General features: G+C 67.4%; 51 protein-coding genes and 3 tRNA genes (2 of these 54 only partly in view). 20 read left to right on the forward strand and 34 right to left on the reverse strand.

The genetic code is table 11. The features are described 5' to 3' along the window. A protein-coding gene (parC, locus tag KVS69_RS04810) for a DNA topoisomerase IV subunit A (RefSeq protein ID WP_184127244.1) crosses the window boundary here: on the reverse strand, positions 1–1,299 show its 5' portion. It extends 945 nt beyond the left edge of the window; the window shows 1,299 of its 2,244 coding nt (coding positions 1–1,299); it begins with the start codon at positions 1,297–1,299; the stop codon falls past the left edge of the window. A gap of 203 nt (positions 1,300–1,502) precedes the next feature. Between parC and KVS69_RS04815 the strand changes: the two genes are divergently transcribed. Genes KVS69_RS04815 through KVS69_RS04830 form a run of 4 tightly spaced genes read left to right on the forward strand, consistent with a single transcriptional unit; the run spans position 1,503 to position 6,222 of the window. Then, a complete protein-coding gene (locus KVS69_RS04815; protein ID WP_068854598.1) occupies positions 1,503–1,946 on the forward strand; it encodes a MarR family transcriptional regulator in 444 nt (147 codons plus the stop codon). After that, entirely contained in the window at positions 1,943–3,436 is a 1,494-nt protein-coding gene (locus tag KVS69_RS04820; protein WP_217537332.1) for an efflux transporter outer membrane subunit, read from the forward strand. Before KVS69_RS04815 ends, KVS69_RS04820 begins: the two co-directional genes overlap by 4 nt. A 10-nt stretch (positions 3,437–3,446) precedes the next feature. Beyond that, positions 3,447–4,628, forward strand: coding sequence for a multidrug efflux MFS transporter periplasmic adaptor subunit EmrA (gene emrA, locus KVS69_RS04825; protein ID WP_217537334.1), 1,182 nt, complete (start codon positions 3,447–3,449; stop codon positions 4,626–4,628). A gap of 7 nt (positions 4,629–4,635) precedes the next feature. After that, on the forward strand, positions 4,636–6,222 hold the full coding sequence (locus KVS69_RS04830; protein WP_068850548.1) for a DHA2 family efflux MFS transporter permease subunit: 1,587 nt from the start codon (positions 4,636–4,638) through the stop codon (positions 6,220–6,222). Positions 6,223–6,775: 553 nt separating this feature from the next. Here KVS69_RS04830 and KVS69_RS04835 read toward each other — a convergent pair. Further along, a tRNA-Leu gene (locus KVS69_RS04835) sits at positions 6,776–6,862 on the reverse strand. A 129-nt stretch (positions 6,863–6,991) separates the two neighbouring features. Next, a tRNA-Leu gene (locus tag KVS69_RS04840) sits at positions 6,992–7,078 on the reverse strand. A 99-nt stretch (positions 7,079–7,177) separates the two neighbouring features. On the opposite strand from KVS69_RS04840, the gene KVS69_RS04845 reads away from it, so the two are divergent. Beyond that, entirely contained in the window at positions 7,178–7,861 is a 684-nt protein-coding gene (locus KVS69_RS04845; protein WP_217537336.1) for a glutathione S-transferase family protein, read from the forward strand. Positions 7,862–7,905: 44 nt separating this feature from the next. Here KVS69_RS04845 and KVS69_RS04850 read toward each other — a convergent pair. Next, positions 7,906–7,992: transfer RNA gene (locus KVS69_RS04850), tRNA-Leu, on the reverse strand. A 128-nt stretch (positions 7,993–8,120) separates the two neighbouring features. Between KVS69_RS04850 and rnr the strand changes: the two genes are divergently transcribed. The 3 genes from rnr to rlmB all read left to right on the forward strand — a co-directional run bounded on the left by rnr (position 8,121) and on the right by rlmB (position 11,896). Then, positions 8,121–10,583 carry a ribonuclease R gene (gene rnr, locus KVS69_RS04855; protein WP_217537338.1) on the forward strand — a complete coding sequence of 821 codons (2,463 nt, stop codon included), beginning with the start codon at positions 8,121–8,123 and terminating at the stop codon, positions 10,581–10,583. A 13-nt stretch (positions 10,584–10,596) separates the two neighbouring features. Continuing rightward, the gene (locus KVS69_RS04860) at positions 10,597–11,067 is read left to right on the forward strand and encodes a GFA family protein (RefSeq protein ID WP_210132221.1); all 471 of its coding nucleotides are present in this window, start codon (positions 10,597–10,599) and stop codon (positions 11,065–11,067) included. A gap of 85 nt (positions 11,068–11,152) precedes the next feature. After that, a complete protein-coding gene (rlmB, locus tag KVS69_RS04865; RefSeq protein ID WP_068850558.1) occupies positions 11,153–11,896 on the forward strand; it encodes a 23S rRNA (guanosine(2251)-2'-O)-methyltransferase RlmB in 744 nt (247 codons plus the stop codon). 9 nt (positions 11,897–11,905) lie between these two features. On the opposite strand, the gene KVS69_RS04870 is transcribed toward rlmB, so the two are convergent. The 3 genes from KVS69_RS04870 to KVS69_RS04880 are packed head-to-tail and all read right to left on the reverse strand — an operon-like array spanning position 11,906 to position 16,514. Next, the gene (locus KVS69_RS04870; RefSeq protein ID WP_217537340.1) at positions 11,906–13,312 is read right to left on the reverse strand and encodes a TolC family protein; all 1,407 of its coding nucleotides are present in this window, start codon (positions 13,310–13,312) and stop codon (positions 11,906–11,908) included. Further along, on the reverse strand, positions 13,309–15,279 hold the full coding sequence (locus tag KVS69_RS04875; RefSeq protein ID WP_217537342.1) for a MacB family efflux pump subunit: 1,971 nt from the start codon (positions 15,277–15,279) through the stop codon (positions 13,309–13,311). Before KVS69_RS04875 ends, KVS69_RS04870 begins: the two co-directional genes overlap by 4 nt. Continuing rightward, positions 15,276–16,514 (reverse strand): efflux RND transporter periplasmic adaptor subunit, encoded by a 1,239-nt coding sequence (locus KVS69_RS04880; RefSeq protein WP_256947721.1) that lies wholly within the window; start codon positions 16,512–16,514, stop codon positions 15,276–15,278. Before KVS69_RS04880 ends, KVS69_RS04875 begins: the two co-directional genes overlap by 4 nt. A 218-nt stretch (positions 16,515–16,732) precedes the next feature. On the opposite strand from KVS69_RS04880, the gene KVS69_RS04885 reads away from it, so the two are divergent. The 3 genes from KVS69_RS04885 (at position 16,733) to KVS69_RS04895 (ending at position 22,027) form a co-directional block, all read left to right on the forward strand. Continuing rightward, the gene (locus KVS69_RS04885) at positions 16,733–17,443 is read left to right on the forward strand and encodes a response regulator transcription factor (protein ID WP_095363782.1); all 711 of its coding nucleotides are present in this window, start codon (positions 16,733–16,735) and stop codon (positions 17,441–17,443) included. Continuing rightward, positions 17,440–18,849: an ATP-binding protein gene (locus tag KVS69_RS04890; RefSeq protein WP_093533927.1), complete on the forward strand. Its 1,410-nt coding sequence runs from the start codon at positions 17,440–17,442 to the stop codon at positions 18,847–18,849. Before KVS69_RS04885 ends, KVS69_RS04890 begins: the two co-directional genes overlap by 4 nt. A gap of 151 nt (positions 18,850–19,000) precedes the next feature. Continuing rightward, a complete protein-coding gene (locus KVS69_RS04895) occupies positions 19,001–22,027 on the forward strand; it encodes a ligand-binding sensor domain-containing diguanylate cyclase (protein ID WP_217537344.1) in 3,027 nt (1,008 codons plus the stop codon). Here KVS69_RS04895 and rnt read toward each other — a convergent pair whose 3' ends face one another. From rnt to KVS69_RS04970, 16 genes are all read right to left on the reverse strand, one after another. After that, on the reverse strand, positions 22,028–22,615 hold the full coding sequence (rnt, locus tag KVS69_RS04900; protein ID WP_068854601.1) for a ribonuclease T: 588 nt from the start codon (positions 22,613–22,615) through the stop codon (positions 22,028–22,030). 84 nt (positions 22,616–22,699) lie between these two features. Next, positions 22,700–23,359, reverse strand: coding sequence for a DoxX family protein (locus KVS69_RS04905; protein WP_095363779.1), 660 nt, complete (start codon positions 23,357–23,359; stop codon positions 22,700–22,702). Positions 23,360–23,435: 76 nt separating this feature from the next. Continuing rightward, on the reverse strand, positions 23,436–24,191 hold the full coding sequence (locus KVS69_RS04910; RefSeq protein ID WP_217537345.1) for a putative DNA-binding domain-containing protein: 756 nt from the start codon (positions 24,189–24,191) through the stop codon (positions 23,436–23,438). Further along, positions 24,188–24,979, reverse strand: a complete 792-nt coding sequence (locus KVS69_RS04915) for a DUF692 domain-containing protein (RefSeq protein ID WP_249834343.1) — start codon at positions 24,977–24,979, stop codon at positions 24,188–24,190. The genes KVS69_RS04910 and KVS69_RS04915 overlap by 4 nt, the downstream gene beginning before the upstream one ends. 58 nt (positions 24,980–25,037) lie before the next feature. Continuing rightward, the gene (locus KVS69_RS21040; protein WP_068850577.1) at positions 25,038–25,388 is read right to left on the reverse strand and encodes a hypothetical protein; all 351 of its coding nucleotides are present in this window, start codon (positions 25,386–25,388) and stop codon (positions 25,038–25,040) included. An 81-nt stretch (positions 25,389–25,469) separates the two neighbouring features. Then, positions 25,470–25,979, reverse strand: a complete 510-nt coding sequence (locus KVS69_RS04920; RefSeq protein WP_068850579.1) for a sigma-70 family RNA polymerase sigma factor — start codon at positions 25,977–25,979, stop codon at positions 25,470–25,472. Positions 25,980–26,201: 222 nt separating this feature from the next. After that, positions 26,202–26,543, reverse strand: a complete 342-nt coding sequence (locus KVS69_RS04925; protein WP_217537349.1) for an RcnB family protein — start codon at positions 26,541–26,543, stop codon at positions 26,202–26,204. Positions 26,544–26,673: 130 nt separating this feature from the next. Continuing rightward, positions 26,674–27,378, reverse strand: a complete 705-nt coding sequence (gene phoU, locus KVS69_RS04930) for a phosphate signaling complex protein PhoU (RefSeq protein ID WP_068854604.1) — start codon at positions 27,376–27,378, stop codon at positions 26,674–26,676. A 52-nt stretch (positions 27,379–27,430) separates the two neighbouring features. Continuing rightward, on the reverse strand, positions 27,431–28,261 hold the full coding sequence (pstB, locus tag KVS69_RS04935; protein WP_068854606.1) for a phosphate ABC transporter ATP-binding protein PstB: 831 nt from the start codon (positions 28,259–28,261) through the stop codon (positions 27,431–27,433). Between the two features lie 19 nt (positions 28,262–28,280). Next, the gene (pstA, locus tag KVS69_RS04940; protein ID WP_068850583.1) at positions 28,281–29,156 is read right to left on the reverse strand and encodes a phosphate ABC transporter permease PstA; all 876 of its coding nucleotides are present in this window, start codon (positions 29,154–29,156) and stop codon (positions 28,281–28,283) included. After that, positions 29,156–30,124 (reverse strand): phosphate ABC transporter permease subunit PstC, encoded by a 969-nt coding sequence (pstC, locus tag KVS69_RS04945; protein WP_068850586.1) that lies wholly within the window; start codon positions 30,122–30,124, stop codon positions 29,156–29,158. The genes pstA and pstC overlap by 1 nt, the downstream gene beginning before the upstream one ends. Before the next feature lie 62 nt (positions 30,125–30,186). Beyond that, complete coding sequence (pstS, locus tag KVS69_RS04950; protein WP_217537351.1) at positions 30,187–31,278, reverse strand: phosphate ABC transporter substrate-binding protein PstS; 1,092 nt, start codon at positions 31,276–31,278, stop codon at positions 30,187–30,189. Between the two features lie 555 nt (positions 31,279–31,833). Then, entirely contained in the window at positions 31,834–32,853 is a 1,020-nt protein-coding gene (pstS, locus tag KVS69_RS04955) for a phosphate ABC transporter substrate-binding protein PstS (RefSeq protein WP_068850591.1), read from the reverse strand. A 293-nt stretch (positions 32,854–33,146) separates the two neighbouring features. Beyond that, on the reverse strand, positions 33,147–34,358 hold the full coding sequence (locus KVS69_RS04960; protein ID WP_217537353.1) for an OprO/OprP family phosphate-selective porin: 1,212 nt from the start codon (positions 34,356–34,358) through the stop codon (positions 33,147–33,149). Between the two features lie 181 nt (positions 34,359–34,539). Next, positions 34,540–35,175, reverse strand: a complete 636-nt coding sequence (gene nth, locus KVS69_RS04965) for an endonuclease III (RefSeq protein ID WP_217537375.1) — start codon at positions 35,173–35,175, stop codon at positions 34,540–34,542. A 38-nt stretch (positions 35,176–35,213) separates the two neighbouring features. Continuing rightward, positions 35,214–35,585: a hypothetical protein gene (locus KVS69_RS04970; protein WP_217537377.1), complete on the reverse strand. Its 372-nt coding sequence runs from the start codon at positions 35,583–35,585 to the stop codon at positions 35,214–35,216. Positions 35,586–35,821: 236 nt separating this feature from the next. Between KVS69_RS04970 and KVS69_RS04975 the strand changes: the two genes are divergently transcribed. From KVS69_RS04975 to KVS69_RS04985, 3 genes are all read left to right on the forward strand, one after another. Continuing rightward, the gene (locus KVS69_RS04975) at positions 35,822–36,523 is read left to right on the forward strand and encodes an FKBP-type peptidyl-prolyl cis-trans isomerase N-terminal domain-containing protein (protein WP_068850599.1); all 702 of its coding nucleotides are present in this window, start codon (positions 35,822–35,824) and stop codon (positions 36,521–36,523) included. 160 nt (positions 36,524–36,683) lie between these two features. Continuing rightward, positions 36,684–37,466 carry a CoA pyrophosphatase gene (locus tag KVS69_RS04980; protein ID WP_093533909.1) on the forward strand — a complete coding sequence of 261 codons (783 nt, stop codon included), beginning with the start codon at positions 36,684–36,686 and terminating at the stop codon, positions 37,464–37,466. After that, positions 37,466–38,371: a sulfurtransferase gene (locus KVS69_RS04985; protein WP_217537354.1), complete on the forward strand. Its 906-nt coding sequence runs from the start codon at positions 37,466–37,468 to the stop codon at positions 38,369–38,371. Before KVS69_RS04980 ends, KVS69_RS04985 begins: the two co-directional genes overlap by 1 nt. Before the next feature lie 113 nt (positions 38,372–38,484). On the opposite strand, the gene KVS69_RS04990 is transcribed toward KVS69_RS04985, so the two are convergent. Then, positions 38,485–39,054 carry an N-acetylmuramoyl-L-alanine amidase gene (locus tag KVS69_RS04990; RefSeq protein WP_068850603.1) on the reverse strand — a complete coding sequence of 190 codons (570 nt, stop codon included), beginning with the start codon at positions 39,052–39,054 and terminating at the stop codon, positions 38,485–38,487. A gap of 57 nt (positions 39,055–39,111) precedes the next feature. Between KVS69_RS04990 and KVS69_RS04995 the strand changes: the two genes are divergently transcribed. Both KVS69_RS04995 and rlmKL read left to right on the forward strand, forming a co-directional pair. Continuing rightward, on the forward strand, positions 39,112–39,642 hold the full coding sequence (locus tag KVS69_RS04995; RefSeq protein WP_184124231.1) for a hypothetical protein: 531 nt from the start codon (positions 39,112–39,114) through the stop codon (positions 39,640–39,642). Positions 39,643–39,815: 173 nt separating this feature from the next. Beyond that, on the forward strand, positions 39,816–41,960 hold the full coding sequence (rlmKL, locus tag KVS69_RS05000) for a bifunctional 23S rRNA (guanine(2069)-N(7))-methyltransferase RlmK/23S rRNA (guanine(2445)-N(2))-methyltransferase RlmL (RefSeq protein ID WP_217537378.1): 2,145 nt from the start codon (positions 39,816–39,818) through the stop codon (positions 41,958–41,960). Positions 41,961–42,035: 75 nt separating this feature from the next. On the opposite strand, the gene KVS69_RS05005 is transcribed toward rlmKL, so the two are convergent. From KVS69_RS05005 to KVS69_RS05015, 3 genes are read right to left on the reverse strand one after another with little or no spacing between them, the layout of a single operon-like run. Then, on the reverse strand, positions 42,036–42,365 hold the full coding sequence (locus KVS69_RS05005; protein WP_184124227.1) for a DUF3325 domain-containing protein: 330 nt from the start codon (positions 42,363–42,365) through the stop codon (positions 42,036–42,038). Continuing rightward, positions 42,362–43,996 carry a PepSY-associated TM helix domain-containing protein gene (locus KVS69_RS05010; protein WP_217537356.1) on the reverse strand — a complete coding sequence of 545 codons (1,635 nt, stop codon included), beginning with the start codon at positions 43,994–43,996 and terminating at the stop codon, positions 42,362–42,364. The genes KVS69_RS05005 and KVS69_RS05010 overlap by 4 nt, the downstream gene beginning before the upstream one ends. Next, on the reverse strand, positions 43,993–44,253 hold the full coding sequence (locus tag KVS69_RS05015; RefSeq protein WP_254622037.1) for a DUF3649 domain-containing protein: 261 nt from the start codon (positions 44,251–44,253) through the stop codon (positions 43,993–43,995). Before KVS69_RS05015 ends, KVS69_RS05010 begins: the two co-directional genes overlap by 4 nt. Positions 44,254–44,389: 136 nt before the next feature. Here KVS69_RS05015 and KVS69_RS05020 point away from each other — a divergent pair, with 136 nt between their 5' ends. Both KVS69_RS05020 and KVS69_RS05025 read left to right on the forward strand, forming a co-directional pair. Then, a complete protein-coding gene (locus tag KVS69_RS05020) occupies positions 44,390–44,599 on the forward strand; it encodes a hypothetical protein (RefSeq protein ID WP_217537358.1) in 210 nt (69 codons plus the stop codon). Beyond that, positions 44,596–45,825: an aminotransferase class V-fold PLP-dependent enzyme gene (locus KVS69_RS05025; protein WP_217537360.1), complete on the forward strand. Its 1,230-nt coding sequence runs from the start codon at positions 44,596–44,598 to the stop codon at positions 45,823–45,825. Before KVS69_RS05020 ends, KVS69_RS05025 begins: the two co-directional genes overlap by 4 nt. 24 nt (positions 45,826–45,849) lie before the next feature. On the opposite strand, the gene KVS69_RS05030 is transcribed toward KVS69_RS05025, so the two are convergent. The 4 genes from KVS69_RS05030 to KVS69_RS05045 form a co-directional block, all read right to left on the reverse strand. After that, entirely contained in the window at positions 45,850–46,248 is a 399-nt protein-coding gene (locus KVS69_RS05030; protein WP_083214103.1) for a DUF4124 domain-containing protein, read from the reverse strand. Positions 46,249–46,390: 142 nt separating this feature from the next. Beyond that, positions 46,391–47,683, reverse strand: a complete 1,293-nt coding sequence (locus KVS69_RS05035) for a DUF445 family protein (RefSeq protein ID WP_217537362.1) — start codon at positions 47,681–47,683, stop codon at positions 46,391–46,393. 130 nt (positions 47,684–47,813) lie between these two features. Continuing rightward, the gene (locus KVS69_RS05040; protein WP_217537363.1) at positions 47,814–48,692 is read right to left on the reverse strand and encodes a plasmid replication/partition related protein; all 879 of its coding nucleotides are present in this window, start codon (positions 48,690–48,692) and stop codon (positions 47,814–47,816) included. A gap of 52 nt (positions 48,693–48,744) precedes the next feature. Continuing rightward, positions 48,745–50,097: an aspartate aminotransferase family protein gene (locus tag KVS69_RS05045; RefSeq protein WP_217537365.1), complete on the reverse strand. Its 1,353-nt coding sequence runs from the start codon at positions 50,095–50,097 to the stop codon at positions 48,745–48,747. A gap of 232 nt (positions 50,098–50,329) precedes the next feature. Between KVS69_RS05045 and KVS69_RS05050 the strand changes: the two genes are divergently transcribed. After that, a complete protein-coding gene (locus KVS69_RS05050; RefSeq protein WP_068850622.1) occupies positions 50,330–51,625 on the forward strand; it encodes an MFS transporter in 1,296 nt (431 codons plus the stop codon). On the opposite strand, the gene KVS69_RS05055 is transcribed toward KVS69_RS05050, so the two are convergent. Next, positions 51,606–52,067 (reverse strand): bacteriohemerythrin, encoded by a 462-nt coding sequence (locus KVS69_RS05055; protein WP_068850625.1) that lies wholly within the window; start codon positions 52,065–52,067, stop codon positions 51,606–51,608. The genes KVS69_RS05050 and KVS69_RS05055 overlap by 20 nt on opposite strands. 69 nt (positions 52,068–52,136) lie before the next feature. Next, positions 52,137–53,477, reverse strand: a complete 1,341-nt coding sequence (locus KVS69_RS05060) for a diguanylate cyclase (protein ID WP_184124209.1) — start codon at positions 53,475–53,477, stop codon at positions 52,137–52,139. Positions 53,478–53,770: 293 nt separating this feature from the next. Here KVS69_RS05060 and KVS69_RS05065 point away from each other — a divergent pair, with 293 nt between their 5' ends. Beyond that, positions 53,771–54,388 carry a DUF6338 family protein gene (locus tag KVS69_RS05065; RefSeq protein WP_217537367.1) on the forward strand — a complete coding sequence of 206 codons (618 nt, stop codon included), beginning with the start codon at positions 53,771–53,773 and terminating at the stop codon, positions 54,386–54,388. Positions 54,389–54,538: 150 nt separating this feature from the next. Here the strand turns inward: KVS69_RS05065 and KVS69_RS05070 are convergent, their stop codons facing one another. Then, positions 54,539–55,571, reverse strand: partial view of an FAD-binding oxidoreductase gene (locus tag KVS69_RS05070; RefSeq protein WP_254622032.1) — the 3' portion only. 269 nt of this gene lie beyond the right edge of the window; only the last 1,033 of its 1,302 coding nucleotides appear in the window; its start codon lies beyond the right edge, outside the window; its stop codon occupies positions 54,539–54,541.

Consider the following 55,571-nt stretch of genomic DNA (forward strand, 5'->3'; position numbering starts at 1 on the left):
CGCCAGCTGCTTGAGCTTGGTTTCCAGGATGTATTCGGCCTGGTCGTCGCTCAGGCCAAAGCGCGCGATCAGCGCCCGCTTGGGTTCGTCCTCGGTGCGGATGATGTGGATCACTTCATCCAGGTTGAGGAACGCCACCAGCAGGCCTTCCAACAGGTGCAGGCGACGCTCGACCTTTTCCAGGCGATGGGTGAGGCGGCGGGTCACGGTGGTACCGCGGAACTGCAGCCATTCGCTGAGCAGCATCTTCAGGTTCTTCACCTGCGGACGCCCGTCCAGCCCGATCACATTGAGGTTGACCCGGTAGCTGCGCTCCAGGTCGGTGGTGGCGAACAGGTGGCCCATCAGCTGTTCGGCATCGACGCGGTTGGAACGCGGCACCAGCACCACCCGCACCGGGTTGGCATGGTCGGATTCGTCGCGGATGTCTTCCAGCCACGGCAGCTTCTTGGCGCGCATCTGCGCCGCGATCTGCTCGATCACCTTCGACGGCGAGACCTGGAACGGCAGCGCGTTGATGACGATGTTGGTGCCGTCCTTGAAGAACGTCGAGCGCGCGCGCACGCTGCCGTAGCCGGTTTCGTACATGGTGCGCAGGTCGGCGGCCGGGGTGATGATCTCGGCCGCGCTCGGGTAATCCGGGCCCTTCACGTGTTCGAGCAGGTCGCCGATGCTGGCCTCCGGGTCATCCAGCAGGTGCAGCAGCGCGCTGACAATCTCGTTGAGGTTGTGCGGCGGTACGTCGGTGGCCATGCCGACGGCAATGCCGGTGGTGCCGTTGAGCAGCAGGTGCGGCAGGCGTGCCGGCATCCAGGTCGGCTCTTCCAGGGTGCCGTCGAAGTTCGGGGTCCAGTCGGTGGTGCCCTGGTTGATTTCGCCCAGCAGCACCTCGGCGATCGGGGTCAGTTTGGACTCGGTGTAGCGCATCGCCGCGAACGACTTGGGATCGTCGGTGGAACCAAAGTTGCCCTGGCCTTCGATCAGCGGGTAGCGGTACGAGAACGGCTGGGCCATCAGCACCAGCGCTTCGTAGCAGGCGCTGTCGCCGTGCGGATGGTACTTACCAATGACGTCGCCGACGGTGCGCGCGGACTTCTTCGGCTTGGCGGCGGCGTTCAGCCCCAGCTCGCTCATCGCGTAGATGATGCGGCGCTGCACCGGCTTGAGGCCGTCGCCGATGAACGGCAGCGCACGGTCGAGCACCACGTACATCGAGTAGTCCAGGTACGCCCGTTCAGCGTATTCACGCAGGGGCAGCTGTTCAAAGCCGTGGAAAGCGGGGCGGGCTAGATCGGTCATGCGGGATTGTTACCTGTGGCAAGGGACGGCGACGGCTGTCGCCCTCGCAGGCGGTCGATTATCCGGATGCGGCGTGGGATGCCAAGCGATGTGAAGGAATCGGGGCCGGGCCGTTGTCCTGAATGGGGCAACACTGCATTTCCTTCCAGATTAAATATTTCCATTGAGAAATATATTTTCCGGAAGTAAAGTGCGTCCCCATGATGATCTGCCCCGATACCACGCCGCCCAGCCTGGGCCTGCTGCTGCGCCAGGTGCGTGACGGCCTGATGCGCCAGCTGGACGTTTCCATGGCCGAGGAAAACCTCGATATCGGCTTCACCCACTACCTGGGGCTGAAGGTGCTGTCGTTCCGCGCGCCCTGTACCGCCAACGAACTGGCCCAGGCCCTGGACCAGGTGCCCAGCGCGGTCACCCGCCTGCTGGACAAGCTGGAAGCGCTGGGCTGCGTCCGCCGTGAACCGCATGCGCAGGACCGGCGTGCGCTGCAGATCGTACTGACCGACGAGGGCCGCCAGCTGTGGGCCCGCCTGAAGCAACGCGGCGACGCGGTGATGGACGACGCCATGCGCGACCTGTCCGCCGACGAGCGCGCGCTGCTGCTTTCCCTGTTGACCCGTGTCCGCGACTCTCTGATTACGCCATGACTTCCATACCTGATCGCACCTCATCGCTGCGCCCGCTGCGGCCGGCGCTGCTGTCCGTGCTGGCGCTGGCGCTGGCTGCCTGTGCCAGCACCGGCGGCCTGCAACCGCACGGCCAGCTGCTCGACGCCGACAGCCTGCAGACCCAGCGCACCCTGGCCGGCCACACCCTGAGCCCGTCGGCATTCCCGGCCACCGACTGGTGGCGGGCGCTGAACGACCCCCAGCTGGACGCCCTGATCGCCGAAGGCCTGCAGCGCAATCCGGGTCTGGAGGCGGCGGATGCGCGCCTGCGCCAGGCGCGTGCCCAGATTGGCACCGCGCATGCCGACCGCCTGCCCAGCGTGTCCGCTTCCGGCGGCTACACCGGCGTGCGCCTGCCCGAATCGATGGTGGGTGACGAACTTGGCGGCAGCTATGCCGGCAGCGGCCAGGCCTACCTCAGCGTCAGCTACGGGGTGGACCTGTGGGGCGGCAAGCGTGCTGCGTGGGAGGCGGCGGTGGACAGCGGGCATGCCGCGGCCGTCGACGCGCAGGCCGCGCGCCTGAACCTGTCGGCCGGCATTGCCGAAGCTTACGCGCAGCTCGGCTATGCGTGGCAGCTGCACGATGTGGCCAGCGAAGAGCTGGACCGCTCGCAGAAAACGCTTGACCTGACCCGCCAGCGTCGCGCGGCGGGCATCGACAGCGACCTGCAGACCCGCCAGGCCGAAGCCCGCATTCCGGCCGCGCAGCAGCAGCTGCAGGCCGCGCAGCAGCAGATCGACGAGGCCCGCACCGCGCTGGCCGCGCTGGTCGGGCAGGGCCCGGACCGTGGCCTGCAGATCGAACGCCCGCAGCCGCTCAACCCGCTGGCACTGCAGCTGCCGGGCGTGCTGCCGAGCGAACTGCTTGGCCGCCGCCCGGACATCGTGGCCGCACGCTGGCGGGTGGAAGCGGCCGGCCGCGAGATCGACGCGGCCAAGGCGAAGTTCTATCCCAGCCTCAACCTCACCGCGCTCGGCGGCGTGGTCGCCAGCGAAGTGGACCAGCTGCTCAAGAGCGGCTCGACCTTCGCCTTCATCGGCCCGGCGCTGAGCCTGCCGATCTTCGACGGTGGCCGCCTGCGTGCCAACCTGGACAAGACCGACGCGCAGTACGACCTGGCCGTGGCCGACTACAACCAGTCGGTGGTCACCGCATTGCGCGAGGTGGCCGACCAGGTCAACGCGGTGCGTTCGCTGGCCGACCAGGCCGCCTCGCAGGCGCAGGCCGTCGCCACCGCCCGCGCCGCGCATGACCTGGCGCAGCAGCGCTACAAGGCCGGCATCGGCAGCTACCTGGACGTGCTCAGCGTGGAGTCGCAGCTGCTGCAGTCGCAGCAGCAGCTGGCCTCGCTGCAGTCGCGCCAGATCCTTGTTTCGGTTCGGCTGAGCCAGGCGCTGGGCGGGGGCTTCACCCCGTCCGGCGACACCGCCACGCTCGCCACCGCCCCCGAATCCACGCATTCCTGAGAGTCCTCCCATGAGCCAGACTTCCGCTCCTGCTGCCGCACCGGCAGCCCCCTCCCGCCGTGGCAAGCTGCTGCGTGGCCTGTTGGCCATCGTGGTGCTGCTGCTTGCCGCTGCGGCGCTGTGGTACTTCATGTTCGGCCGCTGGTTCGAAGAGACCGACGACGCCTACGTGCAGGGCAACCAGGTCCAGATCACCCCGCTGGTGACCGGTACCGTGGTGGCGATCAACGCCGATGACGGCATGCGCGTCGAGCGCGGCCAGCTGCTGGTGCAGCTGGACCCGGCCGACACCGAAGTGGCGCTGCAGCAGGCCCGTGCCAACCTGGCCCGGACCGTGCGCCAGACCCGTGGCCTGTACCGCAGCGTGGAAGGCGCGCAGGCCGAACTGAGCGCGCGCCAGGTCACCCTCAACCGTGTCCGCGAAGACTTCGCCCGCCGCAAGGGCCTGGCCGCCACCGGCGCCATCTCCGATGAAGAGCTGGCGCACGCCCGCAACGAACTGGCCGCCGCCGAAGCGGCCGTGGCCGGCTCGCGCGAAACCTTCGAGCGCAGCAACGCGCTGGTCGACGACACCGTGATCGCCACCCAGCCGGACGTGGAAGCGGCTGCCGCGCAGCTGCGCCAGGCCTACCTCAACAACGCCCGCGCCGGCATCGTCGCGCCGGTCAGCGGCTACGTGGCCCGTCGCTCGGTGCAGGTGGGCCAGCGCGTGCAGCCGGGTACCGCGCTGATGGCGGTGGTGCCGACCGAACAGATGTGGGTGGAAGCCAACTTCAAGGAAACCCAGCTGCGCCACATGCGCCTGGGCCAGGAAGTGGAGCTGCGCTCGGACCTGTACGGCGGTGAGGTGAAGTACAAGGGCCGCATCGACAGCCTGGGCCTGGGCACCGGTTCGGCGTTCTCGCTGCTGCCGGCGCAGAACGCCAGCGGCAACTGGATCAAGATCGTGCAGCGCGTGCCGGTGCGCATCGCCATCGACGCCAAGCAGCTGGCCGACAATCCGCTGCGCATCGGCCTGTCGATGAAGGCGGAAGTGAGCCTGCGCGACCAGAAGGGCACGGTGCTGCCGACCACCACGGCCAAGGGCCAGGTGTTCGACACCGACGTGTATGCCAAGCAGCTGCACAGCGCCGACGACGTGATCCACGAGATCATCCAGAGCAACCTGCCGCGCACGGCAAAGGCAAGCTGAGGCCACCATGTCCGCACAAGCTCCCGCCGCGCCCGGCCTGCCGGGCGCGCCGTCGGCGCCAGGTGCGACCGGCGCGTTCCGGCCGGCCAACGTGGCGTTGTGTACGGCAGGCCTGGCCATGGCCTCGTTCATGCAGGTGCTCGACACCACCATCGCCAACGTTTCGCTGCCGACCATTGCCGGCAACCTTGGCGCCAGTTCGCAGCAGGCGACCTGGGTCATCACCTCGTTCGCGGTCAGCACGGCCATCGCGCTGCCGCTGACCGGCTGGCTGAGCCGCCGCTTCGGTGAAACCAAGCTGTTCATCTGGGCCACGCTGTCGTTCGTGATCGCGTCGCTGCTGTGCGGCCTGGCGCAGAGCATGGGCATGCTGGTGGTGTCGCGTGCGCTGCAGGGTTTCGTGGCCGGTCCGATGTACCCGATCACGCAGTCGCTGCTGGTCTCGATCTACCCCCGCGAGAAACGCGGGCAGGCGCTGGCCCTGCTGGCGATGATCACGGTGGTGGCGCCGATCTGCGGCCCGATCCTGGGCGGCTGGATCACCGACAACTACAGCTGGGAATGGATCTTCCTGATCAATGTGCCGCTGGGCATCTTCGCGGCGCTGGTGGTGGGCAACCAGTTGAAGGGCCGTCCGGAGCAGATCGAAAAGCCGAAGATGGACTACGTGGGCCTGATCACGCTGGTCATCGGCGTGGGTGCGCTGCAGCTGGTTCTGGACCTGGGCAACGACGAGGACTGGTTCAGTTCGCCGACGATCGTGGTGCTGGCCTGCATTTCGGTGGTGGCGCTGGCGGTGTTCCTGATCTGGGAACTGACCGACAAGGATCCGATCGTCGACCTGCGGCTGTTCCGCCACCGCAACTTCCGCGCCGGCACGCTGGCGATGGTGGTGGCGTACGCGGCGTTCTTCAGCGTGTCGCTGCTGATCCCGCAGTGGCTGCAGCGTGACATGGGCTACACGGCGATCTGGGCGGGCCTGGCGACGGCACCGATCGGCATCCTGCCGGTGATCATGACGCCGTTCGTAGGCAAGTATGCATCGCGGTTCGACATGCGCTGGATCGCATCGTTCGCGTTCGTGTTCCTGTCGTTCACCAGCTTCCTGCGTTCGGGCTTCAACCTGCAGGTGGACTTCGCGCACGTGGCGGGGGTGCAGCTGATCATGGGCATCGGCGTGGCATTGTTCTTCATGCCGGTGCTGCAGATCCTGCTGTCGGACCTGGACGGCCGCGAGATCGCGGCAGGTTCGGGCCTGGCTACCTTCCTGCGCACACTGGGCGGCAGCTTCGCGGCATCGCTGACCACGTGGCTGTGGGCGCGCCGCACGCAGGAACACCATGCGCACCTGACCGAAAGCATTTCCGGCTACACGCCGGGCATGCAGGAGAAGGTGGCGGCAATGGGGCAGGGCGACCTGCAACATGGCGCAGCGGCGTTGAACAACATCATCAACCACCAGGCATCGCAGATGGGCTTCAACGACATCTTCTTCCTGCTGGGCTGGATCTTCCTGGCCATCATTGCGTTCCTGTGGCTGGCCAAGCCGCCGTTCGGCGCCGGTGCCGGCGCGGCGTCTGCCGGCGGGCATTGATGGTGTGAATTGCTGAAACGAAAACCCCCGCTGAAGAGCGGGGTTTTTTTGTTGCGACAGCTAAAGGCAGCGTTTCAGTTTTTCCGTGCTGGGGAGGCCGACAGATGGTCGCGTGCGGAAACGAAGAGCAGCCACGCATGGCGTGGCTCTACGCGGCGGGTAGGCGAATGGGGCCGGTTACGCGGCTGGTACGCAGACCGAACTTGGCGGTAGCGTCGGTTCCCGAACGACGGCACGGAACGCCACCGCGTCCGGTAACGCATGAAAATGATCGGCACCGCCGTTGATCTTCCATGGCCACGAACACACCGTCGAGGGTCGGCGGGGGCGGGGGTACGGGGGCTTTGCGAAACATGGATGTTTCGCAAGAGCCTCCAGGGATGGATTCACGGCGCCCCCCGTACCCCCGCCGCCGCCGGCCCAGCTCAGGCCAACCGATGGTCACCGGCTGTTCGCCAGAATGCATGAAGCCGGGCACAGCCCGGCACCATGAAATCGAGAGTAATAGAAACGAAAAAACCCGCTTTCGCGGGTTTGATCATTTACTGAGTCATGGTGCCCAGGAGAGGACTCGAACCTCCACGAAGTTGCCCCCGCTAGCACCTGAAGCTAGTGCGTCTACCAATTCCGCCACCTGGGCGACTCAGGAGGAGAATTTTGCGGGAGAACCACGAATGTGTCAACAGGATGTCGAAGAAAATTTCCCGCGCGATCCCTGCCGCAGAAACGAAAAAACCCGCTTGCGCGGGTTTGATCATTTACCGAGTCGTGGTGCCCAGAAGAGGACTCGAACCTCCACGAAGTTGCCCCCGCTAGCACCTGAAGCTAGTGCGTCTACCAATTCCGCCATCTGGGCGACTCAGGGGGCGAATTATGCGGAAGCAGCCGGAGGCTGTCAATGCATGCGCGGACGCCGATTGGCATACTCGGCCCACACCGACGCCCTGGAGTTTCCATGGCACTGCCGATCCTGCACGCCCACCCGCTGTCATCCTGTTGCCAGAAGGTACTGATTGCCGCCCGCGTGCTCGGCGTGGCCCTGGACGAGCGCATGGTGAACCTGGGCGACCCGGCCGATCGGGCGATGCTGCATGCCATCTCCCCGGCCGCGAAGATGCCCGCGCTGGTCGACCGGGGCCGGGCCGTTGCCGAGACCAGCATCATCATCGAATACCTGCAGCAGCACCTGGCCACCGGCGCACGCCTGATTCCTGCCGATGCCGATGCTGCCCTGGCCGTGCGCTTCTGGGACCGGTTCTCCGACTTTTATGTGATGACCCCGATGCAGGCGCTGACCGCCGAACAGCTCAAGCCCGAAAGCGGGCGCAGCGAAGATGCAGCGCAGACTGCCCGGTCACGGCTGCTGGAGAGCTACACCGCCATGAACCGCCAGCTCGAAGGCCGCACGTGGCTGGCCGGCGAAGGATTCAGCATGGCCGATTGTGCGGCGGCGCCCGCGCTGTTCTATGCCGTGGCCTGTGTGCCCGTTCCCGGCACCGAGGTTCACCTGCTCGCCTATTTCGAGCGTTTGATGGCGCATCCAGCGGTGGCCGCAGTGGTCGACGCGGCGCGGCCCTGGTTCAAGTACTTCCCGGGGCGGGCAGGGCTGTCGGCCCGGTACTACACACCCGAGGCCTGAAACGAAAAAACCCGCTTGCGCGGGTTTGATCATTTTCTGAGTCATGGTGCCCAGGAGAGGACTCGAACCTCCACGAAGTTGCCCCCGCTAGCACCTGAAGCTAGTGCGTCTACCAATTCCGCCACCTGGGCGACTCAGGGGGCGAATTCTGGGCAAGTCCGCAGGGGTTGTCAACGGTTTTGTTAAATTTCTTCACAATCCTGCATGGGCAGCGGCAATGACCCATTCTGCACACCGCCACGCGGTACCATGGGGGTCGATGAAATCAAAGAAACCGACCCGGGGCGCAAAAGCCCCCAAGTCCCCGGCGCCCAAGCAGGCTGCCGGTCCGTCGGGCAAGTCCCGCGCCGCTGCCAAGTCCGGCAAGCTGCCGCCCTGGATGCCCGAGTCCATGAACACCCCCGCACCTCCCCGTGGCGGCAAGCGCTCCGGCCCCCGCCCGGATGGCCCGCCGATTCCGACCCGTCGCAACCCGCGCCCCAGCGCGCCGGTGGGCAGCGTGGACGATCCCTTCGCCGCCCGCGAAGCCGAACGCTACGCCCAGCCCATCGCCAGCCGCGAAGCGATCCTGCAGCTGCTGGACCGCTGTGATGGCCCGCAGACCGCCGAGGAAATCGGCATCCAGCTTGGCCTGACCGAGCCCGACCGCGCCGACGCGCTGGGCAAGCGCCTGGGCGCGATGGTGCGCGATGGCCAGCTGGTGCAGAACCGCCGTGGCGGCTTCGCCCCGGTGCAGGCCACCAACCTGATCACCGGCGTGGTGATCGCCAACCCCGAAGGGTTCGGCTTCCTGCGCCCGGTCGATGGCGGCGACGACCTGTTCCTGGCGCCGTATGAAATGCGCAAGGTCATGCACGGCGACCGCGTGCTGGCCAACGTCACCGGCATCGACCGCCGCGGCCGACGCGAAGGCAGCATCGCCCGCGTGCTCGAGCGCGGCATGACCCGCCTGATCGGCCGCTTCAGCGTCGAGTTCGGCATCAATTACGTGGTGCCCGATGACAAGCGCATCCAGCGCAACGTGCAGATCCCGCCCGACCAGACCGGCGATGCCCGCGATGGCCAGCTGGTGGTGTGCGAACTGACCCAGGCACCCGACACCCGTCGCCCGCCGATCGGCCGCATCATCGCCGTGCTCGGCGACAAGCTCACCGCCTCGCTGATCGTGGAAACCGCGATCCACGGCCATGAGCTGCCGTTCGAGTTCCCGCAGCAGGTGCTGGACGAAGCCGCCTCGGTGCCGATGCAGGTGGAGCCGGCGATGATCGGTGACCGCGTCGACCTGCGCAGTACGCCGCTGGTCACCATCGACGGCGAAGACGCCAAGGACTTCGACGACGCGGTCTACTGCGAACCCAACGCCGAAGGCTTCCGCCTGGTGGTGGCCATCGCAGACGTCTCCAACTACGTCCGTCCCGGCACGCCGCTGGACGATGAAGCACAGAAGCGCGCCACCTCGGTGTACTTCCCCGGCTTCGTGGTCCCGATGCTGCCCGAGACGCTGTCCAACGGCATCTGCTCGCTGATGCCCAAGGTCGACCGCATGTGCTTCGTCTGCGACATGCAGGTGAACCGCGACGGCGAAGTGATCCACTCGCGCTTCTACGAAGCGGTGATGAACTCGCACGCGCGCCTGACCTACACCCAGGTCTGGCAGGCGGTGGGCGAGAACGATCCAGCCGCCCGCAACGCCATCGGTGCGCTGCTGCCGCAGGTCGAGCGCCTGCACCAGCTCTACAAGGTGCTGGCCAAGGCCCGCACCCGCCGTGGCGCGATCGAGTTCGAATCCTCCGAAGTTCGCTTCGTGCTCGACAACACCGGCGAAGTCACCCAGGCCGGCATGCTGGTGCGCAACGATGCGCACAAGCTGATCGAGGAATGCATGATCGCGGCCAACGTGCAGGCCGCACGCTACCTGCTGTACAAGCAGGTGCCGGCCCCGTTCCGTGACCACGCCAAGCCGCCGGAAGCCAAGTTCGAGGACCTGCTGGAGTTCCTCAAGGAATTCAAGCTGAGCCTGCCGCCGTGGTCCAAGGTGCAGCCGGGCGATTACACCAAGCTGCTCAAGAAGGTGCGCGAGCGCCCCGATTCGGCGCTGATCGAATCGGTGCTGCTGCGCAGCCAGAGCCTGGCGGTGTACTCGCCGGACAACCAGGGCCACTTTGGCCTGGCGCTGGATGCGTATGCGCACTTCACCTCGCCGATCCGCCGTTACCCGGATCTGCTGGTGCACCGTGCGATCAAGCATGCGCTGAGCGGCAAGCCGCTGGAGAAGTTCACCTATACCCAGCGCGAAATGGCCGCGCTGGCGCTGCAGTGCTCCGAACGCGAGCGCCGGGCCGACGAGGCCGAGCGCGAGGTCGACGAGCGCTACCGCGCGGCGTGGATGGAAAAGCACGTGGGCGGCCAGTTTGACGGCGTGATCAGCGGCGTGACCAGCTTCGGCCTGTTCGTGGAACTGGACGATTCCAAGGTCAACGGCCTGGTCCATGTCACCCAGCTGCCGCACGACTATTACCAGTTCGACGCGACCCGCAAGACGCTCAGCGGCGAACGCCGTGGCACCAGTTACCGCCTGGGTGACCGTGTGCGGATCCTGGTGCTCAAGGCCAGCATGGAAGAACGCAAGATCGACTTCCGGCTGGTGGAAGAGAAGGGCGACGAAGAACCCCAGCTGCCGCCCCGCGGACAGCCGGCCAAGCGGAAGAAGCAGAAATACTGAGGGGAGGCGCCCCATGAACCCGGTTCCCGAATTCTCCGGCGGTTGCCAATGCGGCGCGGTCCGCTTCCATGTCCGCGGCGCCCTGCCGGATCGTTCCGTCTGCCACTGCCGGATGTGCCAGAAGGCCTTCGGGGCGTACTACGCCCCGCTGGTCTCGGTACGCGGGGCCGATTTCCAGTGGACCCGTGGCGAGCCGCGCCGGTTCCAGTCCTCCAACCACTTCCGGCGGGGCTTCTGCGCCGACTGCGGCACGCCGCTGACCTACGAAGGCGAAGACGGCATGGCCGTGGCCGCCGGCGCGTTTGATCAGCCTGAACGGCTGCCACCGACCGTGCAGTACGGCACCGAGTCCAAGCTGCCGTTCGTGGACCAGCTGGGCGCGCTCGAGGTGATCCTGCAGGAAGACGACCCTGACGCAGAGCGCCTGCGCACGCTGGTTTCCCACCAGCACCCGGACCACGACACCCCCCGCTGGCCCCGTTGAGCGGCCGGGCAGGGGCCGTTCGCTACGGCAGCCGGACCGGCAATGCTCTACCATTACCACCCCCTGTACCGGTCCCGCCCCCGCAATGAGCAAGCAAAGCCAGTGGATTGTCGGCGTCAACGCCGTCGCCTCCTCGATCGAGAACGATGCCGAGAACGTCCGCGAAGTGCTCATCGAGGCGAGCGCGAAGAATCCGCGGCTGACCGAAATCGAGGAAAACGCACGCCGCAAGGGCATCGACGTGCGCAAGGTGAACACCCAGGCGCTGGATGGCGTGGGCGGTTCGGTCCGCCACCAGGGCGTGGCTGCGCGCTACCAGGCAGCCCGCACCTACGGTGAGAACGAGCTGGAAGGCCTGGTCGAGGCGGCCGAGGGCAAGGCCCTGCTGCTGATCCTGGATGAGGTGCAGGACCCGCACAACCTGGGCGCCTGCCTGCGCAGCGCGGCGGCCGCCGGTGCCACTGCGGTGATCATTCCCAAGGACAAGTCGGCCACGGTCAATGCCACCGTGCGCAAGACCTCGGCCGGCGCCGCCGACCGCATCCCGGTGGTGGCGGTGACCAACCTGTCGCGCTGCCTGAAGGACCTGCAGAAGCAGGGTGTGTGGATTTACGGCCTGGCCGGCGAAGCCACCACCTCGCTGTATTCGATCGACCTGAAGGGCAACGTGGCGCTGGTGCTGGGCGGCGAAGCCGACGGCATGCGCCGCCTGACCCGCGAAAACTGCGACGGCCTGGTCAAGATCCCGATGCCGGGCGACATCGAGAGCCTGAACGTCTCGGTGGCTGCGGGTGTCAGCCTGTTTGAAGCGGTACGTCAGCGCAGCTGACGCGCCGCTTCAAACCGGCCCGTTGGCGCTGCCCCCCAACGCCTTGAACAGCGTCACGTCGTTGACCAGCTGTTTCTGCTTCACCGACGCCAGCGACAGTTCGGCGTCGCGGCGGGTCTGCTGCGCTTCCAGCCAGGTGCGCAGGTCGGTGGCGCCGACCCGGTAACGCACTTCGTACATGCGCTCGATCTGCACCGCTTCGTCATACGACGCCTGCGACGCCGCCACCTGGGTGGCGAACTGGGTGCGCGCCGACAGCGCGTTGTCCACCTCCGACAGCGCCGTGTACAGCGTGCGCCGGAAGGTGTTGGCGGCGATCTGGTAATCGGTACCGGCGATCTTGGTATCCAACTGCGCCTGGCGGAGGTTGAGGAACGGCAGCGACAGCCCCGCCCCCAGGGAGGCCACCGGGTTCTTCAGCACATCCGACAGCGTGGTCGCGCCGCTGCTCACCCCGCCGGTCAGGCTCAAGGCCGGGTAGTAGCTGGTGGCGGTCACCTTGATGTTCTTCAGGCTGTTGCGCAGGCGCAGCTCGGCTGCGCGCAGGTCCGGGCGCCGGCCCAGCAGGTCGGCCGGCAGGCCTTCGGCGATGGCCGGGCTGCCGGCGCTGTCCAGCGCCTGCGGTTCGTCGGCCTGCGGCCATGGCTGGCCATCCAGCAGCACGGTCAGCGCATTGCGGCTGGCCACGCGCTGCTGCTCCAGCGCGCTCTGCGCGGCGCGCTGCGCTTCCAATGATTGGGTCGCCTGGCGCACTTCAAGCCGTGAGACCGCGCCCGCGTTGAAGCGCGCCTGCACCAGCTCCTGGGTACGCTGCAGGCGTGCCAGGTTCGCTTCGCCGGCCGCGATGGACTGGTTGAGGTAGGCCAGGGTCCAGTACTGCGTGGCCACGTCGCCGATCACCAGCAGTGCCGTGTTCTGCAGGTCTTCCTCGCTGGCCTGGGCTTCCCACTGCGCGATGTCGCGCTGGGTGCGCAGTCGGCCCCACAGGTCGATTTCCCACTGCAGCGAGACCCCGGCCGAACTGCTGCGGTTCCAGTCGGCGCCCTGGTCGATCGGGCGATTGCCGCTGCTGCCGACGCTGCCCGACGGCTGCGGCCACAGCGCGTTGTCGCTCAGCCCGGCCTGCAGGCGTGCGCGCTGCACCGCCAGCCCGGCCGAGGCCAGGTCGGTGTTGGCCTGCAGCGCACGCGCGATCACGCGGTCCAGCCGCGGGTCGCCGAAGCCGGTCCACCAGGCGTCGTCGCGCACGTCGGTCCGCAGCGGGGAGGGTGCATTGGAGGTTTCCACAGGCGCGTTGCGCTGCGCATCGCCACGGCCGTACACGGCCGGCACGCTGGGCGGGTCGACCTGGTACTGGCCGGTGCTGACGCAGGCCGACAGCAGCAGGGTGGTGGATAACAGGATGGACGTCTTCATTCGCGCGCCAGCGCCTCCACGGGATCGAGTTGGGCCGCATTGCGTGCCGGAAGGAAGCCGAACGCCACGCCGATCAGACTGGAGCACGCGAACGCGGCCACGATCGAGGCAGTGGAGAACAGCATCTTGAAATCAGGGGCGAAGGTGTCGAACACCCAGCCCACCACCAGCGACAGGCCCACGCCCAGCAGGCCGCCGAGCAGGCAGACCAGCACTGCTTCGATCAGGAACTGCTGGCGGATGTCGCTCTGTCGCGCGCCCACCGCCATGCGTACGCCGATCTCGCGGGTGCGCTCGGTGACCGACACCAGCATGATGTTCATCACCCCGATCCCGCCGACCAGCAGCGCGATGGCGGCGATGGCGCTGATCAGCAGGGTCATCGTGCGGGTGGTCTGCTCGATGGTGTCGCGGATCTCGGCGCTGTTGCTGAGGAAGAAGTCCTCGGTGCCATGGCGCATGACCAGCAGCCTGGAAATGGCGGCCTGCGCCGCATCCATCGGGGTGGAATCGTCCACCCGCACGATGATGCTGGAGACATGGCTCTGGCCGAGCATGCGCGACATCACCGTGGTGTAGGGCACCCAGATCGACAGGCTGGTGCTGCTGCCAAAGCCCATGCTCTGGCGCTGGGCCACGCCGATCACGCGCACCGGCACGTTGCCCAGCAGGATCACCTGGCCGACCGGGTCGGCGCCGTTGGGGAAGAACTGGGTGCGGGTGTTCTCATCGATCACCGCCACCTGCGCCAGTCCTTTCACCGCATCGGCGTCGAAAAAGCTGCCGGCGCTCAGGGTCACGCCCTTGACCCGGAAGAACTGCTCCCCCACGCCGCTGACCTGTGCGGTGGCCGACTGGTTCCGGTAGCGCGCGGTGACCGACGAAGACACGCTGGGGGTGACGCTGTCGATGTAGCTCTGCCGCGACAACGCGTCGGCATCACTGGCCTTGAGCGTCTGCACTCTTGCCGAGCGCATGTCACCGAAGCCGCGCCCGGGGTAGACGTCGATGGTGTTGGTGCCCAGCGCGCTGATGTTCTGCAGGATCTGCTGCTGCGAGCCGTTGCCCATCGCCACCACCGATACCACCGAGGCGATGCCGATGATGATGCCGAGCATGGTCAGGAAGGTGCGCAGGCGGTGCGCGTTCATTGCCAGCAGCGCCATCCGGAATGCTTCGGTGAAGCGGTCGCGGGCGGCACGCCAGCTGTGGCCTTTGGTGGCGGCCACGGTCGGCGTGCGTTGCGCACGGTAGCTGGGTGCCTTGGGATTGACGCGGTCGGCGATGATCTCGCCGTCGCGGATCTCGATGATGCGCTGGGCGTGCTCGGCCACCGACATGTCGTGGGTGACGATGATGATGGTGTGGCCTTCGGCATGCAGCTCGCCGAGGATGCCCATCACCTCCTCGCCGGATCTGGTGTCCAGCGCGCCGGTCGGCTCGTCGGCCAGGATCACCTCGCCACCGTTCATCAGCGCCCGCGCGATCGACACGCGCTGCTGCTGGCCACCGGACAGCTGGCCCGGCTTGTGCCGCATGCGGTCGCCCAGGCCCAGCCGCTGCAGCAGCTGTTCGGCGCGCGCGCTGCGTACCGGCGCCGGGCTGCCGGCATACACCGACGGCACTTCCACGTTGCCGCGCGCGTCGAGGTCGCCGAGCAGGTGGTAGCGCTGGAAGATGAAGCCGAAATGTTCGCGGCGCAGTTCGGCCAGTTCGTCCGGCAGCATGCTGCCGGTCTCACGGCCGGCCACCTGGTAGCTGCCGCGGGTGGGGCGGTCCAGGCAGCCGAGGATGTTCATCAGCGTCGACTTGCCCGAGCCGGACTGGCCGACGATGGCCACCATCTCGCCGGCGGCGATGTCCAGGTTGACGTCGCGCAGTACGGCAATGGTTTCGTCGCCGGCCGGGAATTCGCGGCGCAGGTGGCGCAGCCGCAGCAGCGGCGCGCCCGTGGGAGCGGTCTTCATCGACGCGGCCCCATGCCCGGGCCACCCATGCGCATCTGCGCGCCACCGCGGTTGCCGCTGCCGGACGCGGCCGGGGTGGCGCTGCCTTCGCCGACCACGACCTTCTCGCCTTCCTTCAGCCCAGACAGCACCTCCACGCTGGAACCGGTGTTGATGCCGATCCTGACCTTGCGCGGCTGCGGCATGCCATCGGCATCGGCCACGCGCACCACGTATTGGCCATCGCGCGATTTCGGCCCCAGCGCCACCGACGGAATGATCAGCACGCCCTTGGCCTGCTTGAGCAGCACCGACACCTGCGCGGTCATGTCGATGCGCAGCGTGCCGTCCGGGTTCTCCACGTCGAACAGGGCGTTGTAATACACCGCCGTACTGGAGCTGGAACTGGACGAACTGGAACTGCTGGAACTGTCGCTGGCGATCGACGACGGCGCCGGATTGATCTGGCGCAGGGTGGCGTGGTACTTGCGGTCCGGGTCGCCCAGCGTGGTGAAGTACACCGGCATGCCGGCCTTGATCTTGACCACGTCCGCTTCGGAGACCTCGGCATTGACCGTCACCAGGTCCAGCCGCGCCAGCATCACGATGGTCGGCGCGGTCTGGTTGGCATTCACGGTGCGGCCTTCTTCGGCCACCACCGCGACCACGGTGCCGTCCATCGGCGCGGTGATGCGGGTGTAGGCGAGGTTGGCATTGGCGGTGCCCAGCTCGGTCTGGCGGCCCTGGATCTGCGCGTCATAGGCCTTGACCTGCGCACGGGCGGTCTTGAGCGCGGCCTCGGCGCTGTCGAACTCCGCACGCGAGGTGGCTTCGGCCGCCAGCATTTCCTGCTGACGCGCGAATTCCAGTTCGGCCTGGCGCAGGGTGGCCTGCTGCACCGCGCGCTGGGCGGTGACCTGGTCCAGCGATGCCTGCGCGTTGAGCACGGCGTTGCGCTGGGTGGTGGCGTCGATCTCGGCAATCAGGTCGCCCTGCCTGACGGTATCGCCCAGCTGCACCTTCAGCGATTTGATCTGGCCCGAGGCCTGCGCACCCACGCTGACCAGCTTGTAGGCATCGATCACGCCGGTGGCTTCCACGGTCTGTTCCAGGTCGCCACGGGTCACCGGGCTGGTGGCCAGGGTGGGGGCGCCCGGCTTGCGCAGGGTCCATGCGACAATGCCGCACACCAGCAGGGCCAGGGCGATCAACAGCAGCACGCGGCCGCGACGGGTGGTAGGCAGGCGGGACTTCACGATGATCGTCAACTCGACAGGCCGGCGTGCGGCGTTGTCAGCATTGTGAAGAGCGCCTGTGGAGGGCTCAACGCACGGCATGTAACAGCACGTAACCACGCCCCGGTCCGACGTGTCCTTCTGTATCGTGTGCATGCCTTGAAACATGCATACGCAAACCAGAGGATGCGGTTCAGCTCCCGACAGGGGATCATCGCCGCATGGAGAACACCACTACGATGCAACGCCTGCTGATCGTCGATGACGACAACGACATCCGCCAGCTGCTGGCCGAACAGCTCGGTCGTGCCGGCTACCAGGTCAGCACCGCCAGCGATGGCCAGGGCATGCGCCAGGTGCTGGAACGCGAGCACGTGGACCTGATCGTGCTCGACCTCAACCTGCCGCGCGAGGATGGCCTGACCCTGTGCCGCGACCTGCGCGCGCGCTCGACCACGCCGGTGATCATGCTCACCGCACGCAGCGAACCGATCGACCGCGTGCTCGGCCTGGAAATGGGCGCAGACGACTACCTGGGCAAGCCGTTCGAACCGCGCGAGCTGCTCGCGCGCATCCGCAACGTGCTGCGCCGGACCGAAGCGCTGCCGGCCAACCTGGAACCCTTGGCGATCCGCCGCGCGCGCTTCTCGCACTGGATCTTCGACCTGGAGCACCGCCATCTGGTCGACCCGGACGGGCGCGTGGTGGTGCTGTCCGGTGCCGAGTTCCGGCTGCTGCGGGTGTTCGTCGGGCATGCCAACAAGGTGCTCTCGCGTGAGCAGCTGGTATCGCTGAGCAGCGGGCGCAGCTACGAATCGCAGGACCGTGCGATCGACCTGCAGGTCAGCCGGCTGCGCAACAAGCTGGCCGATGACGGTGGCAGCGACGGCCTGATCAAGACCGTGCGCAATGAAGGCTATGTGCTGGCCACGGCGGTCACGCTGGAATGATGCGCCTGCGCCGCTTCTTCGCGTCGATGGTCGGTCGGCTGTTCGTGATCCTGCTGCTGGGCATGAGCGTGGCGGCCGTCGGTGCCACCATGCTGGCCAGTGCCAAGCGGCAGCAGGAATTCGAGCGGCAGAACCTCAACCGCATCGCCGATCGGCTGCAGGGCTTCGTCAACATGCTCGACGGCGACCCGGAACTGCGCGACCGGCTGCTGACGGTGGGCGGGCCGGCGGTGCGCAGCCTGCCCGAAGGGGCGCGGCTGGGGCGCGAGGATGCGGCGTTGATGGGCATCCTCGACGACCGCCCGGGCCCGGTGGCGCATGCCACCGTGCATTTCACCTCGTTCCGTTCGTGCCTGCCCAAGGCGCAGGAACTGTTGCCGCCCCCTCCGCAGCAGCAGCGGCGCCGGCCGCCGCACGAACGCGACCCGGCCTTCATCCCGCCCAAGTGCCGCGCGGTGCAGGTCCCGCTCAGCGACGGCACGGTGTTGTCGCTGGCGCTGGAATCGCCGGCCATCGCCCACAATGGCATCCTCGCGGTGGACCCGCTGTTCCTGACCCTGCTGGTGCTGGCGATTGGCGTGCTGGCCTACGTGGTTGCGCGCATTGCCAGCGCGCCGCTGCAGCGGCTGGCCTCGGCCGCGGCCGAGCTGGGCGACGACCTGCAGCGTGCGCCATTGCCGGTGACCGGGCCGCTGGAAGTCCGCCGCGCCGCCGAAGCCTTCAACGCGATGCAGAAGCGCCTGCAGCGCACGCTGGGTGAGCGCACCCAGATGCTGGCGGCGATCACCCATGACCTGCAGACCCCGGTGACCCGCCTGCGGCTGCGGCTGGAAAACGTAACCGACGAAGCCCTGCGCGAGCGCCTGATCGGCGACCTGGGTGCGATGCAGGCACTCATCCGCGAGGGCCTGGAACTGGCCCGCAGCGCCGAGAGCGCCGAGCCACGCGCCGCGCTGGACCTGGATTCGCTGCTGGAAAGCCTCGTCGAGGACGCGGTCGAGGCCGGCGCCGACGCCCGCTTCGAGCAGGGCAGTGGCGCGGTGCTGATGCTGCGCCCGCTGGCCATGCACCGGTTGTTCTCCAACCTGATGGACAACGCGCTGGGCTACGGCGGCACGGCCCGGGTGCGGGTCGAGCAGGGCGCGGACGGGGTGCGGGTACGGGTGCGCGACAGCGGTCCGGGCCTGGCCGAGGACGACCTGGAAACCGTGTTCGACCCGTTCGTGCGCCTGGAAACCTCGCGCTCGCGGGCGACGGGCGGGGCCGGGCTGGGGCTGACCATCGCCCGCGCGCTGGCCGAGAAGGACGGCGCCACCCTGCACCTGCGCAACCATCCGCAGGGCGGGCTGGAGGCCGTCGTGCACTGGCCGGCGCCACCGCGCCCGCCGGCACCCCGCGCCGGCTGATCGCACAGGAGGCAAACGGGCGCGGTTTTGCCTACTATGGGCAACCCCCGCCCGTATTCGCCGCATGAGTGCGCCCGATCTGGCTGGTTTCCACCCCGGCGCCGCGCTGTCCGCGCCGTGCCCTTCCCGCGCCCCTGGCGGATCCTGACGGATGAGCCAAGGGGGAGGCGGGAACCGGTGGCGGCCGGTACATGCAGTAGTGACCGTGCAGCGCCTGTGCCTGGCGCTGGTGTTGCTGTGCCTGGTGTTCGGGGTACCGGCCACATCGGCCGCGCAGGATGGTCCCCCGCCGCTGCGCGACTACGCCATCGATGTCTGGACCTCGCGCAACGGCCTGCCGCACAACTCGCTGCGTGACATCGCGCAGACGCCGGAGGGCCACCTGTGGTTCGCCACCTGGGAAGGGCTGGTGCGCTACAACGGGCTGGACTTCACCGTGTTCGACCGCAGCACCCGGCCGGGCCTGCGCGACAACGGGGTGGGCGCGCTGTTCGTCGACCGCGAGGGCGGGCTGTGGATCAGCGATTCGCGCGGCAACGTCACCCGGCGCAGCGCCGACGGCCGCTGGCAGGTGTTCGCACACCAGCCGCCGGCCCCGCAGGTGCTGATCCAGGCCATGCAGATGGACAGCCATGGCCGGCTCTGGCTGCTGTATGAGGGCAATGGCATCGGCAGCCTGACCCGCGACGGCCACTTCGACTACCAGAAGCCGCCGGCCGACGTGCCGATGGCCATGAGCTTCACCAAGCTGGTGGTGGATGCGCAGGACCGGGTCTGGGTGGGCACGCTGGACGGCCTGGTGGTGCGCGGCACCGACGGCGTGCTGCGCCGCGCACCGGAGAGCTACGGCCTCGGCCACGGCCTGGTGTGGCCGTACCGCGCACCCGACGGCGTGCTGTGGATCGTGGCTGGCGAGCGCATCTACCGCATGCTCGATGGCATGCCGCAGTTGCAGCACCGCCTGGCCCCGGGCATGCACATCACCTCGATGCTGCAGGACCGCCACGGCGACCTGTGGCTGGGGACCGAAAACCAGGGGCTGCTGCGCCTGTCGCGGCACGGAGTGGAGCGCCTGCCGGCCGGGCTTTCACTGCCCGGGGGCAGGGTGGTGAGCCTGCGCGAAGACGCCGAAGGCAGCATCTGGGTCGGTGCCAACGGCGGCCTGTACCGGTTGCGCGAAACGCTGTTCAGCAGTTTCACCGAGCGTGACGGGCTCAGCGGCGATTACGTGCGCACCGTGCTGGAAGACCGTGACCGCCAGCTGTGGGTGGGCAGTGCCAGTGGCCTGGACCGGCGCGACGCACAGGGCGTGTTCCATCCGGTGCCGCTGCGCAACCGCGGCGGCAAGACACCGTCCGTGCTGAGCCTGGCCCAGGACCATGCAGGCGGGTTATGGGTGGGGACCTTTGGCGACGGCATCCTGCACCTGGACGGGCAGGGCCGCATGCTGCGCAGCTACGGTGCCGACGACGGCCTGCTCGGCGGCAACATCCGAGCGATGAGCGTGGATCGCGAAGGCGCTGTATGGGCCGGTACCCAGAAGGGCGTCGCCCGTCTCGATGCCAACGGGGTAACCGTGCCGACCGTGCCGGGCATGCCCACCGGCCTGGTCACCGCGCTGGCCCACGATGCCGAAGGCGACCTGTGGGTGGGCACCATCGAAGGCATCAGCGTGCTGCGCGGCGATCATGTGCAACGCATCGACCTGACTCCGCTGGGCGGCGGTCGCAGTGTGTTCGGTTTCCAGCAGATCGGCGATGCGATGTGGATCAGCAGCGACCGCGGCCTGTACCGCTACCAGGACGGCACCCTGTCACGGGTGGGGCTGGAGCAGGGCATGCCGGTCGATACCGTGTTCCAGCTGGTACCGGACCGGGTCGGCAACGTCTGGATCAGCAGCAACCGTGGCGTGCTGCGCACCGACATGGCCATGCTCAACGACGTGGCCGACGGGCGCACGCGGCGGATCGAGGTCGAGCATTACAACGAAATCGACGGCATGGCCAATTCGCAGGCCAACGGCAGCTCCGGCCCCTCGGCGATCCTGCGCCAGGACGGCACGTTCTGGGTGGTTACCGCCGGCGGCCTCAGCACGGTGGACCCGCTGCGCCTGCAGCGCTTCCGCGAACGGCTGGCGCCGCCGGCGGCGATCGAGACGGTGCTGGTCGATGGCGTGCCGCTGCACTGGCAGGGCGCCAACCACAACACGCTGCCCGGTGGTCGCCGGCTCAGCATCAGCTACGTGGGCCTGAGCTATCTCATGTCCGAACGCATCCGCTACCGCACCCGGCTGGAAGGCCTGGACAGCGCGTGGATCGAACGCGGCCAGCAGCGCAGCGTGGAGTTCATCGGCCTGCCGCCGGGCGATTACACCCTGCACGTGTCCGCGGCCCACCCGGGCGGCGCCTGGGGCGACAGCGAGGCGGTGTGGTCGTTCACGGTGGAACCGTTCCTGTGGCAGCGGCGCAGCGTGCAGTTCGTCTGTGGCCTGCTGCTGCTGGCCGGGCTGGTGGCGTTGTACCGCTACCTGATCAAGCGTTACAAGGCCAGCAACGTACGCCTGGCACGCAAGGTCGATGCCGCCACCCGCGACCTCAAGGCGCAGACCGCCAGCCTGCAGGCGTTGAACGAAGAGAAGACCCAGCTGGCCGCGCGTTTGGCAGTGCAGGCCGAACAGTTCGAGCGGCAGGCGCGCGAGGATGCGCTGACCGGGCTGCCCAACCGCCGCGCGTTCGACGAAGCGCTGGCGCGCGACTTCGCCCGCTCGCAACGCAGCGGCCACCCGCTGTGCCTGGTGGTGCTGGACATCGACCACTTCAAGGAAGTGAACGACCAGCACAGCCACAGCGTGGGCGACGTGGTGCTGACCGAAGTGGCGCGGGTGATCGCGTCGGCCTGCCGTGATTCGGACATGCCCGCGCGCACCGGCGGTGAGGAATTCACGCTGCTGCTCAACGACACCCGCCTGGCCGAAGCGGCACAGGTCTGCGCGCGCCTGCGCGGGCTCTTCCATGACCATCCGGACTGGGCCGGCGTACCGGGCCTGCAGGTGACCTTCAGCGCCGGGCTGGTCGAACTGGAGGCCGGGGACCGCACCCCGATGCTGCTCTACCAGCGCGCCGACCGCGCGCTGTACCGTGCCAAGAGCGAAGGCCGCGACCGCACCGCGATCGGCTGATCAGGGGCGCGGCCAGGCGTTAGCGATCTTGCAGAACAGCTTGGCGGTCTGCTCGGTGTCATACACCGCGCTATGCGCTTCTTCCGCATCCCACCCAAGACCGGCAGCCGTGGCCGCCCGTGCCAGCACGGTCTGGCCATAGGCGATGCCGGCCATGGTCACCGTGTCGAACACGCTGAAGGGGTGGAACGGGTTGCGCTTGTGCCCGACCCGGTTCACCGCCGCATTGATGAAGCCCAGGTCGAAGTGCGCGTTGTGGCCGACCAGGATGGCGCGCTGGCAGCCGTACTTCTTCACCGCCGCGCGCACCGGCGCGAAGATGTGGTCCAGCGCGTCCTTTTCCGCCTTGGCCAGCCGGAACGGATGGTCGAGGATGATGCCGGTGATCTCCAGCGACTTCGGGTCGATGTCCAGCCCTTCGGCCGGCACCACGTGGGCGCTGGCGGTCTGCCCGGGAAAGAGCAGGCCGTTGTCGTCCATTTCGATCGGCACCGCGGCGATCTCCAGCAGCGCATGGCGCTGGCTGTCGAAGCCGCCGGTTTCCACATCCACCACCACCGGCAGGAAGCCACGGAAGCGGGTCGCCATCATGCGCTGGGCGGCAGAGGGCATGTCTTCAGCGGCCACCGGCGCGCCGGTGGTCTGGGTGGGGTCTTGAGTCATGCAGCGAGTTTAGCAGAGCGGCCTGACCGTCCCATGGCGGCGGTGCCAGACCGCCACGCCAAGCAAGGCGGTGCCAACTGTGGCCAACACCAGGGCCGGACCCGGCAGCAGCCACCCCAGCGGCCAGGCGGCGGCCAGCGCCAATCCGCCCCAGGCCAGCGCGTCGGCCCGGCCGCGCGGATCCCGGAGCAGCCAGCCATCCACGCTCAGCCGCCCGGCGCCCTGCAACAGCAGCGGCAGCAGCATGGCGATGAACAACAGCGGCAGCTTGAAGTTGCCCTGGCCCTGGTCGCTGATCGCATAGCCCTGCGCCAGCGTGGCCAGCGAGTCCCACTGCGCAGGCCAATGGACGGCGGCGGTTGCCACGACCGTGAGCCCGATCAGCAGCGCGGCGGTGGCCCGGGTGGCCACGCCCAGCAGCAGGCAGATGCCGCCGATGAGTTCGATCCACGTCGCCGCCTGCCAATTGAACTCGGCCGGCAACCAGCGCAGTGGCAGCGGAAAGTGCGATTGCACGTTGTCGAACCAGTTCACCCCGCGCCATTTCTCCAGCCCGGATTCCAGATATTCCCAGGCCAGCAGCACGCGCAGTCCCAGTGGCGCAAGCCAGGCGCCGAGTCCATCAAGACGGGGGCGCAGGGTGGAAGCAAGGCAGCGGGGGAAATGCATGGGGACAGCCCGGTAAGTGGAGGTCCCTTGAAGAGGGCCGGCGCGCGATGAACGATGCGGGCGCCGGCGGCATCGTTCAGCCGTGGGTTGGGGACCGGGCAGGACCGATCACGCCGGTCGCGAGCAACTGCGCCAACAGGGCACGTCCGGCCGGTTCCAGCCCGGCCGCGTCCAGTCCATTCGCCTCGGCCAGCTGCGCAAGGTGCGCGGCGCCGCTGCGGTGTCCGGGGGCCTGCATCTGGATCAGCAGCTGCCACGCCAACGGGCTGAGCTGCGAAAACACGATGCGGCCATCGGCCAGCCGGCGTGCCAGCAGGAAGGTCGGTTCGGGCGGCGGGTCCACCGGCTGGAAGGCTGCCCCGATCTGCTGCACCGGCCACTGGTACGCCAAAGGCCATGCCAACGGGGAACGCTGCAGCAGGCAGCGCCAGGCATCGATATCCGGACGAGGCGGTTCGAGCGGCAGCGCATCCTGCGACTGCAAGGCCAGTTCCACCCATTCGTAATGCGCCAGCTCGGCCAGGAACGGACGCGGCAGCGTGTCCTGCCGCTGCAGCCACTGCACGAACTCGGCAGCGACCTCGGTGAACAACGGCGAGGCGCAGCGGTGCTCGATGAAGTAGCGCCGGCACAGCGCCTGCCATTCCGCGCCGTCCAGCATCTGCAGCAGTACCGGGAAACTGCTGCCCAGCAGCGCCTGCAGGTTGTTGAACAGCAGATCGCGGTAGATCTGCAGCCGCCGCGGCTCCAGGTCGGGAGGCGACGGTTCATGCGCCGGATCGCGCAGGTGGCGGGTCAGGGCGAACTGCTGGTCACGCAACAGGTCGCTCATGCCGCCGCATCCAGGATGCGGCGCATCTGCCGCAGCTCCGCCTGCAGTTCGGCATACGGCGGCAGGTTGAAGTCGCGTTCGAGCAGGCCAGGGCGCGGGCCGAACCGGGCGCAGGCATGTTCCAGCAGCGCCCACACCGGCCCCACCACGGGGCTGCCATGGGTGTCGATCTTCAGGTCATCGGCTTCATCGAAGTGCCCGGCCACATGCAGGCAGACGATGCGTTCGGCAGGCAGGCCGTCGATGTACGCGACGGGGTCGAAGCCATGGTTGATGGCGTTGACGTAGACATTGTTGACGTCCAGCAGCAGGTCGCAGTCCGCTTCCTGCAGCACCGCCGTGGTGAATGCCAGTTCGCTCATCGCCGCATGCGGGGTGAGGTAGGTGGATACATTCTCCACTGCGATGCGCCGGCCCAGCCGGTCCTGCACCTGTGCGATGCGGGCCGCGGTGTGGCGGATGGCCTCGTCGGTGAACGGCAGCGGCAGCAGGTCATACAGGTGGCCGTCGTCGCTGCAGTAGCTCAGGTGTTCGCTGTAGAGGCGCACACCGTGTGCGTCCAGGAAACGCCCGACCTGGTCGATGAACGCCACGTCCAGCGGCGCGCTGCCGCCCAGCGACAGTGACAGTCCATGGCAGGTCAGGGGATGGCGCGCGCTGAGCCCGCGCAGGCGCTCGCCCATCACGCCGCCCAGCCCGATCCAGTTCTCCGGCGCGCACTCGAGGAAATCGAAATCGCCCGGCGGTGCCTGTTCCAGGTCATCGAGCAGGGCGCGGCGCAGCCCCAGTCCCACCGCCGTTGCAGGCAACGGCAGTGGGCGTGCAGGGCTCACGCGGGTGCGCGGATCAGTGCCCGGCACCGCACTTGCCTTCGCCGCACTTGCCTTCGGCGGTCTTCTTGGCGGCAGGCGCAGGCTTGGCCTTGGTCTTGTCGGCGCCACACTTGCCTTCGCCACACTTGCCCTCCGCGGGCTTCTTGTCGGCAGCATGCGAGGTGGCCTTGTCGGCACCGCACTTGCCTTCGCCGCATTTGCCTTCGGCCGTCTTGGAATCGGCTTTGGGCGCGGCCTGGGCAGCCAGGGCGTAGCCCTGGGCCAGGTCGGTCATCGACAGGGCCGAGGCGGTCCCGGCCAGGCCGAGGCCGCCGGCAAGCGCGGCACAGGCCAGCAGGGAAGCGTGTTTGGTGGAGAGGGTCATGCGCAAAGCTCCTTGTAATGCCCTTTCATGGGCAGGGGTGTTGCCGGGGAAGCATGCCGGATTGCCGGCACGCGGGGAACATCAGGCCAGGTACTCGCGGGCCATGACGCGGGCGCGGTGCAGCCGGGCCTTGATGGTTTCGGGGGTAGTGGCCAACCGTGCGGCCAGTTCGGCGATCGACAACCCCTCCAGGTCGCGCAGCAGGATCACTTCGCGGTAATGGGCGGGCAGCGATTCGAGCGCAGCGGCGCAATCGCGGCGCAGGTCCAGGTTGTCGCGCTGGGCCGGCGGCAGGATCTCCTCGCGCAGTTCTTCGTGCCGCCACTGGCAGCGCGCACGCTTGAGCCGGTTGCACTCGCGCTTGACGATGCGGAACGCCCACGAGGTGAAACACTCGACCAGGCGCAGGTCGCACAACCGTCGTGAAACGGTGATCAGGCTTTCCTGCACCGCATCCTCGACATCATTGATGACGCAGTGGTACTCGGCATAGCGGCGCAGGTGCTGGCGTGAATGGCGCAGGACGCGGTCCAGCGCGGCGCGGTCGCCGCGATGGGCGGCGGCAAGTTCGTGCGGGCAGAGGCGGTGCATGCGGTCGGCGGATCCTGTTCAACGTGGCACAGGATAAGAGCGTGCGCGGGGCCGCAAGGATGCGCGGGTCGCCGGTCTGAGACAGGGGCGATTCAGTACCAATGGTGCGTTCGCGACATTACCGGATGTTCGCGACACTCCGGGACGGCGATGACCCGGCCGCAAACGCAGACGCGCCGGGAGGACCCGGCGCGTCGCGTGGACTGGGCTGTCGCCAGTGAATCAACGGCCGTTGAGCACCACGTCGGCGATCAGGCCGGTGGCGACCGCGATCAGCACGTAGCGGTCATCTACCTTGCGCCACTGCTGGCCGCGCTTGGGCGCATGCAGGCCGTGGCGCTTGTAGTCGCTTACGTACGCGCCACGATGATCCTTGTCCAGGTGGCCGCCACGGCGCGGCGGATCGTGGCGGTCGTGCCCGCGCGACGGGCCATGGTTGCGTTCATCGCGCTGGTCATGGCGGTCGCGGTTGTCGCGGTCGTCATGGTGGGGCGGGGCGGCGAAGGCGGAACCGGTCGCGGCAAGCAGGGTCAGCGACAGCGTAGCGGCGAGGAAACGTTTCATGGTGCAGGCCCTCTGGAGCGGTGGGGTGGAACGCAGGTCCAGAGTGGAATTTTCCAGCTGAATAGGCAATTAAAAAAGGCCGATACGCAGTATCGGCCTGTATCGGCGTGTAACACGCCCCGGCGCGTGCTTACAGGCGCTCGGTACTGGTCTCGTCGCGCTTCTCGCGCGGCGGCAGCGCCTGCTCGCCGTGCACCAGGAACCACACGTTCTCGGCGATGTTGGTGGCGTGGTCGCCCACGCGTTCCAGGTTCTTGGCCATGAACAGCAGGTGGGTGCACGGGGTGATGTTGCGCGGGTCTTCCATCATGTAGGTCAGCAGCTCGCGGAACAGCGCGGTGTACTGCGCGTCCAGCCGGGCATCGTCCTCGCGCAGCGCCAGCGCGGCGGCGGCGTCGTTGTCGCGGTAGGCCTCGATGGCACGCCGCACCTGCTGGGCGGCCAGCCGGCCCAGCGACCGCAGGCCCTGGATCTGCGGCAGCGGCGGCACTTTGCTCAGCGCGATCGAGCGCTTGGCGACGTTGGCCGCATAGTCGCCGATCCGCTCGATGTCGGCCGGGATGCGCAGGCCGGCCAGGATCTCGCGCAGGTCGCGCGCCATCGGGCCGCGCAGCGCCAGGCGCATCACGTCATGGCTGATCTGCTGCTCCAGGCTGTCGATCGCCTCATCGTTGGCGATGATGCGCTGGGCAGCGTTGTCGTCGCGGCGCTCGATCACGTCCAGCGCCGCTTCCAGCTGCGCTACGGACATTTCGCCCATGCGCACGATTTCGGCCACCAGCCGCTGCTGTTCTTCGTCGTAGCTCTTGACGATGTGGTCGTTCGGAATGTTCATTGTGATGTGCTCGATTGTCTGGTTGGTGGCATCGTCGCGCAAACGGCCTGGCTCAGCCGAACCGCCCGGTGATGTAATCCTCGGTCTGCTGCTTGTTCGGCTGCGAGAAGATCACTTCGGTGCGGTCGTGTTCGATCAGGTCGCCCAAGTACATGAAGGCGGTGTAGTCGGACACGCGCGCGGCCTGCTGCATGTTGTGGGTCACGATCACGATGGTGTAGTCGTGCTTGAGCTCTTCCACCAGCTGCTCGATGCGGCTGGTGGAGATCGGGTCCAGCGCCGAGGTTGGCTCGTCGAGCAGCAGCACGTCCGGGCGCAGGGCCACGGCACGGGCGATGCACAGGCGCTGCTGCTGGCCACCGGACAGGCCCAGCGCGCTCTGGCCGAGCTTGTCCTTCACTTCGTCCCACAGCGCACCTTGGCGCAGCGCATGTTCGACGCGGTCGTTCATGTCCGCCTTGGACAGCTTTTCGTGGTGGCGGATGCCGTAGGCGACGTTCTCGAAGATGGTCATCGGGAACGGCACCGGCTTCTGGAACACCATGCCGACCTTGCTGCGCAGGCGGTTCATCGGGTACTTGGGCGAGAGGATGTTCTCACCATCCAGCAGCACTTCGCCGCGCGCTTCCAGCTTCGGGTACAACGCGTAGATGCGGTTGAAGATGCGCAGCAGGGTGGACTTGCCGCAGCCGGATGGACCGATCAGCGCGGTGACGCGCTTCTCGGGCACTTCCAGGCTGATGTTCTTCAGTGCATGGAACTTGTCGTAGTAGAAATCCAGGCCACGGGCGGCCAGCTTGATCGGCGCCGGGTTGCCCAGCGATTCATGCGAGGCCGGCACCGCGATGCGCTGCATCGGCACGGCATTGGTGAGGTCGTTCATGGCGGTGTCCGCGGAAAGGTCAGTCATGGGAGATACGGTTGCGCAGCAGGATGCCGCGTGCCGAAAGGCTTACCAGCAGCACGAACAGGGTCAGCACCAGGGCGCCTGCCCAGGCCAGCGTCTGCCAGGATTCGTACGGGCTGCCGGCGAACTGGTTCATCACCACCGGCACGCTCGCCATCGGCTGGAACACGTTGCTGTTCCAGTACTGGTTGCCGAAGGCGGTGAACAGCAGCGGCGCGGTTTCGCCGGAGATGCGTGCCAGGGCGAGCAGGATGCCGGTGACGATGCCGGCGGCGGCGCTGCGGTACAGCACCTGCACGGTGACCTTCCACTGCGGGATGCCCAGCGAGAGGGCCGCTTCGCGCATCTGCGAGGGCACCAGGCGCAGCATTTCATCGGTGGTGCGTACCACCACCGGCAGCACGATGAAGGACAGCGACAGCGCGCCGGCGAAGGCCGAGAACTGGCCACCGGTCTGCATCACGTACAGGGTGTACACGAACAGGCCCAGCACGATGGACGGTGCCGACAGCAGGATGTCGTTGACGAAACGCACCACCGTGCCGGCCTTGCGGAAGTTGCCGTACTCGGCCAGCCAGGTGCCGGCCAGCACGCCCAGCGGCGTGCCGATGGCGATCGCCAGCGCGCACATCACCGCGCTGCCGAAGAAGGCATTGGCCAGGCCGCCTTCCTGCATGGGCGGCGGCGTCATCTTGGTGAACAGGTCCAGGTTGATCCCGGCCAGTCCCTTGGACGCCAGGGTGAACAGGATCCAGCCCAGGAAGAACAGGCCGAACAGCGCGGTCAGGCAGGACAGCAGCAGCGCGACGATGTTGACGATGCGGCGGCGCAGGTACAGCGGCTGCGGGTTGTTGGCGACGGCGGTGCTCATCAGTTGCCCTCCTTGCGGGACAGGCGCATCAGCATCAGGCGGGCGATTGCCAGCACCACGAACGTTACGATGAACAGCACGAAGCCGAGCAGCAGCAGCGCCGAGCGGTAGGTCTCGGTGGCCTCGCCGAAGTCATTGGCGATCAGCGCGGCGATGGTGGTGCCCGGTTCCAGCAGCGAGGGCGACAGGCGCACGCTGTTGCCGATCACGAAGGCCACGGCCATGGTTTCACCCAGCGCACGGCCCAGGCCGAGGAAGATGCCGCCGATCACGGCCGAGCGCGTGTAGGGAAGCACGATGTCCCAGCTTACTTCCCACTTGGTGGAGCCCAGCGCGTAGGCCGATTCCTTCAGGCGGGTCGGCACGGTCAGGAACACTTCGCGCATTACCGAGGAGATGAACGGAATGACCATGATCGCCAGCACGAAGCCGGCGGTCAGCACGCCGATGCCCAGCGGCGGGCCCTGGAACAGCGGGCCGATGATCGGCCATTCGCCCAGGGTTTCATTGAGGGTGGGGGTGACGTACTCGGTCATCACCGGGACCAGCACGAACAGGCCCCACATGCCGTAGATGATCGAGGGGATGCCGGCCAGCAGTTCGATGGCGGTACCGACCGGGCCGCGCATCCAGCGCGGGGCCACTTCGGTGAGGAAGAAGGCGATGCCGAAGCTCACCGGCACCGCGATCAGCATTGCGATCAGGGCGGTGACCAACGTGCCGTAGATCGGTGCCAGCGCACCGAACTTGTTCTCCACCGGATTCCAGTCGGAAGAGTAGAAGAAGCTCAGGCCCTGCTCCTGCAGGGCATGGCGGCCGCCCCACAGCATCGAGAGCGCGGCGCAGGCCAGCGCGACCAGGACCAGGACGACGGTGGCGATCAGCACCCACCGGAACAGTTTGTCATTGCGGGCGTCACGCAGGTCGCGGGTGGACGGTGCGGGAACAGGCTGGGCGATGGCATTCATGGGTAAGGCTGGGGCCCGTTAGGTAGGGGGCAGGCCCGCGCAGCGCGCGGGCCTGGGTTGCATCATTTGAATTCAGCGGTCCAGTAACCTTCGATCTGCTTCACCAGTTCCGCCGGCAGCGGCACGTAGTGCAGTTCATTGGCCTGGGCCTGGCCGTTCTCGAAGGCCCACTTGAAGAACGCCAGGGTGTCCTTGCTGCGCTTGGCATCCTTGGGCTGCTTGTGCATCAGCATGAAATTGGTGGCGGTGATCGGCCACGCCTGGTCGCCCGGGGCGTTGGTGATGACCAGGTTGAAGTCCTTGGCGCTGGCCCAGTCGGCGCTGGCTGCGGCGGCACCAAAGGTTTCCGCGGTCGGCTGCACCCAGTTGCCGGCTGCGTTCTGCATCGAGGCGTACGGCATGCCGTTCTGCAGCGCGTAGGCCAGTTCGACGTAGCCGATCGAGCCCTTGATCTGCTTCACGTACGAAGCCACGCCTTCATTGCCCTTGCCACCCACGCCGTCCGGCCACTGCACCGAGGTGCCTTCGCCGACCTTGCTCTTCCAGTCCGGGCTGACCTTGGACAGGTAGTTCGAGAAATTGAAGGTGGTGCCCGAGCCGTCCGAACGGTGGACCAGGGTGATCTTGCCCTCCGGCAGCTTCACGCCCGGGTTGGCGGCCACGATGGCCGGGTCGTTCCAGGTCTTGACCTTGCCCAGGAAGATATCGGCCAGCAGCGGGCCGCTCAGCCGCAGCTTGCCGGCTTCCAGGCCGTCGATGTTCACCACCGGGACAACGCCGCCGATGGCGGACGGGAACTGGCCCAGGCCGGCCTGGGCCAGCTCTTCGCTGGACAGCGGCTTGTCGGAAGAACCGAAGTCGACCGTGCCGGCCTTGATCTGGGCGATACCGCCGCCCGAACCGATCGACTGATAGTTGACCTTGGCGCCGGTGGCGGCGTTGTAGTCGGCCGACCACTTGGAGACCAGCGGGAAGATGAAGGAGGCGCCGGCGCCGGAAATCTCGGCGGTCAGCTTGTCGCCGGCGGCCGGAGCAGCGGCGGGCGCGCCTTCTGCCGGGGCGTTAGCCTGGCCTTCGGCGGCCGGCTTGCAGGCGGACAGGCCCAGCGCGATGGCCAGGGAAAGGGCGGCGAAGCCGGCCGTATGCAGTTTCATGCGTCACTCCGTAGCGGGATAGGGGGCCGGTCTTGCCGGCTGACGCTGCTATGAAATGATGTTTTTGTTACAGCTTGATGACGTCGTGACCGGGGGCACGCTCGAGGCCCGTGGGGCAAGGGCTGGCGGGGGGATCTACAGCGGCTGCCGGTGAATCGAGCGCCGGGGCGCCACACCCTTTCCGGCGAATGTCCCCCGGCGTCGGCCTGCGGCCGACACCTCCTCCTTTAATTCGCCTCCAAGGGCATGGCGCCCCGGCGCTCGATCCACCGGCGTTGCACCGTGGCGTCCGCTTTTCCCTGCCAACCGCAAGCCGAGCCCCGTCGCGGCCGGTAGGTCCCTGGCAAATTAAAGGAGGAGGGGGCGGCCGCAGGCCGACGCCGGGGGACATTTGCACAGGGGCCTACCGGTCGCGGCGGGGCCCTCAACGCTCGCGGCAGATTAAAAAAAAAGCGCGGACCTTTCGATCCGCGCCGGTGGTGCCGCCAGGGGGAGAGAGGACCTGGCGACACCGTTGCCTGGTAGGTCACGACCTTTGGCCGTGACCCCCTAAAATCAATATTTCAGGTTCTGCGACCAGTAGGTCTCGATCTGCTTGACCAGGGCGTCCGGCAGCGGCACGTAGTCCAGCTGCTTGGCCTGGGCATCGCCACTCTTGTAGATCCAGCGGAAGAACTCCTGGGTCGCCTTGGCGCTGTTGACGTTCTTGGGCTGCTTGCGGACCAGGATGAAGTTGGTGGCGGTGATCGGCCACGCTTCGGCGCCCGGGGCGTTGGTCATGACCAGGTAGAAGTCCTTGGCGTTGGCCCAGTCGGCGCTGGCGGCAGCGGCGGCGAACGACTCGTCGCTCGGCAGCACGACCTTGCCCGACGCGTTCTTCATCGCGGCGTAGGACATCTTGTTCTGCAGCGCGTAGGACAGTTCGACGTAGCCGATGCCACCCTTGATCTGCTTCACGTACGCGGCAACGCCTTCATTGCCCTTGCCGCCGATGCCGACCGGCCACTGGACCGAGGTGCCTTCGCCGACCTTGGACTTCCACTCCGGGTTGACCTTGGAGAGGTAGTTGACGAAGTTGAAGGTGGTGCCCGAACCGTCCGAGCGGTGCACGACGGTGATCTTGCCGTCGGGCAGCTTCACGCCCGGGTTGAGGGCGGCGATGGCCGGGTCGTTCCAGGTCTTGACCTTGCCCAGGAAGATGTTGGCCAGGGTCACGCCATCGAGCTTCAGCGCACCCGGGGCGATGCCGGCCACGTTGATCACCGGCACCACGCCGCCAATCACCGACGGGAACTGGGCCAGGCCGGCCGCGGCCAGATCTTCCGGCTTCAACGGGGCATCGGACGAACCGAAGTCCACCGTGGCCGCCTTGATCTGGGCGATACCGCCACCCGAACCGATGGACTGGTAGTTGACCTTCTTGCCGGTCGCGGTGCTGTAGTCGGCCGACCACTTGGACATGACCGGGTAGATGAACGATGCGCCCGCGCCCGTCACATCGGCGGCATTGGCGGCGAACACGGAGGACGCGGCGAGGACGGCAACAGCGGCGCGCGACTTGAAGGCGTGGATCACGGGGTGGCTCCTGGGATGGATGGTGGTGCGGGGTTTCCCGCCCGGTGCCTATTCCATAACGGTTCCATGACAGCGCAGCGACTGTCATATGACGCAAACGTGACACCGTTGGTGGGCAATTCCAGCCACGCAGGGCGTGGCTCTACGCGCTCACGTGCGATGGCGGTGTGCGGGGTAGGGTCGGTCGCCAGACGACTGCAGTGAACGGTTCAACGTCCGGTAACGCAGGGAACCGGAACGAGAAAGGGGCGCAGCCCAAGCTGCGCCCCTCCATCACACAATTACATCAGGACTTACCAGAAGAACTGCAGGCGCGCTTCCAGGATGTTCGGGTCGTCGTTGACGAAGGTGCGCGTGGTGGAGCTGTACTTCTTGCTGTCCACCATTACGTAGTTCAGCGCGAACTTGGTGTTGGAGCGCCAGTAGTAGTTCACGCCGACGGTCCAGATATCCATCTTGCCGCCCAGCACGCCGTCCACGATCGGCGGACGACCGGCAACCGGGTTGGCGTTCAGATGGCCATCATCCAGATTCATCGAGTCATAGCGCGCGCCCAGCTGCCACATGCCACGGCCCGGCTCGTCCGGCAGGCCGGTGGTCGGCACGCCGCTCTTGTAGCCCCAGGTCTCGCCGGTGATGTTCCACAGCCCGCTGACATAGAAGCCGTCGCTGGTGTAGTTGTCGCGCGTCATGCGCTTGGCTTCGCTGGTGTAGTACTCGGCCTGGGCCTTGAACGGGCCGCCGATGTACATGGCTTCGGCACCGATGGTCTTGACCCGGTCAGTGTCGGTCATGTTGCCGCTGTCGACCAGGCGTGCGGTGGCCAGGTCGGCGTTGGGACGGGCGCGCACGCGCAGGGTGTCCGCGTCGGTGTCGTAGTCGACATAGCTCAGGCCCAGGTGCAGGACCTGTCCCTTGTCGTTGATCGGCGCCCAGGTGCCACGTGCGCCATAGCCGCTGCCGTGGGCCAGGTTGCGGGTCAGCTCACGGCCGAATGCGCTGGCGGTGACCGACCAGTTGTTGTCGCCGAAGCTGTAGGCGCCACCGAGGCGGCGGGCCACGGCGTAGGTGTTGGTGACCGCAGCCTTGGAGATGAAGTCGTTGTTCTTGGTGCTGGACAGCTCTTCCAGGCTGTTGGGCTGCTTGAACTGGCCCAGCTGCACGAAGTGGTTGGCGTTGCCGGCCAGCTTGTACTTGACGTTGGTGTCCAGGAACTTGTCGGCCTTGGCGTCGTAGCCGACCACCCATTCCACGTTGCCCGGGCCCTTGCCCTTCAGCACCAGCTCGGCGCGACGCAGTTCGAATTCGCTGTCCTTGCCGTTGGCGGCATCGCCACCGTTGAGATCGGTCACATCGTTGTCGAACCAGTTGCCGTCGGCCTGGACCAGGCCTTCGAAGGTGATCTCCGAGCCGCCGATCACGTCGATGGCCACTTCAGCGTGGGCGGCCGGCACGAACAGCGCAGCAGCCACGGCCGCAGTGAGGAGTTGGCGATGCAGTTTCATGGAAAGGAGCCTTGCAGGCAGGTGGGAAGATGCTGCGCAGGCTAATAAGTGAAGATTGCGTAAATATGACAGTTTCAGACAAAGCAGCCCCGGCCCCGGGGCAAGCTGTTGCTGGGGTTGCCAAAACTGCCCGAATCAGATGACTGCCCGGTTGCGCCCAGATGGCAGTCGCCGCCGTCGCTCAGGCGGCGGTTTTCTGCTTGAAGCGGCACAGGTCACGGATCACGCACTGCGGGCAGTCAGGCTTGCGCGCCTTGCACACATACCGGCCATGCAGAATCAGCCAGTGGTGGGCGTCGAGCAGGAACTCGGCCGGAATCACCTTGACCAGCAGGTCTTCCACCGCGCGAACGTCCTTGCCGGGGGCCAGCCCGGTACGGTTGGCGACACGGAAGATGTGGGTATCCACCGCCATCACCGGTTCGCCGAATGCGGTGTTGAGCACCACGTTGGCGGTCTTGCGCCCGACCCCGGGCAGGGCTTCCAGCGCGGCGCGGTCACGCGGCACGTCACCGCCATGCTGGTCGATCAACAGGCGGCAGGTGGCGATGACATTCTTCGCCTTGGCGTTGAACAGGCCGATGGTGGCGATGTACTTCTTCAGCCCGTCCTCGCCCAGCGCCAGGATCGCCTGCGGCGTGTTGGCCACCGGGAACAGTTTGCGCGTGGCCTTGTTGACGCCCACATCGGTGGCCTGCGCGGAAAGCGCCACGGCGACCAGCAGTTCGAACGGTGAGCTGTACTCCAGTTCGGTCTTCGGATGCGGATTGAGTTCGCGCAGGCGGGTGAACATTTCAACGACGTCGGCCTTGGGCATGCGCGCACTGCGCGGAGCGGCCTTTGCAACAGGGGTCATCAGGAAGGCTTTCCAGCAGCCCTGGCTTTGGCGCGCGCAAGAATCGCGGCAGCCGCAGGCGGCAGGGCGGGCTTCAGATCGGGAGTGGGGGCCGGCGGCGCGCGTCGCGCATCGCGTTCGGCCGCGCGGCGTGCAAGCCGCTGCGCGCGCTGGCGGTAACGGTCACGCGCGGCCCAGGCGCGTTGCAGCTGCTGCTGGGCCTGCAGCAGGCGGGCGGGCAGGTCCGGGTGGCCGGGCAGCAGGGCGTCGTCGCCAGGGCCGGGCACGTAGTCCATCAGGCCGGCGTCCAGCGCGGCATCCAGGCCATCCGCCAGCACCAGCTGCAGCAGGCGCGCCGGCGCTGGCCCGGCGGCGTCACCTCCCTGAACCATGGGGCGGTTGACCCCGGGCGCTGGGGTGGCACCATCGTCGGCAACGGTCAGGGGCGCGTCGGCCACGGCAGAAACTCCTGGTAAAACGTTAAAAAAAAGTGATTTTGAACTCTGGAAACGAAAGCAGGTCATAGCCTTCGTCGTTAGTGGCGGTTCAACGTTGCGGCGGCTATCCTAACCCGTCGCCTCAGGGCGGCCCAATGCGTCCTGAGTTACCACCCCTGGAGAAACGTTTGATGAAGTTGCGTTCTATCGCGGTCGCCGTCGCGGCCCTGGCCCTGACGGGCAATGCCTTCGCCCAGGACACTTCGTCCGAAAAGGGCAAGCTGAGCTATTACTTCGGTTACGACTACGGCAACAACCTGGCTGAGCTCACCGGTCGCGGCGAACAGCTGGACATCAATTCGGTGGTGAAGGGCCTGCAGGATGCCTACGCCAAGAAGCAGCCGGCAATCACCGCCGACCAGCTGAAGCCGGCCGTCGAAGCCTTCCAGAAGCGTGAGCAGGGTCGTGCCGCTGCCGCCAAGGCCGAGTACGAAAAGGCTGCCGCCGAAAACAAGACCAAGAGCACTGCCTTCCTGACCGCCAACAAGGCCAAGGCCGGCGTGCAGGCGCTGCCGAGCGGCGTGCAGTACCGCGTGATCGAAGCCGGCAAGGGCGCCAAGCCGACCCAGGCCAGCACCGTGCAGCTGGAAGTGGCCGGCCCGTACCCGTTCGGCACCCGTCCGACCGAAGCCCGCCCGGCGCAGCAGATCCCGTCGATCAAGGTCAGCGAAGTCGAAATGAAGGCCATGCGCGAAGTACTGCTGCAGATGCCGGCCGGTTCGAAGTGGGAAGTCACCCTGCCGCCGGAACAGGCCTACGGTGCCGACCCGCGTACCCCGTTCCCGCCGAACGTCGCCGTGCAGTTTGAAATCAAGCTGGTCAGCGTCAAATAAGAACGGCTGAAAACAACAAAACGCGTCGATGGCAACATCGGCGCGTTTTTGTTTTCAACACACTCGCAGCGCCGACCGTTGGTCGGCTCCCGCAGTGTTGGAACCGCGCCATTCGCGTTACTGTTGCCCGGTGCACTTTCCGGAAACCCCCGCCCATGCCATGCCGAGCCCCTGCATCGGAACCTGCGCGCTTGATCGCGCCGGCCTGTGCGGCGGCTGCCTGCGCAACGTGGATGAAATCACCCGCTGGTCGACGATGACCCGACACGAACAAGAACATGTGATGCGGCAGGTGCTGCCGCTGCGTGAGCAGCTGCGGCAGTCGCTGGGTGGCTCACTGGCCGACCACGAGCGCCTGTTGCGCGCGCTGCACCCGCTCGATGCACCCCCCGGTGGCGATGGCTGGAACCGCAGTGAACTGGCCGACCTGCTGCCGCCCGGCCCGCCAGTGGAAGCCGCGGTGCTGGCCGGGATCATTCCGCGTGCCAGCGGCGCGCAGGTGCTGCTGACCCGGCGCACCGATACGCTGCGCCAGCATGGCGGCCAGGTCGGCTTCCCGGGCGGCCGCCAGGAGCCGGACGACCGCGACGCGGTGGCCGCCGCGATCCGCGAAAGCAACGAAGAAATCGCGCTGCCGCACGACCAGGTGCAGGTGCTGGGCTACCTGGATCCGTTCGTGACCATTACCGGGTACCGGGTGATGCCGGTGGTGGCGGTGATCGACCCGGGCTTCGTGGCGGTGCCGCAGCCGGATGAAGTGGCCGAAGTGTTCGAAGTGCCGTTCGATTACCTGATGGACCCGGCCAACCTGCACCAGGTCGAGATCGACCACCGCGGCCGCATTCGCCACGTGCTGGAATACGGCTGGCCGGGCCAGCGCATCTGGGGCGCCACCGCCGCCATCCTCTACAACCTGCGTCGCCGCCTGGAGCAACTGGAATGATGACCGCGAACCCGACCCCGTGGACCACTCTTGTCGATGTGGCGACGCTGTCCAGCGCGCTTTCGCAGGGGGATACGCGCCTGCTGGATGCGCGCGCCACCGCCAGTACGGCGCCGCGCGTGCTGGATGCGCGTTTTTCGCTGGCTGATCCGCAGTCCGGCGCGCGCGATTACGCCGCCGGGCATCTGCCCGGCGCCCTGCGCGCAGACGTCAACCGCGACCTGGCGGACATGAGCATGGTCGGCCACGGCCGCCACCCGTTGCCGGACAGCGATGCGTTCGCCGCCACGCTGGGGCGGTGGGGAATCGGTCCGGATACCCAGGTCGTGGTCTACGACGGCGGCGACGGCAGCATGGCGGCGGCGCGCGCGTGGTGGCTGCTGCGCTTGATCGGACATACACAGGTGGCGGTGCTCGATGGCGGCCTCGCGGCGTGGCAGGCGGCCGGTCTGCCGTTGACCACGGACGTGCCCGAGGTGCTGCCGTTGCCGGCCTATCCGGGGCGTTTCGATACCCGCCAGGTGGCCTCGGTGGACGAGATCGCCGCGCGCTTGAAGCATGCGCCGGGCTGGCTGCTGGATGCGCGTGCCGGTGAACGGTTCCGGGGTGAGGTGGAGCCGCTGGATCCAGTGGCGGGGCATGTGCCCGGGGCGGTGAACCGCCCGTTCGCGTTGAATGTGGCCGACGGCCGCCTGCGGCCCGCAGCCGAATTGCAGGCCGCGCTGCGGCCGCTGATCGGCACGCATGATCCGCAGCAGGTGGTGTTGATGTGCGGGTCGGGCGTGACCGCCTGCCATCTGCTGTTGGCGATGGAAGTGGCCGGGCTGCACGGCGCGCGGGTCTATGCCGATTCGTGGAGCGGGTGGGTCAGCGATTCAAGCCGACCGGTCGCGACCGGCGCCTGATTGGCCGCCACCCAAGGCGTCAACGAATGGCACAGGTAGAGCGGACTGTCAGTCCGCTGCTCTCCGCGTAGACCGCAGGCTGCACGCCAACGGCAGCGGACTGACAGTCCGCTCTACCCCCCCAGCGGACTCAGCGTCACCGCCGCCAGCACCCGCGGCCACGGGAACAACGGGCCCGGGTCGCGCTTGCGCAGCACGCGCCGGTCCGGGTCGTCGCTGGCTACTTCTTCCCGGGTGTCCAGCGCCTCGTGCCCGGCGATGTGGTGCAGGGCGGGCAGGGTGTCGCACAGATGCTGCAACAGGTCGATCAAGGCCGCGATCTGGGCCTCCGGATAGGGTTCATCCATCGCCTGGTGGCGTGAATCCAGCCAGTGCGGGTAGCGGCCGGTGTTGACCAGCTCGATGCCGACCGAACGCGGGTTGTACCCGCTGACGTGGTGAGCCACGCGCTCGACCGGGACGTACTCGACGATGCTGCCGTCGCGGTCGATGTAGAAGTGCCCGCTGTTGCCGCTGCCGCTGTCGTACAGCACGCGCTCGCCGTAGCTGCGCGCCATGGCCAGGTCGGGCAGTTCGGTGCAGTGGATCACCACCAGATCGATGTCATCCGGCGCGCGCTCGCCCAGCTGCGCCACGTAGGGCAGCGGCTGCGAATCGATGCGGGGCGGGGCGCGGTCGGGCATGCGCCGATGCTAGCATTCAGGCATGAGCGCTTACATCGATTTCCACGCGGTGGCTGCATGAGCCGCGGCCACTGCATTCTTTCCCACGGCTTCGAAAGCGGCCCGGACGCCACCAAGGTAACCGCCCTGGCCGAAGTGGCCGAGCGGCTGGGCTGGACCCACGAACGGCCCGATTACACCGACCTGGATGCCCTGCGTGAGGTCAGCAGCGTGGGGGATGTCCGTGCCCGCCTGCAGCGCCTGGTCGAGCGCGCCAGCGCCGCCGCCGCGCAAGGCCCGGTCGTGCTGGCGGGTTCCTCGCTGGGCGCCTACATCTCGGCCATCGCCTCGCTGCAGGTCCCGACCCGGGGTCTGTTCCTCATGGTGCCGCCGACCCGGATGGGGCCGATGCCGGCGCTGGATGCCGCCCGCGTGCCCACCAGCGTGGTCCACGCCTGGCACGATGAGCTGATCCCGGCCGCCGATGTGATCGCGTGGGCCCAGGCCCGGTCAGCCCGTCTGCTGCTGGTGGACGACGGCCACCGCCTGAACAACCACGTGGACGCCTCCGCGCAGGCCTTCGAGGCCCTGCTCGCCACCCTCCGGTAGAGCGGGGCTCTGACCCGCTGCATTCCGGTAGCGGTTCGGCCAGCCAGGCAGAGGCCGGCGCTACGCGGCCGCGTGCGGCCGGGTCACGTACAATGGACGGTCCGGCGCCTGCGCCCGGGCCGCCCGCGGTGCCCGTGGGCACTCCCTTCCTGCTGACCTGCGATACCGATCCCGTGAAATTCTTTGTTTCCTGCGCCAAGGGCCTGGAGTACCTGCTCGCCGACGAACTGCTGGCGCTGGGCCTGCCCAGGGCCACTGCCACCATTTCCGGCGTCAATGCCGAGGGCGAGCTGCCGCAGGCACTGAAGGTCGTGTTGTGGTCGCGCCTGGCCAGCCGGGTGCTGTGGCCGCTGGCCGAGTTCGACTGCCCGGACGAGGGATCGCTGTACCAGGGCGTCTCCTCGATGCCGTGGGAGCAGCACATCAGCCCCGAGCTGACCCTGTCGGTGGACGCCCATGTGTCTGGGACCGAAATCACCCACGCGCGTTTTGCCGCGCAGCGGGTCAAGGACGGCGTGGTAGACAGCCTGCGCGCGCAGGGCCTGGAACGGCCGTCGGTGAACACCGAGTTCCCGGACGTGCGCATCAACCTGTCGCTGCGCAAGGGCCGCGCCTCGATCTCGATCGACCTCGGCGGCGGCCCGATGCACCGGCGCGGCTGGCGCATGGCGCAGAACGAGGCCCCGCTGAAGGAAAACCTGGCGGCCGCCGTGCTGATGCGCGCCAACTGGCCGAAGATCCATGCCGAAGGCGGCGGCCTGCTGGATCCGATGTGCGGCAGCGGCACGCTGCTGATCGAAGGCGCGCTGATGGCTGCCGACGTGGCCCCGGGCCTTCAGCGCCACGGCAGCATTCCGCCGAGCCGCTGGCTGGGCTTCGACCGCGAGGCCTGGAACACCCTGATGGCCGATGCGCGCACCCGCGAGCAGGCCGGGCGCGCCGCGCTCAAGCAGGTCATCCACGGCAGCGACATCGACCCGCATGCGATCCGCGCGGCCAAGGAAAACGCGGAGACCGCCGGTGTCGCCGAGGCGATCTGGTTCGGCGTGCGCGACGTGGCCGACGTGCAGGTTCCGCCGCAGGAAACCGGCTGCGTGGTGTGCAACCCGCCGTATGACGAACGCCTGGCCGCCGATGCGGTGCTGTACCGCCGCCTGGGCGACGCGCTCAAGCGCGCCGTGCCGCAGTGGCGGGCCAGCCTGCTGTGCGGCAGCGCCGAACTTGCGTTCGCCACCGGGCTGCGCGCCAACAAGAAGTACCAGCTGTTCAACGGCGCCATCGAGTGCGCGTTGATCGTGTGCGATCCCATCGCCGTACCGCAGCGCGAGAACGCGGGCCAGCCGCGCGAGCTCAGCGAAGGCGCGCAGATGGTGGCCAACCGGCTGCGCAAGAACATCCGCAGGTTCAAGACCTGGAAGGCGCGCGAGCAGGTCACCTGCTACCGCGTGTATGACGCCGACCTGCCCGAGTACGCCGCCGCGATCGACGTGTACGAAGAAGACGGTGGCGCTGGCCGCACCTTCCTGCACGTGCAGGAATACGCCGCGCCGGCCACCATCCCGGACGTGGACGTGCGCCGCCGCCGCAACGAGCTGCTCTCGGCCGCGCGCGAGGTATTCCAGGTGCCGGCCGAGCAGGTGGCGCTGAAGTCGCGCGAGCGCGGCAAGGGCGGCAGCAAGTATGGCCGCTTCGAACAGCGCGGCGAATTCGTGCTGGTGCGCGAAAACGATGCGCTGCTGCGCGTGAACCTGTTCGATTACCTGGACACCGGCCTGTTCCTGGACCACCGCCCGCTGCGCTGGCACATGGCCAAGGAAGCGCAGGGCAAGCGCTTCCTCAACCTGTTCTGCTACACCGGCGTGGCCAGCGTGCAGGCAGCGGTGGCCGGTGCGGCCTCCACCACCAGCGTGGATCTGTCCGGTACCTACCTGCAGTGGTGCGCCGACAACCTGGCCCTTAACGGCAAGGGCGGCAGCCAGCACCAGCTGATCCAGGCCGATGCACTGGCCTGGCTGGAAGCCGAGCGGCATCGGTTCGATGTGATCTTCTGCGATCCGCCGACCTTCTCCAACTCCGCCCGCGCCGAGGATTTCGACGTGCAGCGCGAGCATGTGCGGCTGCTGCGTGCGGCCGTGGCGCGGTTGAGCCCGGAAGGCGTGCTGTACTTCTCGAACAACTTCCGCCGCTTCAAGCTGGACGAGGAAGCGATCAAGGAATTCGCCGAGTGCCGCGAGATCTCGGCCGACACCATCGGCGACGATTTCGAGCGCAACCCGCGCATCCACCGCGCGTGGGAGTTGAGGCGTTACGGGGCGTGATGTAGAGCCGACTGTCAGTCGGTTTGCACTTGAGTTCCCGTTGCCACCGGAAGAGCAGCCGACTGACAGTCGGCTCTACAGCGCGGCGGCGCCCAGGCCCAGCACCGGCAACGCCCAGGCCAGCGGTGCAATCCAGCGCGGTCGCCACGGATACAGGCCGAAGGCGATCAGCAGGCCGCTGACCGTCATCGCGCCCAGCCACAGCACCGGGCCGGCGGCCCAGCCGTGGTCGGCCACGCAGATGCCGAACGCGGTCGCCAGCAATGCCCAACCCAGCCAACGCCACAGCCGCATGCGCGCGGGGCCGGCGTGCGCCTTGCCATGCAGGTCGAGCTGGTGCTTTTCCATCGCCAGCGACAGGGCGGTGAACGCAGAAAAGTTCAATGTGAGCGCCAGCAGCATCATGCGCTGGCCTCGGCGGCATTCGCGGTGGCGGCAAGTGCTGCGGCCTGGCGCCGCTTCTTCTCGGCCGCGCTCAGCGCAGGCTGCCAACGCTGCATGCGCAGGCCGCAGTACGCCAGCATCGCGCCGAAGGCGAGCATCACCAGGTCGAACCCGGCCAGCGCCCAGTCGCCGGTGCGCAGGGTTACGCCCAGATGTGCATCGGTGGTGAGCACATTGATCACCGGGATCAGGGCGAACAAGGCCGCGCCCAGGTACAGCTGCCAGGCCCACATCAACCGCTTGGGCCAGACGAAGGCCGCCAGCAGGGCGGCGGCCCAGGCATAGAAGAACACGCTGGCTTCTGCGTCGGCGCGTTCCGCCATTTCCAGCGGCAGCAACCGGTTACCCCAGAAGTACGCGGCAAACGCGATCGGCAGGCCGGCCACGGCGCCGATGTTGAGCGCATCCACCAGCCGCAGGCCGAAGCCGATCCTGCCGGCCTTGGCGTGCTTGGGGCGCTCCTTGACCGCCCACAGCACTACGCCGCTGGCCACCATCAGGCAACCTACCAGGCCGGACAGGAAGAACAGGGCGCGCAGGCCCCAGTCCGCGAAGCGGGCCAGGTGCAGGCCGTACATCACGCCACGGGTGTGGGTGGCGCCGCCGGGCACCGGGCTGGTCTCGATCAGCGCGCCGCTGACCGCGTGGTAGCGCAGCGATGGTGTGTCGATCGACAGCCGCTTGCCGTCGCGCTGGTAGATGTCGATGACCGCATTGGCCGCGCCGGGGTGGAACACGGTGAAGCCGCTGACCTGCGCGCCCTTCCATTCGGCACGCGCGCTGTCGAGCAGCTGCTGGATCGGCAGCGGCGCCGCGCTGCCTTCGGCGGCGTCGGCCGGATCGGCCAGGCGCGCAAAGGCCTCGCTGAAGAACGCGTCCTCATCCTTGGGATAAGCCACGCTTACGCCCTGCGGCAGGTACATGAACATCAGCGTGACCAAGCCGGTGTAGGTGATCATCGCATGGTAGGGCAGGGCCATCACCGCGCTGACGTTGTGGAAGTCCAGCCACGAACGCAGGCCCTTCTCCGGCCGGAAGGTGAAGAAGTCCTTGAAGATCTTCTTGTGGGTGATCACCCCGGTAATAATCGCCACCAGCATGAACATCGCGCAGAAACCCACCAGGTAGCGCGCCCACAGCACCGGGATATAGTGCAGGTCGAAATGCAGGCGGTAGAAGAAATCGCCGCCCCGGGTTTCGCGCGCGGCCACTTCCTCGCCGCTGGCCGGGTCCACCGTGGCATCGCCGAAGCGGCCACCGCCGCGGCGGCGCTTTTCACCTTCGGCCGGTGGCTTCACCATCGATTCGGGGTTGCGCCAGAACATGCGCATGGCCGGGTTGCGCGGATCGGGCAGGGTCACGTTCCAGCTTTCGGCCTGCGGCGCCTTGTGCTGCAGGAAGGTCAGCGCGCGCTCGGCGGCGACCTCGGTGGAGACGCTGCTGCGCGGCAGCTCCGGGCGCATCCAGCGGCTGATTTCTTCGCGGTAGTAGCTGGCGGTGCCGGCCATGAAGATGAGCAGCAGCAGCCAGCCCACCAGCAGCCCGGTCCAGGTGTGCAGCCAGGCCATGGACTGGCGGAATCCATTCTTCATGCACGTGCTCCCAGTGCGAGGGTGCCCAGCCAGAACAACGCGGTGGGCGCGGCGATGCCGATCCAGGCGCGCAGTGCGGTCCGGGTGGCGAATGCCCACAGCGCGGCGCAGGCGCACAGCACGATCGCCACCAGCATGCCGGTCAGCACCGCTTGCGCGCGGGCGATGGGCAGGGCCACGGCGAAGAACATCGCGCAGGTGGCGGCCAGCGCGTAGCCGCCGAAGATCGCGGCCAACGAACGCGACAGCACTCCCAGCCAGGGGCGGTCGAAGAAACCGCCGAAGCGGTTGAACCAGCTGGCATCAGGCGTGCTGTCCACGGGAACCTGCAATGTCGGGTCGAACAACGAACGTCACCGGCCGGGGCCGGTGACAGGGGGAGGGTGGCCATCCGTGGCCAAGCCGCCGCACAGGGCGGGGGTATCCCTGGAGAACGGTCTTGCCTCTGTCGCGCACCGCAACGCCACCATCGGCGGCGCGCAGGACGGCATCGAGCAAGCATCCAGTGCGCTAATGATAGTCATTATCATTCGCTTCGGCAAGATTGACAGGCGCTTCGCGCCACCCGTTCTTCGCGCGGCGGCTGCAATACTGGCCGCATGACCGACGCAGACCTGCACGCTCTCGACGCCTTGCCCGATCCCGCCGGGCGCGACCCTGACAGGCTGGCAGCCGATGAGGACTGGTGGTCCCAGGTAGCGGCGCTGTACGACCTCACCGACGAGGTGGTCATGCTCGACAACGGCTACTGGGGCGCGATGGCGCGGCCCGTGTTGCAGTCGTATCAGCGCGCCACCGCACGCGTGAACCGTGAGAATGCCTGGTTCGGGCGGCGGCAGTTCCCGGCGTTGTTGGAACACGCGCGTGCAACGCTGGCCGAAGCGCTCGGCGTGGGCCCGGATGAGATCGCGCTGACCCGGGGCGCGACGGAAGCGATGCAGGTACTGATTGCCGGCTATCGGCACCTGTCTCCGGGCGATACCGTGCTGTATGCGGACACCGACCACGAAAGCGCGATCGCTGCCGTGCAGTGGCTGCGCGAACGCAGGGGCGTGGACGTACAGCGCATCGTGCTGCCGGAGCCGTTCGACCATGACGGCATCGTGGACACCTACCGCCAGGCGCTGGCGCGCTACCCGCGCACCCGCCTGCTGCTGCTCACCCAGGTAGGCCATCGCAATGGCATGCTGCTGCCGGTGGCGGAGATCAGCGCACTGGCCCGCGCTTCCGGCGCGGACGTGGTGCTGGATGCGGCCCATGGCGTCGGCCAGGTCGACACGCCGCTGCACGCGCTGGGCGCGGATTTCGTCGGCATCAACCTGCACAAGTGGATCGGCGCACCGGTCGGCATGGGTGCGCTCTACGTGCGTCGCGGACGCGTTCAGGACCTGGATCCCTGCATGGGCGAGGCCGACACCGGCGATATCGACAGCCGCGTCCACACCGGCACGGTCAACTTCGCGGCGGTCATGGCCTTGCCGGCCGCGGTATCGCTGCACCAGCGGATCGGCGTGGCAAACAAGCGCGCGCGCCTGCTGCGCCTGCGCAACCAGTGGCTGGATGCGCTGCGCCACGACGCCCGGATCCAGCTGCTGGCGTCACCGGATCCGCGTCTGTCCAGCGCCATCGCCGCCTTCCGCCTGCGCGGGCAGGTCAGCCTGGAGGCCAACGCCGCCACGGCCGAGCAAATGCTGCAACAGTCCGGTGTGTTCGTGGTGGCCCGCGAGGGATTGGCGTCCGGCGCCTGCGTACGCGTGACACCGGGCATCTTTACCGCCCCCTCGCAGATACAGTCGTTGATCGACGCCGTGCGCGCAGTTGCTGGTTAGGCAGGATTTCCTGCCGCTAGATGTTCAGCGCGAGCTGCAGGCCTTGGCGATGTCGGCGTCGATCCGCTCCGGTGCGGGGCGTCCGAACATCTCGCTGATCTCGCGTCGGGAACGCAGTTCTTCGCATTGCTCCGGATTGGCCGCGCCGTCGATCACGGTGCCGCGCACCGGGGGCTCTCCACGGCCAGCGTCAGCCTGCATGCGGCGGCGGGCCTGGTGCAGGTCGCGCTGGGCACGGGTGCGCTCTTCCCACGTGAGGTTGGGGTCTTTGACAATCGGGCGGGTCACGCCGGTGTCCTGCTCGGGTGGGCAGGGTACCGTCTGGTAGATGGTCTGGCCGCCGTTCGCGCACTTGTACACGCGCCCGGCGTGGGCATTGCAGGCCAGCGCGCACAGCGCCAGCGTCATGATCGTCCTTCGCATGGTTCCCCCCGTGGGCCACTCCAGCCCTGAATGCGCGGCAGAATACGCGAACCACGTCTCAAAAACACCCGGGCAATCTGTCAACCGGGCCTGCCACAAACACAGGTAGAGCCACGCCCTGCGTGGCTGCGCAGGGCAGGCGCTACCAACGCATCCAAACGGTCAGGGCATGCAGCAACAGCCCTATCAACCCACCCACCAAGGTGCCGTTGAACCGGATGAACTGCAGGTCGCGTCCCACGCTCAGCTCCAACTGCTCCACCAGGTGCCGCTCGTCCCAGCCCTTCACGGTCTGCGCGATATGGCTGGTCACGCCTTCGCGCAGCCGGCTGGTCAGGCGCTCGGCGCCATCCATGAGGTGCTGGTTGAGCGCCTCGCGCAGTGATGGGTCCTCCTGCAGCGCCTGGCCGATCTTGCCCAGGCTGCGCTGCAGGTGGCCGGCCAGCGCAGACGATTCGCTGGACAGATCGGCGCGCAGGCTGGCATGGATGCGCGCCCACAGGCCCTGGACGTACTCCTGCACCGCCGGGTGGTCGATCACCTGCTGCTTGAGCTGGTCGACCTTTTCCGCCAGTGCCGGGTCGTGGCGCAGGCGCTGGATGTAGTCGCCCAGCCACGCCTCGTAATCCTTGCGCAACGGGTGTTCCGGCTCGGCCAGGATCTGCTGCAGTTCGGCCAGCACCGCGTGCGCCATGCGCTCGGCCAGGCTGTCGCCGATTTCATCAATGGGTTTGACCCAGTTCACCGTGCTGGCGAGCTTCGGCCATTCGCGCTGGATGTAGCGCACGATCAGTTCAGATGCGCGCTGCCGCACGGCGTCGTTGTCCATCCACTGGCTGATCCGGGTCAGCCCTTCGTCCAGCACCCGCTGGTGGCGGTTGTCGGCGGTGAGCAGGCCCAGCAGCTCGCCGGCAGTGGCCGCCGCGTTCCACTGCCGCAGCTGCTCGACCACGAACGCCTGGATGCTGCGGCGAACGGCGGTTTCGTCCAGGAAATCCAGCGCCTGCAGGGCCCAGCCCCGCGCCATGTCGGCCAGCAGCCGCGACCGTGCGGGATCAGCCAGCCAGCTGCCGAGCCGGCTGGCGGGGTCGAATACCTGCAGCCGGGCCAGCAGTGCCTGCGGTTCCAGGAACTGGTCGCGCACGAACACCGCCAGGCTGTCGGCAATGCGCTCCTTGCTGCGCGGGATGATCGCCGTGTGCGGGATCGGCAGGCCCAGTGGGTGGCGGAACAGCGCCACCACTGCGAACCAGTCGGCCAGCGCGCCGACCGCAGCGGCTTCGCAGAACGCGGACACCCACGCCCAGATACCGCGTTCACCGTTGAGATGGCTGATGACGAAGCCGGCCAGCATGGCCAGCAGCATCGCCAGGGCAATGGCTTTGAGTCGGCGTAGCTGGGCGCGGCGGGGGTCGACCGAGGGCGTGCTGTTCATGCCGCAAGTGTATCGACCCGGATGCGAACGCCGCCTCGACAAGCATTCTGGAGGGCCGGCCAACGGCCGGCGCTACCATGGCACTCCCACATCGCTCGACGGTAGCGCCGGCCGTTGGCCGGCAGAACGGTTACGCCACGTCGCCGACCTGTCGGCGAAGCGCCGCCAACTGGGCACGCAGCGCATCGTTTTCGAGGGTGAGCGCGATCACACGCTGGCGCAGCTCGGCCGGGCCTTCGCCCAGCGAGGCCAGTGCCTCGGCAATCTCGGCCTCACGGCTCGGATCGACCTCCAGCTCGCCATCGGCGCTGTGCAGCACCTCCTGCACCGGCTTGCGCGGCTTGCGCTTGGCCTCGCGCACGCGCTTGGCGGCCTGTTTCAGCTCGTCCCTGCCGGCGGCCGCGGCCGCGCGCTGTTCCTCTTCCGGCAGCGCCGCTACGGCCGCCGCAGCGCTGATCGAGATCACCCCGCTCTTGACCGCTTCCACCAGTTCCGGCGCGGCCTGCTTGTGGATGCGTTCGATCATCGTCACCTGGCTGCTGCTCAGCCGGGCTTCGCGCGCCATGTCGGCGCGGCTTACCTTCGGCGCCGGCGCCCACGGCGGGCTGTCCTCATCGCCTTCGGGCGTGGCATCGGCGATCTCGCCGTCGCTTTCGCGCTGCAGCTGGGCCTGGTCCGCGCGGTGGCGCTCGGCCAGGATGTCCCGCTTGCGCAGGGCCAGCACGCCGCGCTGGAAATCGGACACGCTGCGCCGACCCAGGTGCTGTTCGATCATCCACAGGTGCACGTCATCCATCGACTGGAAGCGGGTGTTCTGCACTGTCTGGAACGGCAGGCCGTGCTTCTGGCAGATGCCGTAGCGGTTGTGCCCATCCACCAATACATCGTTCCACAGCACCAGCGCGTCGCGGCAGCCTTCGGCCAGGATGCTGCGCTCCAGCGCCTCGTGTTCGTCGGCGGTGAGCGGATCGATGTAGGCCTTGAGTTCTTCTTTGACGACGATGTCCATGCAATCCGGTTGGCGAGCAGCTGTTGACCGCCCATTGTACCGGTCGCCGGCATCACGCCGTGGCGCGGATCATCTCGCCCAGCACGTCCACGATCCGGTCGATCTGCGCCCGGTCGATGATCAGCGGCGGCGACAGCGCGATCACGTCGCCGGTACAGCGCACCAGCAGCGCCCCGTCGCGGAAGCAGCGCTCGAACACCTCAAAGCCCCGGCTGCCAGGCGCGCCCTTGCGCGGCGCCAGCTCGACCGCACCGATCAGCCCGAAATTGCGGATGTCCACCACGTTCGGCAGCCCGCGCAGGCTGTGCAGGCGGGTCTGCCAGTATTCGCCCAGCTCGATGGCACGATCAAACAGGCCTTCGGCGGCGTACGTGTCCAGCGCCGCCAGCGCAGCAGCGCAGGCCAGCGGGTGGCCGGAATAGGTATAGCCGTGGAACAGCTCAATGGCCCCCGGCGGGCCCTGCATGTACGCGGCGTGGATGGCATCGGACACCATCACCGCGCCCATCGGCACCGCGCCGTTGGTCAGCCCCTTGGCCATCGTCAGCAGGTCCGGGGTCACCCCGAAGCGCTGCGCGGCAAAGGCGTTGCCGACCCGGCCGAAACCGGTGATGACCTCGTCGAACACCAGCAGGATGCCGTGCTGGTCGCAGATTTCGCGCAGGCGCTGCAGGTAGCCCGGCGCCGGCAGGATCACCCCGGCTGAACCGGCAATGGGCTCGACGAATACCGCCGCGATGGTGGAGGCATCATGCAGCGCGATCAGCCGTTCCAGGTCCTCTGCCAGTTCGGCGCCGTGGCGGGGCAACCCGGGGGTGAAGGCGTTGCGTGACAGGTCCAGGGTGTGGCGAAGGAAATCGCTGCCCGCCAGCAGCGGGCCGAAGCCTTTGCGGTTGTTGGGCAGGCCCCCGATCGACAGCCCACCGAAACCGACCCCGTGGTAGGCCTTCTCGCGCCCGATGAAACGGGTGCGCTGGCCTTCGCCGCGCAGCCGGTGGTAGCCGAGCACGATCTTCATCGCCGTATCCACCGCCTCGGAACCGGAGTTGGTGAAGAAGGCATGGTTCAGCGGTCCGGGGGCGAGCGCGGCCAGTCTCTGCGCCAGCACGAATGGCAGCGGCGTGCCCATCTGGAAAGGCGGGGCGAAATCCAGCGTAGCCGCCTGCTGCTGGATGGCCTGCACGATCCGCGGCCGCGCGTGCCCGGCGTTGCAGCACCACAGCCCGGCGGCGCCATCAAGGATCGGGCGGTCGTCCACGTCGTGGTAGTACATGCCTTCGGCACGCACCAGCAGGCGCGGTGCGGCCTTGAACTGGCGGTTGGCGGTGAACGGCATCCACCAGGCGTCGAGGGAGGTGGGGGCGTGTTGGGGCAGCGGGGATGGCGGTGTTCCGGTGGGGGGCATGGTGCTGGATCCGCTGGGTTGGATGGTGTGGACTGTACTTGCGGATGCGTTGCTTTGTTGTGGACCGCTTGGCCCGGCCAACGGCCGGAGCTACCGCTGGTTTCGTTCGCACAGCGTGATCCGGCCAACGGCCGGGGCTACCGCTGGTTTCGTTGTTTCGCGTGCAACCATCGCGACGGTGGGCGGCGGTCACGTGGCAGAATCGGGCAGCTGATCTTCCCGCACGTGAACGATGTCGACTCCTGCCGCTGCCAACGCCGCCAATTCGCCCCGCCGCATCCTGCTGGCCAGCCTGATCGGCACCACCATCGAGTTCTTCGACTTCTACATTTACGCCACGGCGGCGGTGCTGGTGTTCCCGCACCTGTTCTTTCCCGACAGCAGTGAGGGTGCCGCGCTGCTGCAGTCGCTGGCGACCTTCGCGGTGGCGTTCATCGCCCGCCCGGTCGGCTCGGCGGTATTCGGCCATTACGGTGACCGGATCGGGCGCAAGGCCACGCTGGTGGCTGCGCTGCTGACCATGGGCGTGTCGACCGTGGCGATCGGCCTGCTGCCCACGCACGCCAGCATCGGCATCCTGGCGCCGGCGCTGCTGGCACTGTGCCGGTTCGGCCAGGGCCTGGGCCTGGGCGGCGAGTGGGGTGGGGCGGTACTGCTGGCCACGGAAAACGCCCCACCGGGCAAGCGGGCCTGGTACGGCATGTTCCCGCAGCTGGGCGCGCCACTCGGGTTCCTGCTTTCGGCCGGCATCTTCCTGCTGCTGGGCCGCGCGATGAGCGATGCGGACTTCCTGCAGTGGGGCTGGCGCGTGCCGTTCCTGGCCAGCTCACTGCTGGTGGCGGTAGGCCTGTGGGTGCGCCTGAACATCCATGAGACCCCGCAGTTCCAGGCCGCACTGGACCGCAACGAACGCGTGCGCCTGCCGATGTGGACGGTGCTGCGCCACCACCCGCGCACCCTGGTGCTGGGCACGCTGGGGGCGTTCGCGACCTTCGTGCTGTTCTACCTGATGACGGTGTTCACCCTCGGCTATGGCACTACCGTGCTGCACTACAGCCGCGAGCAGTTCCTGCTGCTGCAGATGGTGGGCATCCTGTTCTTCGCCGCCGGTATTCCGCTGTCGGCGATGTACGGCGACCGCTGGGGCACCCGGCGCACGATGATCGTGGCCAGCGGCCTGATCCTCGGCTTCGGTGTGTTGTTCGCGCCGTTGTTCCAGGCCGGCAGTCCGTGGCTGGTGGTCGGGTTCCTTGCGCTTGGCCTGTTCCTGATGGGCCTGACCTACGGGCCCTGCGGCACGTTCCTGGCCGAAATCTACCCGGTCCAGGTGCGCTATACCGGCGCCTCGCTGTCGTTCAACCTGGCCGGCATCCTCGGCGCGGCGCCGGCACCGTACGTGGCGACCTGGCTGGCAGGCCGTTTCGGTCTGGTCGCGGTGGGCTACTACCTGTGCCTGACTGCGGTGATCACCATCCTGGCACTGCTGGCCATGGGCCGGCCAACCCGGCTCAGCGGAAAATCCGCTTGAGCGTGCGCCCCAGCCAGCTGCCCTGCTGGTGGTCGCGGGCGAACTGGTTCAGGTGCTGCTTGACCGATTCGGCGTAGGCCTTGTCATCGCCCCGGATGTGGTTGAACAGCCAGCGCGACAGCATCGTGCGCAGTTCGTCGGTGATGTCCTCGCCGGCCTGGAAACGCAGCCGGTACTCGGACACGCGCTTGCCGAAGATCTCGTGCACGCGCTTGTGCGCGGCGCAGAACGGGTAGCCGGCTTCTTCCATCAGCTCTTCCTCGAACGCGAAGTGCGACATGGTGTAGTCCACCAGTTCGTCGATCACCTCGGCCACGGCCACCTTGTGCAGGCTGGTCTGTGCCACGTGCAGGTGGTTGAGCATCTCCACGATCCGCATGTGCTGGTGGTCGATGACGTCGATGCCGATGTTCAGGTCGTCCTGCCAGACCAGAAGTGCCATGCTGCGTTCCCTGTGATGTTCGCTGGGAACGACTCTAGGCAGGGCGGGGCGGACCTGCGTTGATCTGGATCAAGGCGCCAGCGCGGGTTCCCGGGCGGCGGTCGCCTCGCGCGTGCTGCACACGCGGTTGCGCCCGCCGGCCTTGGCCAGATACAGCTGGCGGTCGGCTTCGGAAATCAGCCGGTGCAGCGAATCGTGCTGCGGGCGGATGCAGCACAAGCCGATGCTGACCGTCATCCGCAGCGTGGTGTGACCAAGATCCACTTCCAGCGCGGCGATACGCTGGCGCAGGATCTCGAAGTAGCCGATGGCTTCGTCTTCCTCCAGCCCCGGTACCAGCAGGCAGAACTCTTCGCCACCGAAGCGCGCGATCAGGTCCTGGTCGCGTGCGTGGTCGGCGACGGCCGCGGCCACCGCCCGCAATGCGTCGTCGCCGGCTTCATGGCCATGGGTGTCGTTGATGTGCTTGAAGTGATCGATATCGATCATCGCCACCGCCACCTGCTCACCCTGCACCTGCAGCTTCGGCAGTTGGCGCGTGCTCTGTTCCAGGAAGCAGCGGCGGTTGGGCAGACCGGTGAGGAAATCGCGGGTGGCCAGGTCCTGCAGCGTACCGATCAGCTCCAGCTGGTCAACGTTCTGCGAGACGCGGCAGAAGAACTCCTCGCGCGAGAAGGGCTTGCGCAGGAAGTCATTGGCGCCGTTCTTCAGGAAGCGCGGAATCAACGAGGGATCGGTGTTGCCGGAAATGCCGATCACCGCCACCTTGTCACGCGAACGCAGGGTACGCAGTCGGCGGGTGAATTCCACACCCTCCATGCCGGGCATTTCCTGGTCGACCACCGCCAGCCGGATCGCCGGGTGGGCCTCGATCGCCTTCAGGCCCTCGGCGCCGTCGGCAGCCTCGTAGACGTCGTGGCCATACATGCGCAGCAGCGAGGCGGCGTACATCCGCGCGGACATCGAGTCGTCCACCACCAGCGCGGCGATGCGACGGTTGCGGTCCAGGCGCTGCACCAGCCACACCAGGTAGTCGATGCTGCCGGGGGTGTTCTTGAGCACGTAATCGATGATCTGCTGCTGCAGCACGCGCTTGCGGAGGTCCTCGTCATACACCCCGCTGACCACCACCGTACGCAGCCCGCGCGACAGGAAGTACTCCACCACCTTGTCGCGGTCGCCATCGGCCAGCACCAGCCCGGTCAGCACCAGGAACCAGCCCTGTTCCTCATCCAGCAGGCGCCCGGCCTCGGCCAGCGAGGTCGCCACCGACACCGGCAGCTCCAGCCGCTGCTCGATGGCTTCCTTGAGCATGCTGGTGAACGTGCGCGAGTTTTCCACCAGCAGGATCCGCTGGGGGAGGTCATCACCGGGGTCGCTGGGGAAGGCGCCCTGAAACAGTGCCGGCATGTTGCGTACGCTCGAATCCGAGAGGGTCGGAAGGTGTATCGGCGTCTTCACGCAGGACTTTAGGCCCAATCTCCCGATCTGTGACCGAAATGCATGGATCCGCGGCCCCAACGTCCGGATCCCGGACCTCCCGGACCGTAGTGCCACGCCCTGCGTGACAGCCCTCCCGACTCCGGCCGACCAACCCGTAGGAAGAATCAATCGCTACCCGACTGGAATGAGAGCTGATGCACGTACGGGCGTGCTTCCGCCGCTTACGATTCCTCTGTGCTCGAAACTCTGGTCCGCAACGCATGGACAACCTCTACAAGGACGTGACCCCGCTACTCACGTTCCTGCTGCCGGGGTTCCTTTCCGCATCGATCTTCTATGGGTTCACGTCTCATCCCAAACCCAGTCAGTTCGAAAGGACTGTGGAAGCATTGGTCTTCACGTTTGTCGTCCATGCAGCAACCGGGATGGTTCAGGTCCTGCTGGAAGCAGTTGGCCGGATGTTCACCGTCGGAGATTGGACATCGGCAAGTCATCTCAGCTGCTCGGTGTTGATGGCGACAGTCTTGGGCGCGCTGATGGCCGCAGCTGTCAACAGAGACACGTTTCATTCCTGGCTGAGAGGAAAGGGGTTGACCTCGCGCACCTCACATTCGAGCGAGTGGTACTGCGTACTGGGATCGAATCCCACAGACATTGTGCTGCACCTTATCGACGGCAGGCGCCTGATTGGTTGGCCAAAGGAGTGGCCTCTGAATCCATCCAATGGCCAGTTCTATATTCAGGATCCCGCATGGATCGACGACGATGGAAACACAGTAGAGCTGCGTGATCTGGATGGCATAATCATTCACGCGACCGATGTCAGGTGGGTCGAAGTGATGCTTGGTAAAGGAGTCGAACATGGCATTTCTACGTAAAGGATCCAACCCGCCTCTGCCGGCCTCCCGGCGAAAGCGGACCGAGGATGCAGATCCGGCGGCTCGCAGCACCCAACGAAAAGTTCCGCCGAACCCACCGCCGGCCCCCAAGCGCCCCTGAGTTGAGCGCTGCGCATCAACGCGTAACGTTCAACCCAACACATCCCGCAGTTTGTACCAGGACATGGCGGCCACCAGCAGCGGCGTGCGCAGCAGCTTTCCACCGGGGAAGCGCCCATGCGGAATTCGCTCGAACACACCCAATCGTTCGTTCTGTCCGGCAATGGCTGCGGCAATCACTGCGCCGGCCAATCCCGTCGCGGCGACGCCATGGCCGGAGAAACCCTGCGCGAAGTACACGTTGGGTGTGAGACGGCCCCAATGCGGGGCGCGGTTGCGGGTGATGTCCACGTAGCCGCCCCAGACCTGCTCCATGCCCACGTCGGCCAGTTGCGGGAACACCTGGTGCATGCGTCTGGTCATTACCCCGCGCAGATTCGGCGGCGGCAGCGCCGAGTAGCTGGCGCGGCCACCGAACAGCAATCGGTGGTCGGTACTGAGCTTGAAGTAATCCAGCGCCCAGCTGACGTCGGCCACGGCCATGTCATTGCGGATCAGCGCCCGGGCCCGTTCCTCGCCCAGCGGGGCGCTGGCGCCGATATAGGTACCCACGGGCATGATCCGGCTCTCCAGCTCCGGTGCGATGCCCTGCAGCCACGCGTTGCCGGCGATGACCACCTGATTGGCGGTGACGGTGCCGTAGGCGGTACGCAGCTGCGGGCGGTCCCCGCGCACCAGTTCCAGGGCAGGGCTGGCCTCATGGATCACCACGCCCAAGCCCTCGGCCGCGCGGGCAAGCCCCAGCGCATAGGCGAGCGGATGCAGATGGCCGCTGGCCGCATCGAACATCGCGCTGCGATAGCGCGGGCTGTCGAGCTGGCTGCGCAGCTGCTGCCGGTCCCACCACTGCAGCGGGTAGTCGTAGCGCTCCACCAGGGTGTCCATGCCTGCACGCAGCGCACGCTCCTGCCGCGCGTTGATTGGCACGCTGGCATGGCCATCGCGCCAGTCGCACTGGATCGCGTAGTGGCTCAGGCGATTGCGGAGCAGGGCCATGCCCTCGCGAGAGAAGTCGAACAGGCGGCGCGCATCGGCATTGCCGACCAGCCGTTCCAACGTATCC

This window comes from Stenotrophomonas sp. GbtcB23, assembly GCF_019091045.1.
Taxonomy (GTDB): domain Bacteria; phylum Pseudomonadota; class Gammaproteobacteria; order Xanthomonadales; family Xanthomonadaceae; genus Stenotrophomonas; species Stenotrophomonas rhizophila_A.

What these genes read in the sequence shown, in the direction of transcription:
- KVS69_RS04815 (WP_068854598.1), top strand. Translation starts at nt 1,503, where the DNA reads ATGATCTGCCCCGATACCACGCCGCCCAGCCTGGGCCTGCTGCTGCGC.
- KVS69_RS04820 (WP_217537332.1), top strand. Translation starts at nt 1,943, where the DNA reads ATGACTTCCATACCTGATCGCACCTCATCGCTGCGCCCGCTGCGGCCG.
- emrA (WP_217537334.1), top strand. Translation starts at nt 3,447, where the DNA reads ATGAGCCAGACTTCCGCTCCTGCTGCCGCACCGGCAGCCCCCTCCCGC.
- KVS69_RS04830 (WP_068850548.1), top strand. Translation starts at nt 4,636, where the DNA reads ATGTCCGCACAAGCTCCCGCCGCGCCCGGCCTGCCGGGCGCGCCGTCG.
- KVS69_RS04845 (WP_217537336.1), top strand. Translation starts at nt 7,178, where the DNA reads ATGGCACTGCCGATCCTGCACGCCCACCCGCTGTCATCCTGTTGCCAG.
- rnr (WP_217537338.1), top strand. Translation starts at nt 8,121, where the DNA reads ATGAAATCAAAGAAACCGACCCGGGGCGCAAAAGCCCCCAAGTCCCCG.
- KVS69_RS04860 (WP_210132221.1), top strand. Translation starts at nt 10,597, where the DNA reads ATGAACCCGGTTCCCGAATTCTCCGGCGGTTGCCAATGCGGCGCGGTC.
- rlmB (WP_068850558.1), top strand. Translation starts at nt 11,153, where the DNA reads ATGAGCAAGCAAAGCCAGTGGATTGTCGGCGTCAACGCCGTCGCCTCC.
- KVS69_RS04870 (WP_217537340.1), bottom strand. Translation starts at nt 13,312, where the DNA reads ATGAAGACGTCCATCCTGTTATCCACCACCCTGCTGCTGTCGGCCTGC.
- KVS69_RS04875 (WP_217537342.1), bottom strand. Translation starts at nt 15,279, where the DNA reads ATGAAGACCGCTCCCACGGGCGCGCCGCTGCTGCGGCTGCGCCACCTG.
- KVS69_RS04885 (WP_095363782.1), top strand. Translation starts at nt 16,733, where the DNA reads ATGCAACGCCTGCTGATCGTCGATGACGACAACGACATCCGCCAGCTG.
- KVS69_RS04890 (WP_093533927.1), top strand. Translation starts at nt 17,440, where the DNA reads ATGATGCGCCTGCGCCGCTTCTTCGCGTCGATGGTCGGTCGGCTGTTC.
- KVS69_RS04895 (WP_217537344.1), top strand. Translation starts at nt 19,001, where the DNA reads ATGAGCCAAGGGGGAGGCGGGAACCGGTGGCGGCCGGTACATGCAGTA.
- rnt (WP_068854601.1), bottom strand. Translation starts at nt 22,615, where the DNA reads ATGGCGACCCGCTTCCGTGGCTTCCTGCCGGTGGTGGTGGATGTGGAA.
- KVS69_RS04905 (WP_095363779.1), bottom strand. Translation starts at nt 23,359, where the DNA reads ATGCATTTCCCCCGCTGCCTTGCTTCCACCCTGCGCCCCCGTCTTGAT.
- KVS69_RS04910 (WP_217537345.1), bottom strand. Translation starts at nt 24,191, where the DNA reads ATGAGCGACCTGTTGCGTGACCAGCAGTTCGCCCTGACCCGCCACCTG.
- KVS69_RS21040 (WP_068850577.1), bottom strand. Translation starts at nt 25,388, where the DNA reads ATGACCCTCTCCACCAAACACGCTTCCCTGCTGGCCTGTGCCGCGCTT.
- KVS69_RS04920 (WP_068850579.1), bottom strand. Translation starts at nt 25,979, where the DNA reads ATGCACCGCCTCTGCCCGCACGAACTTGCCGCCGCCCATCGCGGCGAC.
- KVS69_RS04925 (WP_217537349.1), bottom strand. Translation starts at nt 26,543, where the DNA reads ATGAAACGTTTCCTCGCCGCTACGCTGTCGCTGACCCTGCTTGCCGCG.
- phoU (WP_068854604.1), bottom strand. Translation starts at nt 27,378, where the DNA reads ATGAACATTCCGAACGACCACATCGTCAAGAGCTACGACGAAGAACAG.
- pstB (WP_068854606.1), bottom strand. Translation starts at nt 28,261, where the DNA reads ATGAACGACCTCACCAATGCCGTGCCGATGCAGCGCATCGCGGTGCCG.
- pstA (WP_068850583.1), bottom strand. Translation starts at nt 29,156, where the DNA reads ATGAGCACCGCCGTCGCCAACAACCCGCAGCCGCTGTACCTGCGCCGC.
- pstC (WP_068850586.1), bottom strand. Translation starts at nt 30,124, where the DNA reads ATGAATGCCATCGCCCAGCCTGTTCCCGCACCGTCCACCCGCGACCTG.
- pstS (WP_217537351.1), bottom strand. Translation starts at nt 31,278, where the DNA reads ATGAAACTGCATACGGCCGGCTTCGCCGCCCTTTCCCTGGCCATCGCG.
- KVS69_RS04960 (WP_217537353.1), bottom strand. Translation starts at nt 34,358, where the DNA reads ATGAAACTGCATCGCCAACTCCTCACTGCGGCCGTGGCTGCTGCGCTG.
- nth (WP_217537375.1), bottom strand. Translation starts at nt 35,175, where the DNA reads ATGCCCAAGGCCGACGTCGTTGAAATGTTCACCCGCCTGCGCGAACTC.
- KVS69_RS04970 (WP_217537377.1), bottom strand. Translation starts at nt 35,585, where the DNA reads ATGGTTCAGGGAGGTGACGCCGCCGGGCCAGCGCCGGCGCGCCTGCTG.
- KVS69_RS04975 (WP_068850599.1), top strand. Translation starts at nt 35,822, where the DNA reads ATGAAGTTGCGTTCTATCGCGGTCGCCGTCGCGGCCCTGGCCCTGACG.
- KVS69_RS04980 (WP_093533909.1), top strand. Translation starts at nt 36,684, where the DNA reads ATGCCGAGCCCCTGCATCGGAACCTGCGCGCTTGATCGCGCCGGCCTG.
- KVS69_RS04985 (WP_217537354.1), top strand. Translation starts at nt 37,466, where the DNA reads ATGACCGCGAACCCGACCCCGTGGACCACTCTTGTCGATGTGGCGACG.
- KVS69_RS04990 (WP_068850603.1), bottom strand. Translation starts at nt 39,054, where the DNA reads ATGCCCGACCGCGCCCCGCCCCGCATCGATTCGCAGCCGCTGCCCTAC.
- KVS69_RS04995 (WP_184124231.1), top strand. Translation starts at nt 39,112, where the DNA reads ATGAGCCGCGGCCACTGCATTCTTTCCCACGGCTTCGAAAGCGGCCCG.
- KVS69_RS05005 (WP_184124227.1), bottom strand. Translation starts at nt 42,365, where the DNA reads ATGATGCTGCTGGCGCTCACATTGAACTTTTCTGCGTTCACCGCCCTG.
- KVS69_RS05010 (WP_217537356.1), bottom strand. Translation starts at nt 43,996, where the DNA reads ATGAAGAATGGATTCCGCCAGTCCATGGCCTGGCTGCACACCTGGACC.
- KVS69_RS05025 (WP_217537360.1), top strand. Translation starts at nt 44,596, where the DNA reads ATGACCGACGCAGACCTGCACGCTCTCGACGCCTTGCCCGATCCCGCC.
- KVS69_RS05030 (WP_083214103.1), bottom strand. Translation starts at nt 46,248, where the DNA reads ATGCGAAGGACGATCATGACGCTGGCGCTGTGCGCGCTGGCCTGCAAT.
- KVS69_RS05035 (WP_217537362.1), bottom strand. Translation starts at nt 47,683, where the DNA reads ATGAACAGCACGCCCTCGGTCGACCCCCGCCGCGCCCAGCTACGCCGA.
- KVS69_RS05040 (WP_217537363.1), bottom strand. Translation starts at nt 48,692, where the DNA reads ATGGACATCGTCGTCAAAGAAGAACTCAAGGCCTACATCGATCCGCTC.
- KVS69_RS05045 (WP_217537365.1), bottom strand. Translation starts at nt 50,097, where the DNA reads ATGCCCCCCACCGGAACACCGCCATCCCCGCTGCCCCAACACGCCCCC.
- KVS69_RS05050 (WP_068850622.1), top strand. Translation starts at nt 50,330, where the DNA reads ATGTCGACTCCTGCCGCTGCCAACGCCGCCAATTCGCCCCGCCGCATC.
- KVS69_RS05055 (WP_068850625.1), bottom strand. Translation starts at nt 52,067, where the DNA reads ATGGCACTTCTGGTCTGGCAGGACGACCTGAACATCGGCATCGACGTC.
- KVS69_RS05060 (WP_184124209.1), bottom strand. Translation starts at nt 53,477, where the DNA reads ATGCCGGCACTGTTTCAGGGCGCCTTCCCCAGCGACCCCGGTGATGAC.
- KVS69_RS05065 (WP_217537367.1), top strand. Translation starts at nt 53,771, where the DNA reads ATGGACAACCTCTACAAGGACGTGACCCCGCTACTCACGTTCCTGCTG.